Source organism: Celeribacter ethanolicus (assembly GCF_002407265.1).
Lineage (GTDB): Bacteria > Pseudomonadota > Alphaproteobacteria > Rhodobacterales > Rhodobacteraceae > Celeribacter > Celeribacter ethanolicus.
In genome coordinates, this window is the sequence record NZ_CP022196.1 from 3,324,445 (window position 1) to 3,380,894 (window position 56,450).

The window sequence follows — 56,450 nt, forward strand, 5'->3', positions numbered from 1 at the left end:
CCTTCGATCTGGCGGGGCTGGCCGGTCGGATGCGGTGGGACAATGCGGTGACGCTGGTGTCCGACACCTATAGCTACAAGACCCATGTCGAGCGCAACAACCGCACCGGCGAGATCGAGGTCGCGGTCGAGGGGGAACGCAAGGGCACCTATGACGCCACGAACTATCCCGCTTGGGTCAAGCTCGGCGAAGACGCCGCAGCGATCACGCTCGACGATGGCGGCACCATCGAAATCGCGGGCGATGTGGTGCGCTATGACGTGCCCGGGTTTGGGGTGATCGAAGCGACGCAAAGCCGGGCCGAAGGCGTGACGATCAATCTCGATCCTGCCGCGCTGCCCGACTGGATTTCCTATTCCAACACGCGCCTCATGGTGACCACCGATGCCGCGCGCCTGTCGCTGACCAAAGCCCGCACCGAGGTCTTCGTCTATGAATTCGGCTGGGAGCTGTTCTGGTTCACGCTGGAAAGCCCGTATTACGGTCACAGCATTTCAGACGTCCTTTTCGGTGCGCGCATCGACCCGTCGCGTTCGAACCTGACGGGCGCTTGGCAGGATTTCTGGAACAACGCGATCTGGCGGCATGGCGATACCGCATGGGCGCTGTTCGAAACCGTGCTCATGGCCTTCCTCGGCACTTTCGGCGCAGCCATTATTGCCCTGCCGCTGGCTTTCCTCGCCGCGCGCAATTTCGCGCCGCTGGTGGCGATCCGCATGGCGGCACGCCGTCTCTTCGACTTCCTGCGCGGGGTCGACGGGCTGATCTGGACCATCCTCCTGTCCCGGGCCTTCGGCCCCGGTCCTCTGACCGGCGCTTTGGCGATCCTCTTCACCGACACGGGTTCTTTCGGCAAGCTGTTCTCCGAAGCGTTAGAGAACGTCGATGAGAAACAAATCGAAGGGGTCGCTTCCACCGGCGCGAAACCGCTGCAACGCTACCGCTTCGGGGTGATCCCGCAAATCGTGCCCGTGCTTCTCTCGCAGGTGCTGTATTTCCTCGAATCGAATACCCGCTCCGCCACCATCATCGGCGCGATCACCGGCGGCGGCATCGGGCTTTTGCTGACACAGGCGATGATCACCCAGAAGGACTGGGAAGAGGTCAGCTATTACATCGTTCTCGTGGTGCTTCTGGTCATGGCGATGGACAGTTTCTCCGGCTGGCTGCGGCGCAAGCTGATCAAGGGCGACTGAGTATTTTCGGCACAAAGGAAACGGGAGTTGTGGAAACAGGATTTGTGTCCGGGTTTCCTTTGTGCTCGAAATACTCCAGCCGGAGGCGATCCGACATATCAACAGGTGACACATGCCGAAACTGAGCGCGACCGAAGTCTTTCTGCACGAAGAGGCGGAGGTCCGGAATTCTACCTTCGGGGCCTATTGCGAGGTAGGCAAGGGCGCGCGGGTTTTGAATTCGAGCCTCGGAGATTACTCCTATTGCGAGCAATATTCCGATATTGCCAACACCACGATTGGCAAATTCGCCAATATCGCCGCCTTCACCCGCATCGGCCCGACGGATCATCCCTATCGCAACGCTTCGCTGCATCACTTTCTCTATCGCTCGTCCTATTACTGGGACGACACGGAGGACGATGCCGCGTTTTTCGAGGCCCGTGCGGCGCGGCGCACGGTGATCGGCCATGACACATGGATTGGCCACGGGGCGGTCATCAAGCCGGAAGTGACCATCGGGAATGGGGCCATCGTGGCGTCCGGCGCGGTGGTGACCAAGGATGTGCCGCCTTACATGATCGTCGCGGGCGTGCCTTCTGTGCCGATGCGCCCGCGCTATCCGGACGGCATTGCCGAGCGGATGCAGGCGCTCGGCTGGTGGGATTGGGATCATGCCCGGCTGCGCGCGGCGCTTGGCGATTTTCGCGCGCTTGAGGCCGAAGCCTTCCTCGAAAAATACGAGTGAGCTATTCTGCGGCGAGGCGCAGCTCGCTGCCCACAGACGCCAGCCGTTGCCCGGCCCGACCGCTCAGATAGGCGATGCGCCCGCCGGAGATGGTGACTTCGATCTCACGGGTCTCCGCGTTGATCACCACGACATCGGCGCGTTTGCCCGGGCTCAGCGTGCCGCGATCCTTCAGTTTCATGATCCGCGCCGGGTTGGTCGAGATCAGCGCCCAAGCCCGCGCCAGATCCTTCACGCCCTTGTCGACAAGGGTCCAGGCGGCGGTGGTCAGCGTCGGATAGTGATAATCGGACACCAGCGCATCGCAGAGCCCGCGTTCGATCAGTTTCTGTGCTGAAATATTGCCTGCCTGAGAGCCGCCACGCGCCACGTTCGGCGCGCCCATCAGGACCGGATCGCCCATCGCCTTGGCCGCAGCGGCAGCCTTTTCCGAGATCGGGAATTCCGCGATATGCGCGCCCAGCGCGCGGAATTCCTCGCGGGTTTCCGCATCGGGGTCGTCGTGGCTGCCGTAGAGCACGCCGAGTGTGTCGAAGGCCTTGGCTAGAGCGCAGAGGTGACGCGGCACTTCGGGTTTGCGGTCCTTGGCCTCGCGCAGCACCTTGATGAACTGTTCGGGCGTGCGACCGCCGCGTTTCGCCCAGGCTGCGAATTCCAGCGGCTCCTTCTTGGCGATCTCGATGGCTTCGGGCAGGTGGTTGTTGAATACCACATAGTCGACACCAAACCGCCGGATCGCCGACAAAAGCCGTTCACGGCTGTCGATCATATGGGTTTCGCAGCGGATTTGCAGGCGGATGTCGATGGGGGCATGGGCCTCGAAGGCCTGCATCTCTGCGAGCAATTCTTCGGCATAATCGGGGCCGCGCAACCCGCCCTCCCAGGACCAGCATTGTGCGAACCAGGCCGTTGTCACACCATGAGCCGCGGCATCTCGGGCGGCGGAGGCGAGCCCGGTGCGAATGGGAAAGGGCGCGCGCGGGCGTGGTGCGATATGGCGTTCGAAGGCGTCGCCATGCAGGTCGACGATGCCGGGCAGGATCAGATAACCGCTCAGGTCCACTTCCGGGAAGGCACCTTGGGTAATCCGCCCTTCGGCAATCGAGAGCGGTGCGGCGTGAAACGCGCCGTCGATCAGGACGGATGCACCGGAAAAGCTCAGGGGCGGAAGTACGGACATCGGAATTACCTGCGATACGAAGAGTGGCATTTTACCATTTCAGGTTGAAATACCTGTGTTTTGTATCGCGCAGATGACGTTTCGACACGCTCGGGATGACAGTCCGGCCGTTACGCCGGTCCGGTGTGTCAGTCCGGTGTGACGATGAGCGTGACGTGATCTCCGGCGAACCATGTGATGCCACGTTCGATGGGGATGCCGTCAGGCGTGGTGTTGAGGCTAACCGTGCGCAGAAGCGGATCGCCTTCGCGCAGGCCAAGATGCAACGCCTGTGTCGCAGTGGCGCGTTCGGCGCTGACGCGGGTTTCGGACCGCAGGTAATCCTCGATCCCGATGGAGGCGAGTGCGGCGGTGACCGAGCTGATCTCACGCAAGGCCTCCGTGAGGCCGGGCAGTCGGGCAGCGGGAAAGATCGAGATGAAATGCGCCACGGGGGCGTCGCCCGACAGGGACAGGCCCTCGTAAACCAGAACCTCTGCCCCGGGAGCAAGGTCGAGCGCCATGGCCTCTTTCGTATCGCAGGGACGGGTTTCGATGCGCAGCACCGTCTTGTGCGGCAGGCGGCCTGTGGCACGGATATTCTGATGAAATCGCACGCGCCTGCCGATGGGATAGTCCACCGGCGCGCTCTGGACGAACACGCCCGCACCGCGCCGCGAGCGGGTGATGCCGCGTTCTGTGAGATCGGAAAGCGCATGGCGTACCGTATGGCGATTAACTCCGAATCGTGCCGAAAGCTCCGCTTCGGTGGGGAGCTTGTCGCCGGGGCGATAATGCCCCTTGGCGATTTCCTCGGAGAGGGTTTCGGCGATGGATTTCCAGACCGGTGTGCGTGGCATGAGCGTTTCGTCACCAAAATTTCACGATTTTTCCCTTGCCGAGACGCGAGGGATCGGCAATGATTTGTCTAGTTGTATAGTATTTTAGACAACTCCGCAAGCTGTCTAGATGAGACTAGATGAGAAAGGTGGCGGCGATGGGCAAACCCGAAACTGCACTCTCCCCGGACCAGAAGGCGCGCAAGGCGTGGATGGGGCTTTTGGCCAAATCCGACGCCGCGCTTTTGGCTGAACGGATGGTCGAGATGGCCGATCTTCCCGGTTTTGAGTGGCTGCGGCGTCCCGAAGTGGGCGGTGTCATGGTGCGCGGGCGTATGGGCGGCACGGGCGCGCCGTTCAATCTGGGCGAAATGACTGTGACGCGATGCTCTCTGCGGCTGGCAACGGGCGAAGTCGGCCATGGCTATGCGCAAGGGCGTGACAAGCGGCAGGCGGAGCAGGCGGCGCTGGTCGATGCGCTGATGCAAGGGGCGCGGGCCGAAGCGGTGCGAGAGGCCGTTCTGGCACCGTTGGAAGCGGCTCAGGTCGCGGCCCGTAGCGCACGCGCCGCGAAAGCCGCTGCGACGAAAGTGGATTTCTTTACGATGGTCCGGGGAGAGGACTGATGCCGGCAAGACAGATGAGTGAACAAAGTCTGATCGGTGCTTTCGAGACCCCGCCGCAAGACGCCGCACGTGCCTTTCGCGCCGCTTTGGAGGCTCTCGCGCGCCCCGGCACGCTGCATGGGATCAAGGGCGGCCAAGCGCCTGCGCCTGTGTCCGAAGCGGCGGCGAGCCTTTTGCTGACGCTTTGCGACCCGGAAACCCCGCTCTGCCTGATGGGGGCGCACGACACGCGGGAAATCCGCGACTGGATCGCCTTTCAAATCGGCGCGCCCATCGTCGGCCCCGCGAAAGCCATGTTCGCGCTGGGCACTTGGGATGCGTTGCAGCCAGTGACAGTTTTCCCCATCGGCACGGCGGAATATCCTGACCGGTCGACGACGCTGATCGTCGAAATGGAGACGTTGTCTCAGGACGGTGCGCAGCTCACGGGGCCGGGGATTGAAACCACGGCCAGCCTCTCTTTGCCCGCGCTGGAACCGTTTCAGAAGAACGCCATGCTCTTTCCGCTGGGCCTCGATTTCTATTTCACCTCGGGCACGCAGATCGCAGGTCTGCCGCGCTCAACCAAAGTGGAGGCCAACTGATGTATGTTGCCGTCAAAGGGGGCGAGCGCGCCATCGATAATGCGCATGCTTGGTTGGCCGAAGAGCGCCGGGGCGATGTGACGGTTGCGGAACTCACCGTGCCGCAAATCCGTGAACAGCTGGCGCTGGCCGTCAATCGGGTGATGACCGAAGGCTCGCTTTACGATCCCGATCTGGCCGCTCTGGCGATCAAGCAATCGCGCGGCGATCTGATTGAAGCGATTTTCCTCATTCGCGCCTACCGGACGACCCTGCCGCGCATCGGTCATTCGCACCCGGTGGAGACCGACAAAATGGCTTGTGACCGGCGGGTGTCGGCGACGTTCAAGGACGTGCCGGGCGGGCAGGTGCTTGGCCCGACCTTCGATTACACGCACCGCTTGCTGAATTTCAAATTGATGGCGGAGGGCGAGGTGCCGGAGGCCGTCGAGGCTGAGCCCCGGATTGAGCCGACCCCGCATGTGACGTCTTTTCTGAACAAGGAAGGCCTGATCCAGACCGAAGCCGAGGGGGAAGACACTCCGCCGGACCTGACCCGCGAGCCTCTGGAATTGCCCGCCAACCGCGCGCTGCGGTTGCAGGCGCTGACCCGTGGCGATGAGGGGTTCATCCTGTCGATGGCCTATTCCACCCAGCGCGGCTACGGCAACAGCCATGCGTTTGTGGGCGAGCTGCGCATCGGCAAGGTGGCGGTCGAGATGGACATCCCCGAACTGGGCTTTGCCATCGAGATTGGTGAGGTCGAGTTGACCGAATGCGAAACCGTGAACAAATTCGCAGGCTCGAAAGTCGAGCCGCCGCAGTTCACGCGCGGCTATGGGCTGACCTTTGGTCAGACGGAGCGCAAGGCGATTTCCATGGCGCTGGTCGACCGCTCGCTGCGCTCGAAGGAGCTGGGCGTCGAGGTCTCGAACTCGCCTGCGCATGACGAGGAATTCGTCCTGTATCATTGTGACAACATTCAGGCGACCGGATTTCTCGAACATATCAAATTGCCACACTATGTGGATTTTCAATCCGAAATGGAACTGGTCCGAAAAATGCGCGCGGAGATCGCGAGCGCAAGTGCGAAAGAGGCGGCAGAATGAGCGACTACAATTTCGCCTATCTCGACGAGCAAACCAAACGGATGATCCGCCGCGCGATCCTGAAAGGGATTGCTGTGCCGGGCTATCAGGTGCCGTTTGCCTCGCGCGAAATGCCGATGCCTTACGGTTGGGGGACGGGGGGCGTGCAGGTCTCTGCCGCCTGTTTGATGCCAGAAGATACACTAAAGGTGATCGACCAGGGCGCGGATGACACGACCAATGCCGTCTCGATCCGCAAGTTTTTCGAGAAGACCGCCGAGATCGCGGTGACCGAAAAAACCCGCGAAGCGACGGTCATTCAGACCCGTCACCGCATTCCCGAGGAGCCGCTCAAAGAGGGGCAGATCCTCGTCTATCAGGTGCCGATCCCGGAACCGCTGCGTTTTCTGGAGCCGCGCGAGACCGAGACGCGCAAGATGCATGCGCTCGAAGAATACGGGCTGATGCATGTGAAGCTTTACGAAGACATCGCCAAACACGGCCATATCGCCACCTCCTACGCCTATCCGGTGAAGGTCGAAGGGCGCTATGTGATGGACCCGTCGCCGATCCCGAAATTCGACAATCCGAAGATGGAAATGGCGGCGATTCAACTCTTTGGCGCCGGGCGCGAACAACGCATCTACGCCGTGCCGCCTTACACCAAGGTCGTCAGTCTCGATTTCGAAGATCATCCGTTTGATCCCTCAAAAGCCAACCATCCCTGCGATCTCTGCGGAGCGGAGCACACCTATCTCGATGAGGTGATCATCGACGATGATGGCGGGCGGATGTTCGTCTGTTCCGACACCGATTATTGCGCCGAGCGGCAGGCCATGGGCCATCGCGGGCGCTTGTCCCCGGAGGCCGCAGAATGACGATCCAACCGCTTCTTTCCGTCAAAGACATCCGCAAAACCTACGGCGGTCGGATCGGCTGCACCGATGTGTCCTTCGATCTCTACCCCGGCGAGGTGATGGGCATCGTGGGCGAATCCGGCTCCGGCAAATCGACGCTTTTGAACTGTATGGCGGGGCACTTGCCGCCCGACAGCGGGCAGGTTCTGTTCGACACCCGTGACCGAGGCATGGTCGACACGCTCACCATGTCCGAACCCGAACGCCGGATGCTGTCGCGCACGGATTGGGCCTTTGTCCATCAACACGCGCGCGACGGGCTGCGCATGGGGGTCTCTGCGGGCGGCAATGTCGGCGAGCGGCTCATGGCGATCGGCGCGCGGCATTACGGCAATATCCGCACGCAGGCCATCGACTGGCTGGACCGGGTCGAGATCAATGAGGACCGGGTGGACGACAAACCCAGCGCGTTTTCCGGCGGGATGCAGCAGCGCCTGCAAATCGCGCGGAACCTTGTGACGGGGCCGCGGCTTGTCTTTATGGACGAGCCGACCGGGGGCTTGGACGTCTCGGTGCAGGCGCGCCTGCTCGACCTCCTTCGGGGGCTTGTACGGGAAATGGGATTGTCGGCGATCATCGTCACTCATGACCTTGCTGTTGTTCGTCTTTTGGCGGATCGTCTGATGGTTATGAAATCCGGCCATGTCGTGGAACATGGCCTGACCGATCAGGTGCTCGATGACCCGCAACATGCCTATACCCAGCTTCTTGTGTCCTCTGTTTTGCAGGTGTGACACATGATTTTCGCCTATCGACCCACTGAGACAGGCCTTGAGAGATTGCCCCCGGAGGGCGATCCGACCGGGCACCTGTCCGCGGCGCTGTGGATTGATCTGCTCAGCCCGCAACCGGCGCAGGTTGCGGCTGTGGAGGCGCTTGGGATTTCCGTGCCGACGCTTGCGGATATGCAGGAGATCGAGGTGTCGAACCGGCTTTATCGCGATGGCGACACCGAGGTGTTGACCATCGTTCTGCCGGGGCTCGACCGCAACAAGGAGCCGTCTTTCGGCCCCGTTGCCTTTCTGATCACGCCGGAGCGGTTGTTTACGGTGCGCTATCATACGCCGCGCCCCTTCGAGACCTTTGCGGCGCACGCCGCGCAATCGAGCGCAGGCTATGCCGGGCGAAGGCGGGTGTTTCTGAGCCTGATCGAAGAGATCATCGCCCGCATCGCCGACCTGATGGAAGGCGTTGGCGTGGCGCTCGATCAGCAATCGCATATCGCCTTCCGCGACCCCGAACCGCGCGGCGATGAATTGGCCGATGCGCTTCGGGCGCTGGGCAAACAAAGCGAGCAGGTGGCGAAATACCGGCATGCGCTTTTGACCGTCGAGCGGGCTTTGTCGAGCTTTGGGTTGGGTCTTGTCGAGGACAAGGACAAGGGGCTGACCACGATCCTCAAGGCGCAGGTCAAGGATTGTCAGGCGCTCACCGTGCATGGCGATTTCCTCTCAGGGCGGATCGCTCAGCTTACCGATGTTGTGCTCGGCCTCATCAATTTGGAGCAAAGCGACACAAGCCGCATTCTGTCGGTTGTGGCGGTTCTGTTCCTGCCGCCGACGCTGGTCGCGTCTGTCTATGGCATGAACTTTCCCTTCATCCCCGGCCTTGAACATCCGCATGGCTATCTCATCGCCTCGGCGCTGATGTTCGGTTCGGCGCTGGGGACTTATCTTCTCTCGAAATGGAAAAACTGGCTGTAATCCCATGACCCAAACGCTGCCCCAAACGCGTCCGATGATCCGGATTGAAGACGTCTCGAAATCCTTCACCCTGCACAATCAGGGCAGCGCCGTGATCCCCGTCATGCAGGGGGCGACGTTCGATGTCATGCCCGGCGAATGCGTGGCGCTCACGGGCAATTCGGGGGCGGGCAAGTCGACGCTGATGCGGATGATTTACGGCAATTACCTCTCGGCCTCCGGGCATATCTGGGTGGGCGAGACGGATGTCGCCACCGCCGAGCCGCGCGAGATCATCGCGCTGCGCCGGGCAACTTTGGGCTATGTCTCGCAATTCCTGCGCGTCGTGCCGCGTGTGCCCACATTGGAGGTGGTGGCGGAGCCGCTCCTGACCGTTGGTGTCGATAAAGAGGTGGCCTTTGCCAAGGCGCGCGATCTTCTGTCCCGGCTCAATATCCCCGAAACGCTCTGGGGCCTGTCGCCTACGACATTCTCGGGCGGTGAGCAGCAGCGCGTGAACATCGCGCGCGGTTTTGCCCATGACTATCCGGCGATGCTGTTGGATGAACCGACCGCCTCTCTCGATGCGACCAATCGCGAAACGGTTCTGTCGCTGATCGAAGAGGCCAAAGCGCGCGGGGCGGCGATCATCGGGATTTTCCACGATGCTCCGGCCCGTGAACGGGTCGCAGATCGGGAGATCAATGTTTCGGCCTTTACGCCTGCGAAGGCGGCCTGAGCCGTGGTCGGGCGTCTTTATGCCGTGGTCGGGCCGTCCGGCGTGGGCAAGGATACGTTGATCGAAGCGGCGCTTGAGCGGCGTGGCGATCTCGCCGTGGCGAAACGCGTGATCACCCGTCCCACAGAGGCGGGCGGGGAAGATTTCGAAGGCGTCACAGTCGAGGAATTTGACCGGCGTGTCGCGGCCGGAGACTTCGCGCTCCATTGGGAGGCGCATGGGCTGAAATACGGTGTGCCGATCTCGATTGATGCGGCGCTGAGCGAAGGGCGCGATGTGCTTTTTAACGGTTCGCGCGCGATCCTGCCGGAGGCCTATGCGCTTTATCCCAATATGGGCGTCCTGCTGATCACCGCTTCGCCGGAGGTTTTGACCAGTCGGCTCGCGGCGCGCGGGCGAGAAAGCCGGGCGGAGATTGAAAAACGTCTGGCGCGCGCGGGCTATGACATCGCGCCGGGTCTGCCGGTGCGGCGTATCAACAATGACGGAGCGCTGGACGCGGCGGTGGACGCATTCCTCGCGGCGCTTCAGCCCGAAAGCGTATAGCGGTGCAAAAGATGAAACCGGCCATCCTCCGCCTCCCCGAAGAGGCACAGATCCTCGATGCGGAAGGGGTGGGGCAGAAGCGGCGCGAGCGCAGGCTCCAGCGCGGCTTTGACGGCTTCGGCCTCTTCGATGGAAAGCTTGCCGGTCAGCGTGAGGTGGAATTTGAATTCCTCCATCACATAGGGATAGCCCCATTGCGTCAAAAGCGCGTTCTGCCGCTCCGAAAGCCCCGCCGACCGGCGACGCGCCAGTTCGGTCTCAGAAGGCTGCGCGCGATGCGGATCGAGCGTGGCGACGATTTCGCCTGCAAGAAATTCCAAGGGCGTCAGATCGCCCACGGGGGTGAGCGCGAAAAACCCGCCGATGCGGGTGAGCGCCAGCCCCTCCATCTCGATGGGCTTATGGACGGCGGCAAACCCCGCGAGATCGGCCATCAATTCGGCGCGCGTGCCGGTCAGGCGAAACGGTGGCTTGAGCGTGCCATGAAACCCGTATTTGCGCGGGGCTTCGGTGATCTCGCGGATCGGCGCGGGCAGGCCCTCGATTGCGGGGTGCGGCAACTCGATGCCCTCAAACGCATCCCAGCCCAGCCAATGGGCGCAAAATTCGGCAAACGGCCCCGGAGCGGGGGCGTAATAGACCGCGTATCTTTTGAATTCATCCATGGCGTTGCTCCTACCCGGTCCCTGTCACATCCGTGTGACATAGATCGGGCAGGCAGACGCCGCTGACAAGGACGATGTGATGACCGACTTTACTTTGACCAATGCACGGATCGTTTTGGAGACGGAGGTGATCCAGGGTACCCTGCGTGTCGAGAATGGCAAGATTGCCGATGTGAGCGCGGGCGGCACGTCTGTCGTGGGCGCGATTGATGCGGGGGGCGATATGGTGATCCCTGGTTTGATCGAGCTGCACACCGACAATCTTGAGCGTCATATCGAACCGCGTCCCAAGGTCGACTGGCCGCATCAGGCGGCGATCATCGCCCATGACGCCGAACTGGCTTCGGTCGGGATCACCACGGTGTTCGATGCGATGCGCGTGGGGTCGATCCATACGCGCGGCGATGCGGGCTATGGCAAATACGCGCGCAACCTGTCGCGCGAGGTGATGCATCTGCGCGATCTCGGCGCTTTGAAGATCAGCCATTTCCTGCATCTCAGGGCAGAGATTTGTTCGGAGACCTTGGAGGCTGAGATGGCCGAGTTCGGTCCGGAGGATCGGGTGGGTCTCGTGTCCTTGATGGATCACACGCCGGGGCAGCGGCAGTTTCGCGACATCGAAAAGCTGCGCGACTATGTGCAAAAGAAACGCGGCATGTCGAATGCCGAGTTCGACGACCATGTGAACCACCTCTACGAACTGCGCGACACCTATGCCGTGCGCCACGAGGCGGCGGCCGTGGCCGAAGCGAAACGCTATGGCGCGGTTCTGGCCAGCCATGACGACACCACGGCGGAGCATGTCGAGGTCTCGCGTCAGCATGGCGTGCGTGTGGCGGAATTCCCGACCACGATTGAGGCGGCGCAGGCCTGCAAACTCCACGGCATCGCCGCGATGATGGGCGCGCCGAACCTGATTCGGGGCGGGTCGCACTCGGGCAATGTCGCGGCGCATGAGCTGGCAGAGCGGGGGCTTTTGGACATCGTGTCTTCGGACTATGTGCCCTCGGCGCTGATGTCTTCGGCGATGCTTCTGGCGGATTTGTGGGACGACATCCCGCGCGCCATCGCCACCGTCACAGCGAACCCTGCCGAGGCGGTGGGGCTCTCGGATCGCGGACGCATCGCGCCGGGGCTTCATGCCGATCTGGTGCGCATCGCGCGGATCGAAGGAATGCCGGTGATTCGAGGCGTCTGGTCGCACGGGCGTCAGGTCGGCTGAGCGCTCTGGCGATGTGAAACAGGGGCAGGGTGTTTCCACCTTGCCTTTTTTGTCATTTCGGTGTGCCCGTTTGCATAAAACTTAGGCAGGTCTTGCTGCGACTGCGAGGGGTTTTGGGACAAGCCCAGCAATTCCGTCTTGTTTCACACCGGCGATCCCCTAGAAGATTATCCGTAACGAGCCATGCGCTCGCATGTCGCAAGGGCGCGACATGACCGACATCGCCACCCCGCGTGGCCCGCAGCAACGGCGCTGCATTCTCACCAAAAGACAATCTGGTTCAATACGAACCGTGTTCTGAGAGGACGTGCCGTTATGACTGAACACACTCATAAGCAGAAACTTGTTATCGTTGGCAACGGGATGGCGCCGGGCCGGATGCTTGAGCATCTGTTCGAAGCGACCGACCAATACGATGTGACCATCTTCAACGCCGAGCCGCGTGTGAACTACGACCGCATCATGCTCTCGCCGGTTCTGTCGGGCGAAAAGACCTATGCCGACATCATCATCCATGGCGAAGGCTGGTATGCCGAACATGGCATCACGCTACATCAGGGAGACAAGATCACCGAGATTCGCCGTCATGAGCGTAAGGTGATCTCCGAGACAGGCATTGTCGCCGAGTATGACAAGCTGGTCATCGCCACCGGATCGACCCCTTTCATCATTTCGGTGCCGGGATCGGATCTGCCGGGCGTGTTGGCCTACCGCGATCTCGATGACTCCGACGGTATGATTAAAGCTGCCGAAAAGGGCGGGCGCGCTGTGGTGATCGGTGGCGGTCTTTTGGGGCTTGAGGCCGCCGCAGGTCTGAAACTGCGCGGTATGGAGGTGACTGTCATTCACCTGATGCCGACCCTGATGGAGCGTCAGCTCGACACCGCAGCCGGGTATCTTTTGCAAAAAGAACTGGAATCGCGCGGCATCGAAGTGCTCTGCGAAGCGAACACCAAACAGATCCTCGGCTCCGACAAAGTCGAGGGGGTGGAGCTTGCCGACGGGCGTGTGATCGACGCCTCCCTCGTGGTCATGGCCGTCGGGATCCGCCCTAACACGCAGCTTGCCAAAGAGGCAGGGCTTGAGGTCAATCGCGGCATCGTCACCGATGCGACGATGAAGACCTCCGATCCGAATATCTATTCCGTTGGGGAATGCGTCGAAGTGGGCGGTATGGTCTATGGCCTTGTCGCGCCGCTTTACCGCATGGCGAAAGTGGCCGCCGAGCATCTTGCCGGGGCATCGGAGGCAGCTTTCGCACATGCAGAGACGCCGACGAAACTCAAAGTCACCGGCTGTGATCTCTACTCCGTCGGCGATTTCGCCGAAGGCGAGGGGCGCGAAGACATCGTGCTGCGCGATGCGATGCGCGGCACCTACAAGCGCGTGATCCTCAAGGACAACAAAGTGATCGGCGCGGTGCTTTACGGCGATGTCGCGGATGGCGCTTGGTACAACCAGATGCTGATTTCGGGCGAAGATGTCACCGAGATGCGCGAGACGCTGATCTTTGGGCAGGCCTATCAGGGCGGCGGTCAGGTCGATCCGTTGGCGGCGGTGGCGAACCTGCCGGACGACGCGGAGATTTGCGGCTGCAACGGCATCACCAAAGGCATGATCGTCGCAGCGATCAAGGACAAGGGTCTGACGACGCTTGCCGAAGTGCGCGCCCACACCAAAGCCTCTGCCTCCTGCGGCACCTGTACCGGCCTCGTCGAGGGCGTTATGGGCGTGACCCTTGGCGACGATTTCAAAATCCCCGAAGCGCAGGGCATTTGCGGCTGCACCACCCATGGTCACGGCTATATCCGCCGGATGATCAAGGCGAAGGGCCTCAAATCCATTCCGGCGGTGATGCAGGAGCTGGAATGGTCCACGCCTGAGGGCTGTGCCAAATGCCGCCCGGCGCTGAACTACTATCTCGTGGCGGACTGGCCGGGCGAGTACAAAGACGACCAGCAGTCGCGCTTCATCAACGAACGTGTCCACGCCAACATCCAGAAAGACGGCACTTATTCCGTCGTGCCGCGGATGTTCGGGGGCATCACCACGCCGGATGAGCTGCGCCTGATCGCGGATGTGGCGGATCGTTACAATATCCCGACCGTCAAGGTGACCGGCGGTCAGCGGATCGACTTGCTCGGCGTCAAGAAAGAAGACCTGATCCCGGTTTGGGCCGATCTCAACGCGGCGGGCATGGTTTCGGGCGCGGCCTATGCGAAGGGTCTGCGCACGGTGAAAACCTGTGTCGGGACGGATTGGTGCCGCTTTGGCACGCAGGACTCGACGGGTTTGGGCATCAAACTGGAGAAAGCGCTCTGGGGCGCGTGGTCTCCGGCAAAACTCAAGCTCGCGGTCACCGGCTGTCCGCGCAACTGTGCCGAGGCGACCTGCAAGGACATCGGCATCATCTGCGTCGATAGCGGTTACGAGATCGTCTACGGCGGCGCGGCGGGTCTGCACATCCAAGGCACCACCGTGTTGGGCAAAGTCGCGACCGAAGACGAGGTCATGGAGACAGTTTGCGCGCTGACGCAATACTACCGAGAAACCGGGTTCTACCTTGAACGGATTTACAAATGGGCAGACCGGATCGGTTACGACCATATTCGCGAGGTGATCTACGACAATCTCGAGGCGCGCAAAGAATACGCAGACCGCTTCGCCTTCTCGCAGATATTCGCGCAGATCGACCCTTGGGCCGAACGTGTCGCGGGCGTCGAAGCCCATGAATTCAAACCCATGGCCACCCTCAATCTGGAGGCAGCAGAATGAACATGCAGACGAAAACCTGGATTGAAGTCGGAGCTCTGAACGATATTCCGCGTCAAGGCGCGCGCTGTGTGAAAAACGGCGAGATGACCATCGCCATCTTTCGCACCACGGACGACCGCCTGTTCGCCCTCGAAGATAAATGCCCGCACAAAAACGGGCCGCTGAGCGACGGCATCGTGCACGATGGCTGTGTCACATGCCCGCTGCACAATTGGGTGATTTCACTTGAAACCGGGGCCGCGCAAGGTGCCGACGAGGGGGTGAGCCTGACCTTCCCGGTCAAACTGGTCGGCGAGACCGTGTTTCTCGGTCTCTGATCGTTTCCAGCCGCGATCCTCCGTCAACCGGGTGCCCCGATGCACATGATCGCAGAGCCTCGCCCGCGGGCGGGGCTTTTCGCGACCGGGGCGATCGTAGGGCGGTCGCTTTTGGTGCGTATCGGGTACAGGTCGACGTACAGTCACAAATTGACGTTTCTGTCATTTGTGATTCCTGTGCGAAGAAAGGCATGATAGTCAAAGCCATACCTGTGACCCATTGCGAGTCCGTCCCGAGAAAGGCCGATCCGATGCTTCCTTCCCGCTCCATTTTCACATTCCTTCTGATCGCTGCGCTGGGAGCGGGAATTTCCCCCGCTTTGGCGGAAAGCCGGTTCGACACGCTGCTCGAAAAATTCGGCAAGTCGAATGGCGAGGAGGGCATCTACAGTTCCAATGGCCGGATCGAGGCGCAGACCGTCGATGTGGCGACGAAATACGCGGGCCGTATCGACAGCGTGACGGCGGAAGAGGGCGATCTTCTGGCGGCGGGCGATGTGATCGCACAGATGGGGACGGCGGATGCCAATGCCAAGCTCAACGCCGCCAAGGCCGCCGTGCTGCGCGCCAATGCCGGGCTGACCGTGGCGCAGGCCACGTTGATGCAGGCGGAAAGCGCGCTCTCCGTGACGCAGACGACCTATGATCGGGTGGTGAAGCTGCGTGAAACCGGCACAGCGCCGCAAAGCTCGCTCGATGATGCCACCAACGCGCTCAACAGTGCCAAGGCGACGGTCGAGATGGCCAGGGCACAGATCGAGGATGCCAAGGCCACCATCGCGGCGGCGGAGGCGGATCGGGAACAGGTGCAGCTCGCCCTCGACGACCTGACCATCACCGCGCCGCTCCGGGGCCGGGTGCTCTATCGCCTGCATGAGCCGGGTGAAGTGATCGATGCGGGCTATCCGGTCGTCACCATGCTCGATCTGAGCAATGTCTACATGAACATCTATCTGCCCGCGACGGCGGTCGGCACCCTGTCAGTGGGGGACGAGGCGCGGCTGATCCTCGATCCGATTTCCGATTACGTGGTGCCCGCGACGATCACCTTCATCTCGCCCCAGTCGCAATTCACGCCGAAGAATGTCGAGACTCAGGAACAGCGCGAGGAGCTTGTGTTCCGGGTGAAATTGTCTGTGCCGCGTGCCCTTCTGGCGCAATACGAGAGCCTGATCAAAAGCGGTGTGCGCGGCATCGGGTTCGTACGCAGCCGCACGGATGTGGACTGGCCGGAGCATCTGACCGTCAACGTGCCGGAGTAACCCGTCATGGAACATGTGGCACGCCTCAACGCCGTGTCGCATCGTTACAAGGCGGTTTTTGCGCTCGACGATGTGACGCTCGACATTCCTGCCGGGAAGGTGGTCGGTCTGATCGGCCCGGACGGGGTCGGCAAATCCACGCTTCTGGGGCTGATTGCCGGGGTGCGCAAAGCCCAGACGGGGGAGATCGCCGTCCTCGACCGGGATATGCGCGACGCCCGTGCCCGCAGTGCTCTGGGGGCGCGCATCGCCTATATGCCGCAGGGGCTGGGGCGGAACCTTTACCCGACCCTGAGCGTGCGAGAGAACCTCGATTTCTTCGGGCGTCTGTTCGGCCAGAAACATGCCGAGCGGCATGAGCGCATCGCCATGCTGACCGAGGCTACCGGGCTTGCGCCCTTTCTCGACCGCCCGGCGGGCAAGTTGTCGGGCGGGATGAAGCAGAAACTTGGGCTTTGTGCGGCGCTGATCCATGATCCGGACCTTCTGATCCTCGACGAGCCGACGACCGGGGTCGACCCGCTGTCGCGGCGGCAGTTCTGGGAGTTGATCGACCGCATTCGCGCCAAGCTCACCGGCATGAGCGTGCTGGTGGCCACCGCCTATATGGAGGAGGCGGAACGCTTCGAATGGCTGGCCGCGATGAACGATGGCAAGGTGATCGCCACGGGAACGCCGGAGGAAATCCGCGCGCAGGCGGGCAAGGCGACGCTTGAGGAAGCCTTCATCGAGATGCTGCCGAAAGAGGAGGGCGAGGAGGTCGGAGTGACACTGCGCCCCCGGCCTGAGAAAGACGGTGCGGTGCCCGCAATCGAGGCGTTCGATCTGGTCAAGCGCTTCGGTGATTTCACCGCCGTCGATCACGTCAGCTTCACCATTCCCGAGGGCGAGATTTTCGGCTTTCTCGGCTCCAACGGCTGTGGCAAATCGACGACGATGAAGATGCTCACCGGGCTGTTGCAGCCGACCGAGGGGCGGTCGAAACTTTTTGGCGAAGAACTCGAGAACGGCGACATGGCCGCGCGCCGGAATATCGGCTATATGTCGCAAGCCTTTTCGCTCTATGCCGAACTCACCGTGCGGCAGAACCTCGAACTGCATGCAAAGCTCTACCACATTCCGCCCGAACGCCGGGCCGCGCGGGTGCGTGAGGTGCTGGACGAGTTCGAGCTGACCGACGTGGCGGGGGCCATGCCCGACGGGCTGCCCCTTGGCATTCGGCAGAGGTTGCAGCTTGCGGTCGCGACCATCCACGAACCGCGTATCCTCATTCTCGACGAACCGACCTCCGGGGTCGATCCGCTGGCGCGCGACGCGTTCTGGCGCAAGCTGATTTCGCTGTCGCGCGACAAGGGGGTGACGATTTTCATCTCCACCCATTTCATGAACGAAGCGGAGCGTTGCGACCGGATTTCACTTATGCATGCGGGGCGCGTGCTCGATGTCGGTGCGCCGCAGGAGCTGAGCGAACGACGTGGTGCGGCCACTCTGGAAGAGGCTTTTATCGCGGCTCTCGAAGGCGAGGCGCGGGCCGAAGACGCACCGCCCGAGACGGCCAGCCTGAGCGCCGAAATGGCGGTCGCGACCCCGAACGCCCTGCACCGCGCGGCGAGCCGCCTCTGGGCTTATACGGCGCGCGAGACGCTGGAACTGATGCGCGATCCGATCCGTATGTTCTTTGCTCTCGCGGGTCCGATCATCCTGTTGATCACCATGGGGTTCGGGATTTCCTTTGATGTCGACAAGTTGAGCTTTGCCGTCAACGACATGGATCGCACGCCGGAAAGCCGACGGTTGATCGAGGCGTTTTCCGCCATCCCGCAATTCGACCAGCAGGCGGATTACGACACGCTCGAAGCGGTGGATCGACGAATGGAACGAGGCGATCTGACCCTGGCGATGGAGATCCCCGACGGGTTCGGCAAGGCTCTGCATCAGGGGCAGGAAGCGCCGGAAATCTCGCTGTGGGTCGACGGCTCCATGCCGTTTCGCGGTGAAACCGCCGAAGGCTATGCACTCGGGCTCCTGACACAGTTTGCTCATGATCTCGCAACCGAGACCGGCACGCAAGCCCGCTCCAACCTGTCGATTTCGACCCGTTATCTCTACAATCAGGCCTTCAAGAGCGCGCATGCCATGGTGCCTTCGATGCTTATGCTGATCCTGATGCTGATCCCGGCGATCATGTCGGCGATCTCGGTGGTGCGTGAAAAGGAAACCGGCACGATCGCCAATTTCCGTGCCACCCCGGTGCGCAAGGTCGAGTTTCTCGTCGGCAAACAGCTCCCCTATATCGTCATCGCCTGGTTCAATTTCTGGGTGCTGGCGGGGCTGGGGCTCTGGATCTTCGGTGTGCCTTTGTATGGCAGCCTGCCGGTGCTGGGCCTTGCCGCGCTGTTCTATGTCATCGCCTCCACGGGGTTCGGTCAGTTGATGTCGAGTTTCACCCGCACGCAGGTCTCTGCGGTTTTCGCGACGGCGGTGCTTGCGATCATCCCGACGGTGAACTTCTCAGGTCTGGTCACGCCGGTCTCGACGCTTGCCCCGATGGGCCGCATGCTGGGCCAGTCCTTTCCCGGGGCGTGGTTTCAGCCGATCTCCATCGGCACGTTCCTCAAGGGTTTCGGTCTCGGCGATGTGGCGCAGAACATCCTTGTGATCGCGGCGTTCTGCCTGATTTACCTCACCCTTGCCGTGCTTGCCCTGCGCAAGCAGGAGGCCTGACATGTTGAAAAGCCTTTCCAACATCCTCCGTCTCACGGTCAAGGAATTGCGGGCGATCCGCGGCGATCTGGTGATGGTTGCGCTGATCCTCTACGTCTTCAGCGCCGCCGTTTGGCTGGTGTCGGATGCAGGGTCGACGGAGGTCAAGGATTTGTCGGTCGCGGTGGTGGACGAGGATCACAGCCCGCTGTCGGCGCGCATCATCGACGAGATCCGTGCGCCGCTGTTCGAGCCTCCGGCTCTTCTGAGCCCGAGGGAGGCTGCAAGTGCGCAGACAGATGGCGATTACGTACTGGTCGTCTCCCTGCCGCCCGATCTCGAACGCGACCTGCGCCGGGGCGATGCCGTTGAAATCCAGATCCTCGCCGATGCCACCGCGGTGGCCTTTGCAGGCAATGGCTCCTCCTTCATGACGCAGCTTCTGGCGGACACCGTCTCCGATTATCTCGCGCCGGGTGGGGAGAGTGACGATCTGGTGAATGTGGTGTTCCGCAGCCGGTTCAACCCGAACATGACGACGCGCTGGTTCACCTCCGTGATGCAGTTGATGAACAACGTCACCATGCTGATGCTGATCCTGTCGGGGGCCTCTCTCATTCGCGAGCGCGAACGCGGCACGATCGAGCATGTGCTGGTGATGCCGGTGCGTCCGCATGAGATCGTGTTGTCGAAAATTTTCGCCACCGGCGGCGTGATTCTGATGGCGTCGGTGCTGAGCCTCGTAATCGTGGTTCAGGGGGCCATGGGGGTGCCGATTGCCGGCTCCCTGACGCTCTATGTTCTGGGGGCTGCGATCTATGTGATCTCGATGGGGTCAATGGGGCTGATGCTGGCGAGTTTCACCCATAACATGGGGCAGTTCGGGCTTTTGACCATTCCGGTGATCGTCATCATGATCCTGCTTTCGGGCGGCATCACTCCGCTCGAATCCATGCCCGGCTGGCTCCAGATCGTCATGCGCACGATCAGCCCGGCGACGCATTTCGTCTCCTTCGCGCAATCCGTGCTCTACCGCGGCGCGGGGCTCGATCTCGTGATCGGTCAACTCGCGGCCATGGTTGCCATGTCTCTGATCGCGCTGACGCTGGTTCTGGCACGCTTCCGCAAGATCCTGAGCTGATCCCCCCTGTCGCCGGGACGTGATGCGTCCCGGTGGCTGCGGCGGGCGGCGAGCTATGGCGACGAGTGCGGTATCGCCGCAATACCACGTCTGTGGCTACCCCCCCCCCTGGATAGGCTCCTCGGCTCTCGTGGCGTGCCCTTGAAAAGGACGACAGGGGCACTTTCCGGCGGTGTTGGTCCGTCGGGCCTTACTTCATTGATGTAGAGAAAGATGGCTGGGGTGGTAGGAAGCCTTGAGGCTCGATGAACCTCTTCGGCTTTCTCGAACCTCTATGGTCTCTGGGGACTCTTCTGGGGCAGTTCGGGTGCTTTGGGTGCCTCTCCATGGCGCTCACTCTACATGTCCTCGGTCACGAAAAAGAAAGCAAAGTGTCCCCCCGGCGAACCCTGAGGCCCGCCGAGGAGTGTGTTAGCTCGGTATCCGCTTGTAGATCACATAGTCCGCCAACCAAGCCCAGTAGGCGGCTGCATCAGCGAACCCTTGGCGCTGGGCAGCGAGATCTTCTGCCTTGGCCCGTGAGAGACCACCGTCATACTCAGCAATCGCGGCCCGCTCCTCGAACTCTTCGATGTCGGGGATCATGGCAGACGGATCTGGTCCACGATGGACCGCTTCTGTTCGTCGCTGATACCCGCTGAGTAGATCCCGTAGGTGATCCCGTTCTCTGACCTCGCGGACTTATGCCCCACCAGAGACGCCGTCCAATGCTCAGGGACGCCTGTTCTCTCGCACTGGGTGATGAACCACTTTCTGGACGAGTGAAACACGAGACCGGGACGATCGAGGGAGAGTTGCTTCCTGACCCTCGCGAACCGTGTGGTCACCGCCCCGACCTTCAACCCCGGAAACAGAGGACCAGCCCCCGGGAGCTCTCTGAACACCTCCTCCAGAACGGGGTGGGCAGGAACCAGCCTCTCAGCTGCATCGGTCTTTTTCCCTCCCAAAGCGGACCTTTGTGTTCTGTAAAATTCAGTACGGTCATCAGCACTTCTTAGTTCATCATACTCGTGCCGAAAGGATCAGTGGGTTAGGGTTGCACCTCGGTTGTACTATCCGACAAGGCTGCGGCAAAGAGCAGTTGAAGATCCCAAAAAGAGAAAGCTTGATCATCCGAATTGTTCTCACAACCCCTGTATAATCAGGGGTTTTAATGACTCAACCAAAAATATGCCTATTGCATAGCCAATGCCTCTCTATGGTTGGCGAACATAAAGAAATGCGTAATATGCGAACATGCTGAATAATTTCTCAGTCACGAAAAGGAATACTATGCGTACATATACGGGTGAAGAATTTGAAAATGAGGTCAAAAGAATTTGTCGGCGTCTCTTTTCAAATTCTGTCGGGCAAGGGTCTGAAAAGATCGATGGGAGAGAACGCGACGGGGTATTCTGGAACGGTGATTTTTTCACTGTCGTGGAAGCGACTACCGAAAGGAAGAAGGAAAAAGCCCTTTACGATGCAAAAAAGACCCATGATTTGGTCTCGAAAAAGCGTTCTGAAAATAACATGGCGCGGGGTTATTTGGTCACACTACACGAACCCACTGCGGACCAACGTTTAGCCGTAAAAAAATACGAAAAAACAACTACAATAATCTCATTTGATGAGTTGCGCTCAATGTTGTTCGACGCGGCAGGCTATTTGAGAACACGCAGCGAACGGCCTTTCGGCTCAGTTTTTGACCATGTTACCCACACATTCGAAGTTCCAAGAACTGACTTTGTAGAGCCGACAATTGTAGATGCCCACAACTATGAACGCCTTTCGGTTGAGAACATTGCAGCAAAAATCAAGAAATCTTCGAATTTCATCATTACTGCTGAATATGGAATTGGGAAAAGTATGCTTCTTCGGGAGCTGTTCTATTCATTGCTGAGCGACTTCGATAATGGAAAAACTTTTCGTTTTCCAGTTGCGATTAATCTTCGGGAACATTTGGGACAGACAGATCAAATCGAACTCCTCGAGCGTCATGCCAGAAACTCTGCTGCTGACCCACGAAAACTTGTTGCTGCTTGGAGCGCTGGTTATGTCGATTTAATTATTGACGGGTTTGACGAACTTTCTACACGTGGATGGACTGGCGATCACAAAAAGTTGCGCGAATTTAAGAGAAGCACCCACGCAGTTGTCAAGAAGTTGATACGCGACACACCGAGGGGCTCATCCGTAGTTATTTCTGGCCGCACGAACTACTTCGATTCAGATACAGAAATGCGGGAGGCACTTGGCGCACCACCAGAAACCTTTCAACACTGCATAGTTGAACCATTTGACTCAGAGCAGGCAACCGAATTCCTTAAAAAGAAAAAACACAGCGAAAGTTTGCCTCAATGGCTGCCAACGCGACCGCTTTTCCTTAGTTATCTAATCAACAAGAATATTCTCACGGAAGCAGCATCCGTTACTGCCGACGGAGCATTTCCTGAGGGGCAAGCTTGGTCTCAACTTCTTGATATGATCGCCGGGCGAGAAAGTGATCAGTCTGAAGGCGTAGATAAAGCGACTATCTTGGAATTTTGGGGGCTTTTGGCAACCAAAGCTCGTCAAGGCGACTCTCTGCAAAAGAGCTTTTCTCCTACTGACATGGACAACGTCTTTCATGATGCAACGGGCAATACTGTTACCGAGGATGAGAGGCACCTGTTGTTACGGCTTCCCGGGCTTGGGATATCGTCGGATAATCCATCGCATCGCACATTCATTGATACCGATTTTCTCAATGCGGCTAGTGCAAGTCTAGTCGTGAAGCATGTTCAGCACCCCTATGGCGAAGAAGCGTTTAGAGAAGACTTGCGTGACGTAACTGAACAGCTAAATCACGTAGGTTCGCAAGTCATTTGTTCAGAGATTGACAAGGGAACAATTAATACTGGGCTACTTGGGGCATGTTTAGAACAAGAGTTGACAACAGGATGCCATAGCCTCGCCTTCGATTTATTTATACCGCTGATTCTGTTAGATACCCCCGAGACCTATATGACCTTCGAAGGCCTCGATATTTCTGAGCTTGATATTTGCGAGGATGTTTGGGAACCTATCAAGGTTGATTTTTCGAATTGTCTGATTTCCAATCTAATTCTGCCCCCACAAGGAGACTTACCTCAAAATCTCCATTTTTCTGAATGCCTCATTGGGCGCATCGAAGGACGGGCGAGTAGCAACGATTTGCCCGAGGAAACATTCACGAGCTGCGAAATCGGCAGTTTCACCACCTCTTATGAAGTGAACAACGATGTACTTAGCTCCGAATTGCCGATCGGGGTTCGTGTTTTAGTTGTGACGCTACGTAAGGTGTACGCTCAATACGGCATCTCGCGCCTTGAAAGCGCATTATTGCGTGGCTTGGATCATCGTTCTAAAATGATTGCTCCTGACGTAATAGAAATTCTTAGACGTCATGGTTTTCTAGTTGAGGCTGGTCGGAAGGGAAAAACCATCTACGCAGGCACCAGTGAAAAGCGCAAAGAAGCGCTTTCTATTATTCAGTCCCCTGCTTCATACAGCTCGCCTGTGATCGATGCATGTAGATCTATATCTCAGTAGTTTCTCATTCAAAACCCAATTAGACGACAGCATGATGCAGTGAGCTACTCCCCTATTTAGGAAAGAAACTGGTGTAAACTTGGCAGCTATTCACATCTGCTGATCGGGATGATTTCGTTTTCCCCCATACAGTCGATTAGACCTAATGGGCTGTCGTCATTTCTGAGTGTTGGCGTTGGTCAGTGTAAAATTTCATCTATTTTCAGATAACCGTTTCCCTTCGTTCATGAAGTATACCAAACTAAGTCCTTCTCTAGCTTGCACTTCATATCCATCCACCCCGTCCAAACCGAGCTCTTTCCTGCATCTATAAAAAGAAGCAATGAGGAGCTGATCCAATGAAACATCTACGCGCCCTCGGCAGTCTTGCCGGGGGTTTTCTTTTATCTCCACCACCGAAGTCCGTGATCCGCACGATGCTCTGGATGGTGCCACGCACTCACCCGGTCGTCGCGGCGGTCATGATGCTTGCTGTCCTGCTTGCATGGAGGAACGGCGATGATTGATGTCCACCCCAACGATATCGTCATCATCGCAGCCTTTGACGATGTACCCGAGCACCTCTTCCGTGTGGAGGAGGTCTATGACGACTGCATCACCGGCCAAGCCCTCACAGGTCCTCTGGCGGGCGAGTACGGAGAACCCCCGATCGAGCTGATCCTCGGGGTCCACCACTCAGCGGACTAGAGCCGCCCCTTTCCCTTAATTGAAAAACAGAAGGAGGAGACAGCATGTCTGCTCAGATCAAGTATGCCTATCTCCAGGGCCATACGTGGCTCTATCGTCGTAACTACCCCAAGGACGTCGCCATGGTCCTTGGTCAACAAGCCCTGAAGCAATCCCTGAAGACCCGAGACACCCATACAGCACGGGTCAGGGCGGCAGAGGTGAATGCCTGCTATGAGACGCAGGTGGCCACGGTCAGGAATACTGCACAAGAGGTTCTCTCTGACTCAGAGAGGCCCGCTAACCTTCCCGATTGGGTGGCTACTCCCCAGACCGCTCTTGACCAACTCCGCACCTCTCTGGAGCACTCCGGGGGGCTATCGGTCCGACCTGACTTTCGGCCAGTCGTGCAGAAGGAGAAGGTAAATCTCGGGGCCGCTGCGAAGACTTACCTGAACAGAAGAAGCAACGAACTAAGGCCCGGCGGTTTCAAGTCGGTGCGCTACTCTGTGGGGCTGTTCGCGAGCCGATACGGTGAGCGGTCTCTCTGCAGTCTCGGTAGAGCGGATGGACGGGAGTTCCTTGGGCTGGTGGCGCAGCTCTCACCTCTTGTCGGGAAGTCGCCAAAGACACGAGGGTTATCGCTTGACCAGTTGGTGGCTTTCTCTGCCAAAGGGTCTCAGCGGCTATCAGTGCGGACGCAGAAACGCATCTGGTCGCAGACCAATCACTTCCTCGACTGGTGTGTCTACGAGGGGACGCTTGAGGCCAACCCCTTCAGGACAGTTCTCTTTGAGCAGAAGCTGAAACCGAAGTCCTACGCGGTTCTGACGGATGAGGAGGTGAAACGCATCCTCGGGCTGAAAGCTCCTGTGCTGCATCCTGTATTTCTGACCTGCCTTCTGACGGGAATGCGAGCAGGGGAAGCCGTCGGGCTGAAGCGAGAAGACCTCGTGGCGAAGGGGAACCTAGGGACGTTCATCCATGTGCGCCCGAATGATATTCGGCTGTTGAAGACCGATGCAGCTGAGAGGCTGGTCCCGGCCCACCCAGTGCTGGAGGAGGTGTTTCGTGAGCTCCCGAGTTCTGGTCCACTGTTTCCGGGGCTGAAGGTTGGAGCGGTGACCACACGGTTCGCGAGGGTCAGGAAGCAACTCTCCCTCGATCGTCCCGGTCTCGTGTTTCACTCGTCCAGAAAGTGGTTCATCACCCAGTGCGAGAGAACAGGCGTCCCTGAGCATTGGACGGCGTCTCTGGTGGGGCATAAGTCCGCGAGGTCAGAGAACGGGATCACCTACGGGATCTACTCAGCGGGTATCAGCGACGAACAGAAGCGGTCCATCGTGGACCAGATCCGTCTGCCATGATCCCCGACATCGAAGAGTTCGAGGAGCGGGCCGCGATTGCTGAGTATGACGGTGGTCTCTCACGGGCCAAGGCAGAAGATCTCGCTGCCCAGCGCCAAGGGTTCGCTGATGCAGCCGCCTACTGGGCTTGGTTGGCGGACTATGTGATCTACAAGCGGATACCGAGCTAACACACTCCTCGGCGGGCCTCAGGGTTCGCCGGGGGGACACTTTGCTTTCTTTTTCGTGACCGAGGACATGTAGAGTGAGCGCCATGGAGAGGCACCCAAAGCACCCGAACTGCCCCAGAAGAGTCCCCAGAGACCATAGAGGTTCGAGAAAGCCGAAGAGGTTCATCGAGCCTCAAGGCTTCCTACCACCCCAGCCATCTTTCTCTAGACCAACAAAGCAAGAGCCGACGGACCAACCCCGCCGGAAAATGCCCCTGTTTTATGCCCCGGTCAGGAGCAGGTAGTGCGGGTGCCGAGGGTGTCGGGACACTCATCTGAGGCGGGCCATGTTAACGCCCCCTAGAGCAGATCATGGACGACCCCATTCGCCGCGAAGTCCCGCTCATCCATCAGGTTCTCCCCCCGCGTCCCGATCTCCAGATGCTCGGGGTTTAGACACAGACGGTTATTACACCGATGCCGCACCACGTCGTCATAGCTCGCCGCGCACCGGTTTAGGATGCAGTAGATAAAGCGGTAGGCATGCAGTTGCTTTCCACGGAACCTGACCCGCCGAGCATCACGGGTCTCGCTCTCTATACAGCCGGTCGCTCGGATATGGCCGCCGTCAATGAGTGAGAGGGCCCGCTGACGGGCCTCCTCGTAGTGGTTTTCAATGATGTCATTGAGCCAGCGTTCGGACTCATCTTGGTAGGAGAACTCCATGCTGCACCTCAAAACAGATCGAATTTCACAGGCAGGTGGTTGGCAAGATCTTCTTCATAGCCATCGGGGCCAAAGATCTTTCCTTTCTGCGCGGTAAACCCAGGACGCAACCAGATCTGACGAGCATGGTCGACACCACCCCACTTCACCGACTGCTTCATCCAGCCAAGGTCGGACATCAAGTGCTTCGTGGAGTTGATGTTGGCCTTCAGGCTACGCGTCACGACGTGGACGACATCAGCTTCAGCAATCGCATTCTTCTCTTCGCCATCAAGAAACTCTTGGAGCTGATCCAGAACGGTGGCGCGACCATTACCGAAGACCTGCTTCATGATCGCGGTTCCATGCTCTTCGACGTTCATGGTTTTGACGGTGAAACCTTCAGGCAGGGCTCGCTGCATCAACTGGTTATAGAGACGCGCGACGTTGGCGGGCTCCTCCAGCCAGTCCTTCATCCGCCCGACCAGCGCAGCGAACTCGGCGGCACGAGGCCCTTTCGCATAGCCGTCGTGGTCAACGTCGACGATGTAGTAGCGACGATCTTCGGGTTCGATCCAGAAGGGCATGTGGTTGCTGGTCAGGACCATGCAGAGCCGCTGTTCCACCCGTTCGAGTTCCTTCCCCTTTGCCTCAGCTGATGCATGCTTCTCGGTGATATAGGTCTTCAGCGTATTGGCATCTGCGCTTCCGGGGCGAAGGTGGACTTCCTCGCAGATCACGAGCTTGCTCCTAAGGATCGGCATGTTGAAACGCCCAGTCAGCTTGTCGACGTTGTTCTGCGTTATGGCGTTGCTTTCCCCGAACAGCTTGACGAGCAAGCCGCTCATAGCGCTTTTCCCTGTCCCCATCCGCCGCGAGTAGAAGAAGGGTGCCCAGTTCGGTTTATCTCCCTCGTTCTGAAGACACCAAGCGAGCCAGTTCAGAAACATCTCCTTCTCTTCCTGACGCTGGAAGAACCAGTCGAAGAACTCACCGACAGGCCCCCAATCGGCACTGTTCACCCGAAGTGTACGGTACTCCGGTTCGCTCCAGGTGTTAAGGGTCGCGACGCCTCGTTCGACCAAGATGCGATCAGCCACCCCCGGACGGCAGACTTGACGACCAGACCATGGGAGGATCATCTCGCTCGTCTCAGTATGACGAGAGTTGATGGCGCGTTTGAAAACCGCAGCGATCAGAGCGTTCGTTAGCTCTATGTGCGGGTATTCTTCTTTAAAGCGGATGATCGCGGTTTGCTCTATGTCTACACGCGAACGCTTATGTGTCAGATCGTCCACGTCGTAAAAACTATTATCCAGTCTCACGAACCACGAACCCAGTGCGCGAGACAGTGTGACGACATCTTCGGCTTTGACCACTTCTTGTGGTTTCTCATTTTTCATTATGAATTTCCTTTCAATAGATAGGCTTATCGAAGGATTTGAGGCCTCTCTAAACGCTGAAAATATCGCGTCAAAAAAGGCATCAATCCTCCTTTAGCGCCCCCAGGAAGAAAGCCGTTTAATATCAATGAGTTATATTTTTATAAGATTTGGGGGTTTTAAGTGACTTCAGCCCCCCATTCCGCTGCATCCTAAACCGGTGCGCGGCGAGCTATGACGACGTGGTGCGGCATCGGTGTAATAACCGTCTGTGTCTAAACCCCGAGCATCTGGAGATCGGGACGCGGGGGGAGAACCTGATGGATGAGCGGGACTTCGCGGCGAATGGGGTCGTCCATGATCTGCTCTAGGGGGCGTTAACATGGCCCGCCTCAGATGAGTGTCCCGACACCCTCGGCACCCGCACTACCTGCTCCTGACCGGGGCATAAAACAGGGGCATTTTCCGGCGGGGTTGGTCCGTCGGCTCTTGCTTTGTTGGTCTAGAGAAAGATGGCTGGGGTGGTAGGATTCGAACCTACGGTGCGCGGTACCAAAAACCGGTGCCTTACCACTTGGCTACACCCCAACGTGGGGGGCTAATTAGTCCGTCCCCGCGTCGGGCGCAACCCCTTTTTCGGCAAAATCTCGTCATCCGGGGAAAGATTTTTCCATGACCCCGATCTGGCTGAGGTTTACACGAAAGAGACCCCGGAAACGGGTCCGGGGCGTCTCTGTCAGACGAAACTGTTACGTGTTGAGCGACGCTCAGTTGCCGAAATCGCCCAGTGTCACCACGCCGTCGCGATTGCGGTCCATGCGGGCGAACCATTGGTCGCCATTGCCGACAAACTCCGCGCGCGTCACAACGCCGTCCCGGTTCAGGTCGTTGGCTTTGCGCGTCATCGAAGCCTGCACCGAGTCGATGCCCGCTGCAAAGGCGCGTGGCCCGCGGGGGCCCTGACCCTGGGCCTGACCGCCCTGTCCAAGTCCCTGCCCCTGACCGGGGCCCATCGTGGTGCCGTATTCCTCGAGATGCATTTCACGATCCATCGCGCGGGTTTCGTCGAAGGTGGCATATTCCGCATCGTTGAGTTTGCCGTCCTCGTCTTCGTCGAACATATAGAACAGATCGCCGCGCCGTTCGCGCACTTCGGCGAGCGTCACCTGCCCATCCTCGTTCAGGTCCCAGTTCGTCATGAATTCGCCCCCAATGCCCTGTGCCTGGGCGGCGAAGGGCAGGGCGGCCATCAGACTGAGAGAAAGTGCAAAATTTTTCATCGTCAGATCCTTTCACATTCCGCGTGTCGATACTGGTTCATACGCGAACGGGCCGATATTCTGTCTGAACAGAATGTCGCACCCTTCTGAGGTCCGGATTGGGGATCAGGCCGAAACCTGTTCGCGCAGCACCGCGGCGGTCAGCGAGGCCATCAGGTAGATGCCGGAGAACACCAGAAGTGCCAGAAGCGTGTTCTCGAACTTGCGCGGATAGGTCGGTTCATCGGGGGCCACCGGACGCGAGGACATGGAGAGATAGCGCACCTGGCGGTTGGCCTCGATGCGGGAGGCTTCGAGCGCCTGAATTGCCTGCGCCACCATCGCCTGACGGGTCGCGAGGTCCACCTCGGCCATGCGCTGCTCGGCGGTGATCCGAGCCAGAGAACCGGCCCCGTTCGAGGCTTCGGTGAGCTGTTTGCGCAGATCGGCGATGATGTCTTCGAGGCGCCGAATGTCACCCTGTGTGCCATCGACGCGGGCCTGGTTCGGGCGCGGGTTGTCGAGCAATTGCTGAAGCGAGAGGCGTTTTTGTTGCAACTGAGTGTCGAAGCCGGAGATCTGTGCCATGATCGCGGCGGTTTCCGCATCCGGCGAAATGATCCCGAGCTGTTCCTGCAAAAGAACGACCTTTTCCTGCGCGGCCTTCATCTTTGCCTCGGCATCGGCAAGGCTTTCGCGGGCGCCCTTCATCTGATCTTCGCGCAGACGCTGGGTCAGATGGTCGACCTGTTCCTCGGCATATTTCACCAGAAGATCGGAGAATTCCTGCGAGGTTTCCGGATCGGCGGCGACCACTTCCATGCGCAAAAGACCCTCGGTCGGATCGTAGCCGATGCTGACCCGGTCGAGATAGACCTTGTAGGCGGCCTCGTTCGACGGGTTTTCCGGCAGGCGCTGGATCGGGTCGATCGCCTGCGAGGCGAAATGCGCCTTGAACCCGGCATCGGCATCGAGCCGCAACATCGCATCGCGCGAGGTCAGGTAATCCTGTACCGCGATGGAATCTTGCGAGGAGCCGAAGGAGGTGCCCTTCAACATGCTGCTGAGCCCGCTGCCCGCGGCGGAGGCGGCTTCGGCCTGCTGGATGATGAAAGCGGATTGGGTCGCGTACATCGGCGTCGCGATCCGGTAGAAATAGAACCCCGCGAGCAGGGTGGGGATGCCGACAAACACCAGAAGCCGTGCCATCAGGAGCAACATCTTGCGCTGACGGCGTTTCGCGATGTCCTGCTGAATGCGGGAAATCTCGTCCTCGCGGCTCAGCCGTTCCAGAATGTCCGGCGAAGGCAGTTTGGTGTTGCCATCTACCGTTTTCGGCAGTTTCGGCCCGTCGGATGTGGTGAGCGCCCGCGACGCGTCCTTGTCCGTCGTCACCAGTTCGAGCATGGTGCTGCGCTGGAACGGGTCGATGCCCTGTTTGCGCAGGAGCCGGACCGCGTCGAAATCCGAGGTCGCGGCGATGCCGTGTTTCTGTGCCACGCGACGCGCCATGCGCAATTGCCGCCCGGTCAGGCCCTCGCGCCGGATGGCGTCGATCTCCGCGTCGATGGAGGCCTCGTCGGCGGGGGTTACCTCGCCCGTTGCGCTGCCGGGATCATTGGCTGCACCGCCAAGAGAACGGGCGACGCCACCCTGCGCGCGTTTGCGCCCGACCGGGTTCGCCGGAATGCGGGTCACACCCTTGTCCGTTGTCTTGTCGGCTGCGGCAGACCCGGGGAATGGCATGTCGCCAAAGCCGTCATCGGCAGCACCGTTGTCGAAGAGCTTGTCCTCTTCGGCGCGCAGATCGGCTTCGAGCGCTTCCTCGGGGGAGAGCACCTCCGCATCGGGTTGTGGGACGGCCTCCTGGGCGGCACGGGGTGTCCGGCGCACGCGGAACTTCTGGGCTTTAACCTTGGTAGTCATAAAGTGCCTTGGCCTCTTCCAGCGTGTCGAACATGTAGAGCCGGCCATTGCGCAGAACGGCGGCGGAGCGACAGAATTTTTCGAGTGTCGCGGCCTGGTGGGACACGATGACAATGGTGGTGCGATCGAGACGTTCGCGCAGGATGCCACCGGCCTTGCGGTTGAAATTGACATCCGCGGTGGACGGCATGCCCTCGTCGATCAGGTACATGTCGAAGTCGAGCGCCAGCAGAAGCGCGAAGGACAGGCGCGAGCGCATGCCCGATGAGAAGGTCGAGACCGGCATGTCGAAATATTCGTCCAGCTCACAGAGCCAGCGACAGAAGGCTTCGACGTAATCCGGATCGAGATCGTAGATCTGCGCGATGAAACGCACGTTCTCGCGGGCCGTATGCTTGCCGATCAGCCCGCCCATGAAGCCCAGCGGAAAGGACACGCGGCACCCCCGGCGGATTTCGCCCTCGTCGGGTTTTTCAAGGCCGGACATCATGTTGATGATCGTGGTCTTGCCGGTGCCGTTGGGGGCGAGAATGCCGAGCGAATTGCCGAGCTCGACACGGAAAGAGGCGCGATCAAGGATCACCTTGCGCTGCTTTCCGGTCCAGAAGGACTTGCTGACATTGTCGAACTCGAGCATACGCCCCCGCCGCGTTACTGCCTCACCACATCCCTGTTTTTACAGGCGGTCTTGTCAGGTGTTTTAAAAGGTCATTTCGGCCATATTATGTCGTCTTGCCCCGGCAAATCCATCTCTGATCGCGCAAATGTGGCAGGATTGAGGTCGAACTGCAGGATTCCGGCCTCAGGAAGGAAACAGTGTCGCAGTGATTTGCGGCGATCAGATGTATTGTTTCTTCACCTTGCACAGTTTGCCAACGACGAGGGAGATGATCGCCGCAGCGAAGGAGAACAGCGCCCCCATCTTCGCGGCATCCTGTACCGGTGCCCCGTCGAGAAGCGTATGGGCGTCGAAGGCGACCGAGGCGATGAACAGCGACACGGTGAAGCCGATGGCGGCGACACAGCCGATCACCAGCAGGTCGATGGTGCGCATCCCTGCCGGAAGCCCGAGGCGGAGCCCGTGTGCCGCGAGCGAGCCCATGATCAGGATACCCACGGGCTTGCCGATCAGAAGCCCGCCAAGCACCAGCCAGGTCGGTTCCCCGATGGCATTGAACTCGACGCCGGCGTTCAGCAGGCCGAAGAAGAACAGGATCACCTCGACCGGGGTTTTCAGTTTGTGCTCGATGTCGTTGAGCAGGTCGTGCAGATGCTGTTCGGCATCGGCGAAAATCCCGAAGGCGCGGTCGGCATGCGGAATGGTCGGCACGATGGGCAGCAGACCCAGAGCCGGGTGAATGCCCGCGCGCATGAAGCCGTACCAGGAAATGCAGCCCGCGATCATATAGGGCCAAAAGCCGAGATTCTTGCGCACCCAGGTCGAGTTCGGGCGGATCTGATTGTGGCGGTCGAGCGTGCGCGGCAGCCAGTTGGCGACGAGGAACACCAGGATGGCGGCGGCCAGCGACAGCAGGAGCCATTCCACGGCCAGCTCACCCGTCGGATAGAAGATCGCGAGGATCACGAGGCCGGCGGCATCGTCGGCGATGGCCAGCAGAAGCAGGAACCGCACCGCCGGGTGACCGGCGCCGAAGACCAGGCGCCCGACGAGATAGGAAAAGGCGATGTCGGTGGCGGTCGGAACCGCCCAGCCGTTCTTCACCGCGTCATAGGTGTCGGAGCCGAAGAGCATCGCCAAACCGAGATAGACCACGACCGGCCCAAGCATCCCGCCCGCCGTGGCGATCAGTGGCGTTGCGGCTTTCTTGCCGCGCAACGAGCCGTTCTTGAGGATCACCGCCTCCCAGACCTCTTTCGCGGCGATGGCGAAGAAGAAGGCCATGAGCACGTCGTTGAACAGGTAGTGCAGAGTCAGCGTGCGGTGGATATGACCCGCCTCGTCCAGATGCGGGTGGCCGATGAAGAAGTTCTCGGCAAGCGGGTAATCGACGAGGGCGTGGTAGGAGGTCGCATCGACATTCGCCCAGATCAGCGCCGTGATGGCCCCGAAGATCAAAAGCAGCGAATAGTTGGTGATGTAATTCCAGATTTTATACATGCCCGTGCCCTCCGGTCCCTTGCCCTGTTCGGATCGGGAATAGTGCAACTGCGGCAACAGGGCAAGCGCGAGCGGGGGGCTGGGTCCCGCTCGCGGGGCGATTTCACGAAGGTTTGCTTAGAAAACCGACCAGATCATGCCGGCAAGAACCGCTCCCAAAAGAGCGAAGCCGATATAGGCGGCAAACACGCGTGGTTTGACCAGGGCCCAGACCGCCACAGCCGCCGGAATGCAGGAAATCCCACCTGCCACCATGAAGGACATGGCGGCTCCCTCGGCCATGCCCTGCGAGATCAACCCGGACATCAGCGGCACGGCGGCAAAGCCGTTGAGATAGGCGGGCGCTCCGATCAGCGCGCCGATCATGATCGGGCGCATGCCGTCGCCGCCCATCACGGAGGCGATCGTGTCGGCGGGCAGGTAGGACAGCATCACGCTTTCGAGCGCATAGGCCACGAGCATCCATTTTCCGAGGAACATCAGGTTTTTGAGAAAACTCGATTTGAACGTGCCGATGCGAGCGTTGTCGCGCCAGAAGGCCCAAAGCGGCGCGCCCCGAAGGGCGGCGGTGGCGCAGCAGGAGGGTTTGGTGAAAGCCTTGAGCGGGTCGGAGAACAGTGCCGTGCCGCCGAGGAGCTTGACGCCAAACCCGCCCAAAAGGCCGATGCCGACGGCCGCCACCGTTTTTGCCAGGGCGAAATCCATGCCCAGCTCGCCTGCTGTCACGAAGAACATGGCCGGGTCCATCAAAGGGGAGGCGAGCCAGAAGGCCATGACCGCCGAGAGCGGTACGCCCACCGCCAGCGAGGCGGCGATGAAGGGGATGACCTGACAGGAACAGAAGGGGGAGATGCCGCCGACGAGTGCGGCGACCACGATCATCTGCACCTCGCGGCCCTCGAAGGCCCGCGACAAGAGCGTCTCGGCCCCCGAGGCCTGCACATAGGCGGTCGCGAGGATGGCGAACAACAGGAAAGGTGCTGCCGCCCCGAGTGCAAGGGCTGTGAACCGCAGGGTCGGCCAGAGGTTCGTGGGGTCGAGGAGCGCAACCGCGAGTAAGACGAGCGCGATGAGCAAAAGCGCCTTGTCGGTTTTCTTCCAGAGCGAGGTCTGGCGGGGCGGGGTTTGCGTCAGCTCAGTCATGATCCTCTCCTGTGCGATGATCGCTGTGGCAATGGCTGTCCGGGGCGCAGGCGTCGTCCGTGCAATCGGCGCAGCATTCGGACAGCAGGGCGGAGACCAGCGTATCCAGCTCGCGATAATCGGCGGCGATGCAGATTACCGAGCGGCCGTGCTTTTCCTGCTTGGCAAGCTTCGTGGCGGCCAGTGTTTTCATGTGGTGGGTGAGCGTCGCGCCGGTGATGCCGGTGCGTGCGCCCAGCTCACCGATGGTCAGACCCTTCGGGCCCGCCCGCACCAGCGCGCGCAGCACCAGAAGTCGCTGTTCGGACCCGAGGGCGGCAAAGGTGCTGGCCGCCTCGGCCAGAGTGATGTCGTCGAAAGGAAGAAGGCTCATGTGGGGCTCCTGTGATTCATTTTTATATTTCTAAAAATATAGAAATGAGTCAAGTGGCCTTTTTCAATCTCGCGCGTTAGAACCATTCCATGAGCCTTGCCGATGACATTTCTACCTGTCGCCTCTGCGCCGGGCAGTTCGCCGCCACCGCGACGCATCACGCGCCGCGCCCGGTGGTGTGGTTCCGCCCTTCGGCACGCATCCTGATCGCGGGCCAAGCCCCCGGCGCGCGGGTGCATGAGAGCGGGTGGCCCTTCACCGATCCCTCGGGCGACCGGCTGCGCGCGTGGCTCGGGCTGGATGAGGCGACATTCTATGACCGCGACCGGATCGCCATCGTGCCGATGGGGTTTTGTTTTCCGGGCTATGACGCGAGAGGCGCGGACATTCCGCCGCCCTTGATCTGTCGTGAGACCTGGCATGACAGGGTGATGGCGGAACTTGGCGATCTGGACCTGATTGTGCCGGTCGGCCTGCATGCGATCCGCTATCACACCGGGCACAGGGGCAGTTTGACCGAGGCAGTGCAAGGCTGGCGTGCGCATGCGCCGCGTCTCTTTCCCTTGCCTCATCCGTCCTGGCGCAATACGGCTTGGCTTAAGAAAAATCCGTGGTTCGAAGCCGAGCTCCTGCCGGAGCTGCGTACCCGGATCCGGGACTTGTTGTGAGAGAGACCATGACCGAACACACGCCAGATCAAACGCCTGTCGACCTCGCCCATGCCGCCATGCAGGCTGCACCGGATGACGACAACGCCCGTCTCAGGTTTTTCGAACGGGTGGCGGATGGCGAATGGTTCCTGTTGCTCGAAGAGGAACATGACGGCGAGGGGCCGATCTCGCCACGGGTGTTTCCCGTTGAAGAGAACAGCTTTGTCCTTGCCTTCGACCGCGAGCAGCGTCTTGCGGAATTCGCGGGCCATGCGCCCTATGCGGCGATGTCGGGGCGGGTTCTGGCGGAGATGCTGACCGGATCGGGTTATGGGCTTGGGTTGAATCTGTCTGTGGCGCCTTCCGAGATGCTCTTGCCGGGAGAGGCGGTCGACTGGCTGCATGCGACGCTGGGCAATGCCCCGGTTGAGACGCACGGCAAGGCCGAAGAGGTCTTCCCGCCCGCCGGTTTGCCGGAGCTTCTGATCACCGCGCTCGACGCCAAGCTTGCGATTGCGGGGGGCTTGGCGAAGCTCTGTTATCTGGCCGGGGTGAAATACGAAGACGGGGTGCGCTCGCATCTCCTTGCTTTCGTGGATCAAATTCCGGGAGCCGAGACGGCTTTGGCGCGGCTCGTGTCTGAAGCTTTGATCTTTTCCGGGATCGAGGCAGGGGCGCTCGATGTGGCGTTCTTCAAATCCTCCGATCCGGTCTGTGCGTCTCTGGCACGGTTCGGGTTGCGGTTTGATTTGCCGGAGCCGGAACCGTTCGAGACCAACGGCCCCTCCGCGCCGGGCATGGACCCGAATGCGCCGCCGATTCTGCGGTGAGGCCGAGTATTTTCACAGCGAAGGAAACGGGCGGGGCTGCGGTAATTTTGGGGTCAGTAGCCTGCGCTGCGATCGACGAGATGCAGAAAGGGCTCCCCCGCTTCGCCGCGCCGGATGTTTTCGGCGATCACTTCAGACGCGGTAGCGGGCCGCGTTTCGGCGGCGATATGCGGCGTGACTGTGACCATGGGATGCGACCAGTAGGGGTGATCCTCGGGCAAAGGTTCGGTGCGGAAAACGTCGAGGGTCGCGTGAGCGATCCGGCCACTGTCGAGGGCGGCCAGAAGGGCAGTGTCGTCGATCAGCGTGCCGCGCCCCGGATTGACGATCATGGCGCCTTTCGGGAGGCGATTTAGCGTGACGGCATTCAGTATGCTTTGCGTCTGACTTGTGTCGGGCAACAGCAGTACGAGAATCTCGGCGGTCGAAAGGGCCTTTTGCAACCCGTCCGGGCCGGAGAGGCTGGTGATGCCGGGCACGTCTTTCGGGCGACGCGACCAGCCGGTAACATCGAAGCCGAGGCCCGAGAGTGCGTCGGCGCAGGTGCGGCCCAGCTCGCCCATGCCCAAAACGGTGACCTTACGGTCACGGGCGAGCGGCGGCGTGGTCTGATCCCAGACACCGTTGAGGCCGTGGATATGCCGATCCATTCCGAGATGATGACGCATCACATGACCCACGACGTAATCGCGCATGCCGAGCGCCAGACCGGTGTCGACCATGCGGCACAGGGGCTGGGTCAGGGTGGTGTTGGGTGCGATTTTCTCGACCCCGGCCCAGAGGCTCAGAACGGCCTTGGTGCGGATGAAGGGGGTGAAGTCGCGTAAGGCGTCGTTGGGGGCGTAGACGATGTAATCGACCGTCTCGGGATCGGTCTCGCGCGTCAGATGCACGTCGATGCCTGCGGCGTCAAAGGCCTTGGGGAGAGCCTCCGAATAGGCGGGCCAGAGCCGGTCCGGGGCGGAGAAAAGGATCATCAGGCTCATGGTCAGCGTTTCCCTCTCGGGCGATGAATATGGGCGGATTGCACGATGCCGAAGGCGGCGAGCAGCACGAGCATGGCCGAGCCACCGTAGGATACCAGCGGCAGGGGTACGCCGACGACCGGCATCAGCCCCATGACCATCGACATGTTGACCGCGAAGAAGAAAAAGAACGTCGCCGCGATGCCGATGGTGACGAGCGCGCCGAAGCGGTCCTTGTTGTTCATCGCGGAGATCAGACAGAAGACGATGACCCCGGCGTAGAGCGCCAGAAGGGAGAAGCCGCCGATGAAGCCGAATTCCTCCGCCAGTGTGGTGAAGATGAAGTCGGTGTGTTTCTCGGGCAGGAAGTTGAGACGGCTTTGCGTCCCCTGCATGAAGCCGCGCCCGGTCCAGCCGCCCGACCCCAGAGCGATCTTGGCCTGGGTGATGTGATAGCCTGCCCCCAGAGGGTCGGTGGAAGGGTCGAGGAAGGTGTCGATGCGGCGGAACTGATAGTCTTTCAAAAGCTGCCAGGAGGTGCCGCGTGACATGAAGACGGCGCTGATCAGACCTGCGGCCATGGCCACCACAGCCCCGAAATACCACCAGCTCACGCCGGCTGCGAACATCACGATGGCCCCGCCTGCGAGCAACAGGATCGAGGTGCCGAGATCGGGTTGTTTCAGAACCAGAAAGGTCGGCATGAGGATCAGGATGACCGGAATGGCGACCCAGAGCGGGCGGGAGACCTTGTCCATCGGCAACCAGTCGTAATAGGCCGCGAGCAGCATGACGAGAGAGATTTTCATCAGTTCGGAAGGCTGGAGCTTCATGAATCCCAGGTCGATCCAGCGCTGTGCCCCCATGCCGACATGGCCGAAAAACTCCACGAAAATCAAAAGCATGAAGGAGACGATATAAGCCACCCCCGCGATATTGCGCCAGAACCAGATCGGCACCATGGCGATCATGAACATGGCGACCATGCCTAGGGCGAAACGCTTCATCTGCGGTTCGGCCCAGGGCTGGAAGGACCCTCCGGCGTTGGAGTAGAGCATCAGGAACCCGACGGAGGCGACGGCGGAGAGCAGCAGTACCAGCGCCCAGTTGAGATAGAGCACCTTCGAGAGGCCGGTGGGGACGGTCTTGAGATTGCTTTCGAGATAGCTCACGTCCTCATCCTCACGCCTGGCTTCTCTCGTCGCGCTCCGCGTCATTGCCGATCAGAGGCAGGGCGCGGAAGCGTTCGCGGATCGTGTTCTGTTGCGCCGAGGGATAATCCGACAGCGGCGGCACCGCGCCGTGGAGCGAGAACAGCATGACGTCACGGGCGATGGGGGCGGCGACGGAGGAGCCACCACCGCCATGTTCGACCACGACGGACACCGCATAGCGCGGCTTGTCATAGGGGGCGAAGGCGACGAAAAGCGCATGGTCGCGCTGTTCCCAGGGCACTTGCTTGTTGTTCACCACGGTGGAGCGGACCTGCGAGGTGCCGGTCTTGCCCGCCATGCGCAGGCTTTCATTGGCGATGCGCGAGGCAAAGGCGGTGCCGCGGTTGGAGTTCAACACCTCATACATGCCCTGACGCACCGCGCGCAGCATGTTTTCGTTGAGCTCAAGAGGCCCTCCGCCCAGCACCGGCTGTTCGACCCCGTCGATGGATTTCACGATGCGGGGCACGATCTCGCGGTTGGTGGCAAGGCGTGCGGTCATCACCGCGAGTTGCAGCGGGGTCGCCAGAACGAAGCCCTGTCCGATGGCGGCGTTGAGGCTGTCGCCCACCACCCATTCGGCCCCGCGTTTCGCGAGTTTCCATTGCTTGTCGGGCATCAGGCCGGAATTGATCCCCGAAAGCGGCAGGTCGTATTCCTGCCCGAGGCCGAGTTTGCGGCCCATTTCGGCGATCTTGTCGATGCCGGTGCGCTGGGCCATCTCATAATAATAGACGTCGCAGGAATGGCGCAGGGAACCTACAAGGTTGAGGTTGCCATGGCCCGCGCGTTTCCAGCAATGGAACCGCCGCCCGCCGACCTCGACATAGCCGGGGCAGCGCACGGTTTCCTCGGGCGTGACGGTGCCGCTGTCGAGGGCTGCGAGTGCCGTGACCATCTTGAAGGTGGAGCCGGGCGGGTAGGAGCCTTGCACCGACTTGGCGGGCAGCGGGCGGTGGTCGTTTTCCAGGAGCGCCTTGTAATCGGCCGAGGAAATCCCGCGGACGAAGAGGTTCGGATCATAGGCAGGGTTGGAGGCGGCGGCGATGATGTCGCCGGTTTCCACGTCGATCACCACGGCGGCAGCACTCTCGCCGCCCAGACGTGCGTGGATGAAATTCTGCACCTTGTGATCGACGGTGAGCTGGATGTTGTTGCCGGGCTGGCCTTCCTGACGGTCGAGCTCGCGGATGATCCGGCCATAGGCGTTCTGTTCGACGCGGCGGAGCCCAGCCTTGCCTTTCAGAACGTCTTCGAGTTTTGCCTCGACGCCGAATTTGCCGAGCTGGAATTTCGGGATCTTGTAGAGCGGATCGACAGTTTCCATCTTGGAAATGTCATAGCTCGACACCGGGCCGACATAGCCGACGAGATGGGCGAAATCCTCGTGCAACGGATAATAGCGCGAGAGCCCGACTTCCGGGGTCACGCCCGGAAGCGCGGGGCCATTGGCGGAGACCAGCGAGAAGGCTTCCCAGCTCAGACGGTCGGCGATGATCACGGGGGCGGAGGGACCGGCATCCTTGAGTTCCTTGCGTACGCGGGCCTGATCCTCCGGCGTGATGCCGATCAGCTCTTCGAGCTTCATTAAAACGGCATCCAGCTCGGCCGCGTCCTCCTTGCGGATCACCACGCGGAAGGTCTGTTCGTTTTCGGCGAGAAGCGTGCCGCTGCGGTCGTAGATCAGACCGCGGGCAGGGGCGAGGAGGAAGTCGCGGATGCGGTTTTCCTCGGCCAGAAGACGGAATTCATCGGCTTGTTCGACCTGCATGTAACGCATGCGCAGGCCGAGAATGCCCATGAAGGCCAGTTGCGAGCCGCCGAGGAACAGCGCACGGCGGCTGATCCTGCGGGTGGAGGCAGCGGTTTCCGTGGGTGTCCGTTTCATCGCGCATACCTCATTTCATCCGCCTCGGAGGGGCTGATTTTCGTGATGCCAAGCAGGAATTGCGAGATCAGCACCACCACGGGATAGCTCAGGAGGGTGGAAAGCAAGCCCATGAGCGCAAGGCCCAGAGAAGTCTGGTCGACCATGAAAATGGCAAGGACCAGCCGGTTCAACACGCCCATGGCCAACATCACGCCGCCGACCATCATCCATTCGACGGCAAAGGGCATGTCGCGCGAGGTGACTTCGCGGCGGCGCAGGAATTCGAGACCCAGAACGGCGAGCAGAGTCCAGAGCCCCGGCGGGCGCAGAAAGATGAAATCGGCCATCAGCATGACGGGGGCGAAGAGGAAGACGGGCACGTAATCCGGGCGGCGCAGCACCCAGGCGAAGGCCACCGACAGGATCAGGTCCGGCCCGGGCCAATGCCCCGCGCCGACCTCGATCGGCAAAAGGTAGAAGAACGCGGCGATGAAGGCGACGAGCAGGTAGCCCGCACGAAACGACAGGGTGCGGACGGTGCGGGGATCAACCATCGCCAGCCTCCGCTCCCGTTTCGAGCGCCGGGACCTCTGCTTCCGGGGTGCCGTCGGGCAGGATCAGCGCGCCGGGATCGGTGATCCGTTCGCTTTCGTGGGTGCGCAGCACGCGCAGGTAGTCGAGACGCTCGTAATCGGCGGCAAGCACCACGCGCAACCGGCGGTCCGGGCCTTTCGCGACCTGACCGATCAGGATGCCCGGCGGGAAGACGCCACCATCGCCCGAGGAAATCACCCGGTCGCCGGGGCGGACCAGCTCGGGCGTCTCGATGAAATCGAGCGAGGGGCGGATCGAATTGTCGCCCGACAGAATGGCGCGCTGGCCGGAGGGCTGGATCGTGACCGGCAGGCGCGAATTGCTGTCGGTCAGGAGAATCACCCGCGCGGTGTTCTGGCCGACGCCGGAGATGCGCCCGACAAGGCCGATGCCGTCCATCGTGGCCCAGCCGTCGACGATGCCGTCGCGCGCGCCGACGTTCAGAAGCACGGACTGGCGAAACGGCGAGCCGCTGTCGGCCATCACCACGCCGGTCACATAGGTGTAGCGCGGGTCGAGGCGGACATTGTTGAGATCAAGCAGCTTGGCGTTTTTCTGTTCGAGCTGAAGCGCGGCTTCTTTCCAGGCCTGCATCTGCCGCAATTCGTTGCGCAGCTCCTGGTTCTGCTCATAAAGCCTTTGATAACTCTGGAAATTCTCGATCATGCCGATGGTTTTGGTGACCGGCACCAAAGCCCATTCCATCGAGGGCACGAACCTGTCGACAAGATTGGCGCGCAGCCGTTCGACGCGCGGGCTGTCGATCCGCCAGAGGATGAACAGGCCGATGAGGCACAAGAGCAGAATCCCGATCAGCAAACGCCGGATCGGGCGGACATACTCATCCGCTGTGCCTTTGTCTCTGGCCAAGATGTCCTCTCAGGCAACCAAAACGCGCCGCGTGTGGCGCAGCCTCTCAGGTGTCGTAATCAATAACGTGCCGGAGTTGCTTTTCATATTCCAGCGCCTTGCCGGTGCCCAGAGCCACACAATTGAGTGACTCGTCGGCGACCGAGATGGCAAGGCCGGTCTGTTCACGCAGCGCCAGATCCAGTTCGCCCAGAAGCGCACCGCCACCGGTGAGCATGACGCCCCGGTCGACGATGTCGGCGGCGAGATCGGGCGGCGTGGTTTCCAGCGCCTGCATCACCGCTTCGCAGATTTGCTGCACGGGTTCGGCCAGCGCTTCGGCGACCTGCGCCTGATTGATCTCGATCTCTTTCGGTACGCCGTTCAAAAGGTCGCGGCCACGGATCGTCAACACGGCGCCGCGCCCGTCGTCGGGCATGCGGGCGGTGCCGATGGTGGTCTTGATGCGTTCGGCGGTGCCCTCACCGATCAGCAGGTTCTGCTGACGGCGCAGGTAGGAGATGATTGCTTCGTCCATGCGGTCGCCGCCGACACGCACGGAACGCGCGTAAACGATGTCGCCCAAGGACAGAACGGCCACCTCGGTGGTGCCGCCGCCGATGTCGACGACCATGTTGCCGGTCGGGTCGGTGATCGGCATGCCCGCGCCAATGGCGGCGGCGATGGGTTCGGCGATCAGACCGGCCTTGCGGGCACCGGCGGACAAAACGGATTGACGGATGGCGCGTTTCTCGACGGGCGTCGCGCCTTGAGGCACACAGACGATGATCTTCGGTTTCGAAAAGGTCGTGCGTTTGTGAACCTTGCGGATGAAGTGTTTGATCATCTCTTCGGCGGTGTCGAAATCGGCGATCACGCCTTCGCGCATCGGGCGGATGGCCTCAATCGAGCCGGGGGTCTTGCCGAGCATGTGCTTGGCGTCTTCACCGACGGCGAGCACCTGTTTGCGCCCGTCCTTGACGTGATAGGCGACCACTGAGGGCTCGTTGAGGATGATCCCCTTGCCTTTGACATAGACCAGCGTGTTCGCCGTGCCCAAGTCGATTGCCATGTCCGAAGAAAAAAGTCCGGTCAGTCCCGCCATAGTGTCCCAAAGCCCCGTCGTGCACGCAAAAGGGGAGAATCCCCCCGTATCGGCAGACTTATAGGGGGCCTGACAAGCTGTTGAAAGGGGGGCGATGGGACGCGACGGCAGCTTATTGCCTGTTTTGCCCTGTCCGATGATGTCTGGAGCGCCATAAGGCCTTCCAGCGTTTGAGGCGCGAGGGCACATGCGTCATTTTATAGCGTCCGAAATCGGCGCGGGTCTGGGTCAGTTCTTCGAGCACGCCGAGGTGGCTTCGGACAGTCTGCGGCAGGGTTTCGGGGGCAACGTAGCGATAGCTGTCGACGAGGGTATCGCAAATCTCCAGCCCGCCGAAGGCTGCGTCCTGGAATTCGGGGGTGCAATGGGTGCCGGTGTGACCGATGTGCGTGGCGCGGGCGCAGATCGGCTGAACCACGCGCAGGGTCTCGTTCTCATGGATCGCCCCGCTCAACGCCCAGTCCCAGCCGATTGCACCGAAATAGCGCGGTCTTTGCCTGCGGGGCAGGCGATGGGCACTCCAGACAGGGTGGAGAAGCTGCTGCCAATGTGTCCGGTCGGTGGCGAAGCCCAGCGAATTGAACAGGCGGGTTTCTGTCAGCAGGCCGGGGTGGTCGGGGCGCGACAGATAGCCGGTGGTGCCGCAACTCCCGCACAGAAGGTTGAGTGCTGCCCAATGCGGGCGCCGGTTGTCGCGATACCAAAGTGCCATCTGCAAGGCGTCGGGCGACAACCGCAGGTCCTCCTCGAGGTGCAGATTGAACGCACTGCCCGACGCAAAGGCACGTTCCAGCGTTTGCAGCGGATTTTCCAGCACGCCGAGACGGGTGGGATTCACCGTCAGCGTGTAGGAGCCGGGCGGCAGGTGGGCGGCGCAAATCTGGTCGAAATGCGCCGCCTGCGGCCCGGGTTCGATGCCGACATGAAGATGCCAGCCGCCGGGATCACAGGCGGCCAGATCTGCCATGACCTGTGCGAACAGCGCGGGCCGTTCGCAGCCGGTGAGGGTCAGGGTCGGTCGCTGCGCCATGTCAGACGGTGTCGGTGTATTTCACCGTTTTGACGTCCGAATCCGGGGCCGATTTTTCGCGACGGACCAAGAGACGGTTCATCGCGTTGACATAGGCCTTGGCGGAGGCGACGACGGTATCGGTGTCGGAGCTTTGGCCGGTGACGATCTTGCCATCCTCCTCGAGACGGACGGAGACGGTGGCCTGTGCGTCGGTGCCTTCAGTCACGGCGTGGACCTGATAGAGTTGCAGGCGCGCAGTGGTGGGGAAAATCTCCTTGATCGCCTTGAAGGTCGCATCCACCGGACCGTCGCCCTGACAGGTGATCTGCTTGTCCACACCATCGACTTCGAGCGTGAGATCGGCGGATTGCGGCGCTTCGGTGCCGCAGATCACGCGCAGGAACTTGACCTTGATGCGCTCGTTCTGATCGGCGGCCCCGGCGTCGCGCAAGAGCGCGATCAGGTCGTCGTCGAACACTTCCTTCTTGCGGTCGGCGAGATCCTTGAACCGGACGAACACGTCCTTGAGCTGGTTGTCGGCCATCGGATAGCCCATGTCCTCGAGCTTGGCGCGCAGTGCGGCACGGCCCGAGTGTTTGCCCAAGGGCAGGGAGGTGCCCGAGAGACCGATGTCCTGCGGGCGCATGATCTCGAAGGTTTCCTTGTTCTTCAGCATGCCGTCCTGGTGGATGCCGGATTCGTGCGCGAAGGCGTTTTTGCCGACGATGGCTTTGTTGAACTGCACCGGGAAACCCGACACTTGCGAGACGCGGCGGGAAATGCCCATGATCTTGGTGGTGTCGATGCCGGTGTCATAGGGCATCACGTCGTGACGGACCTTGAGCGCCATGACGACCTCTTCGAGCGCGGTGTTGCCCGCACGCTCGCCCAGACCGTTGATCGTGCATTCGATCTGACGCGCACCCGCTTCGACAGCGGCCAGCGCGTTGGCGGTCGCCATGCCGAGATCGTTGTGACAGTGGGTCGCGAAGATCACGTCATCGGCCCCCGGCACGCGTTCCAGGAGCATACGGATGATGTCGGCGGACTCGCGCGGGATGGTGTAGCCGACGGTATCGGGGATGTTGATCGTGGTGGCGCCGGCCTTGATCGCGATCTCGACGACACGGCAGAGGTAATCGTGTTCGGTGCGGATCGCATCCATCGGTGACCATTGCACGTTGTCGGTCAGGTTGCGGGCATGCGACACGGTTTCGTGGATCTGATCGGCCATGGCGTCCATCGACAGCGCGGTGATGTCGCGGTGCAGGGGCGAGGTGCCGATGAAGGTGTGGATACGGGGCTGGGCTGCGTGTTTGACGGCCTCCCAGCAGCGATCGATGTCCTTGAAATTGGCGCGCGCCAGACCGCAGATGACGGAGTTCTTCGAGGCTTTCGCGATGTCGGAGACGGCTTCGAAATCGCCTTCGGAGGCGATCGGGAACCCGGCTTCGATGATGTCGACGCCCATCTCGTCGAGCATGGCGGCGATCTCGAGTTTCTCGTTATGGCTCATGGTGGCGCCGGGGCTCTGTTCGCCGTCGCGCAAAGTCGTGTCGAAAATCAGGACGCGGTCCTGTTTGGAAGTCGTGGTCATTTTGAAATCTCTCTTGATGTTCTTAGCTTTCGGGCTGTGCTGTCTCGGCGCATGCGGTCACCTCTGAGCCTCGCGCCGAAGGCACGCTCAGAGGCAGCTAAGAAGAAGGCCATGACGCGGCGCTGCGCAGCGGCGCAGGGCTTGGGAAGGAATATGAGCCATCGTCGTCATGGGGCTGGAATATACCCTGTGAGGGGCGGTTGAAAACCCCTTATTTCCATCCCCGGCCTCTGCGTCATGCTGCCGCCTTGCAAAATAGGCTTGCAATCCCATTCAAAAAATTGAATACGAATGTATACCGACTCGATCCGGGGTATAAATCAAGCCGGTACGCAAAAACCTGTGCTATGATTTTACACATTACTCCGTCGGGGATGCTGACCCGGGAAGGCGGAGGCATCAAGGAAGGGATACGACTATGGCGCATATCGTTGTGCTCGGCGCTGGCCTTGGCGGCACCATTCAGGCCTATGAGTTGAAGGAAACCGTGGGCCAGGATGACAAGATCACGGTCATTTCCAACAAGAGTTATTTCCAGTTCACGCCCTCGAACCCGTGGGCGGGCGTCAATTGGCGCACGAAAGACGAGCTGACCATTGAGCTCGAACCTGTGATGAAACGCCGGGGGATCGACTTCATCTGTGACGGCGCCGTGGCGCTCGATCCGAAGGGAAACAAGATCACGCTCGCTTCGGGTCGCGAGGTCACCTACGACTATCTGGTGCTGGCGACCGGGCCGGAACTGGCCTTCGACGAGATCGAGGGTTTTGGCCCCGAAGGTTACACCCATTCCGTCTGTTCCATCGAACACGCCTCCGAGTCGGGGGCGATGTGGGACGATTTCTGTGCCAATCCCGGTCCCATTGTCGTGGGGGCCGTGCAGGGCGCGTCGTGTTTCGGTCCGGCCTATGAATATGCCATGACCATGGACACCGACCTGCGCCGCCGCAAAATCCGCGACAAGGTGCCGATGACCTTTGTGACGCCGGAACCCTATATCGGCCATCTGGGCCTTGGCGGCGTGGGCGACACCAAGGGGATGCTCGAATCCTACATGCGGGATCGGTCGATCCGCTGGATCACCAATGCCAAGACCAATAAGTTCGAAGACGGCAAGGTTTTTGTCACCGAGCACGACCAGTATGGCAACCCGGTGAAAGAGCACGAGCTGCCCTTCTCCTATTCCATGCTGCTCCCGGCCTTCCGTGGCATTCCGGCGCTGATGGGCGTTGAGGGCCTCGTGAACCCGCGCGGCTTTGTCATCGTCGATGAATTCCAGCGCAACCCGACCTATCCGAATATCTTCGGTATCGGGGTCTGTATCGCCATCGCGCCGACGGAGCCGACCGTGATCCCGACCGGCGTGCCGAAAACCGGGTTCATGATCGAATCGATGGTCACTGCGACGGCGCATAACATCCCGCTGATTATGAAGGGCGAAGAGCCGAAGAACCTCGCTTCCTGGAACGCGCTCTGTCTGGCCGACTTCGGTGACGGAGGGGCCGCCTTCCTCGCCATGCCGCAGAACCCGCCGCGCAACGTCAACTGGGCGGGTCACGGCAAATGGGTGCACTGGGCGAAACTCGGCTTCGAGTGGTATTTCATGCGCAAGGTGAAACGCGGCGTGTCCGAACCGTTCTACGAACGCATGATCATGAAAATTATGAAGGTCAACAAGCTGAAACCCTGATCCATCCGCACATGGATCGGCCCCTCCCGACATATGGCCTTGAGGTCCGGCGTCGGGAGGGTTTTGGAACAAGAAAAGGCGGCCGGGATGGGCCGCCTTTTTTCTGCTTTTCCGCGGTGCGGGGTTATTCCGAGGGGGCGGGGGTCTCTTCCGTCGAGGTGTCCGCCGGGGTGGCATCCTCGGAGACCAGCGCGCCGTCGACCCAGTCGCCGGAGACCACGCGGCCGTCCTTGTAGGTGATGGTGCCGCGGCCGTTGGCCTTGCCCGCGACGAACAGGCCTTCGTAGCTGTCGCCATTGGCGTAGACCGCCTTGCCGCGCCCCTGAATTTCGCCGTCCTGCCATTCGCCGGTGTAGGTGAAGCCCGTAGCCATGACGATGGTGCCGATGCCATGGCGTTTGCCAGCGACATAATCGCCCTCGTAGACTGTGCCGTCGGGGTAGGTGCCTTTGCCCTTGCCCTGACGCTGGCCCTCGACCCAGTCGCCTTCGTAGACGAAGCCGTCGGCATAGGTCATCTTGCCGAAACCGTGGCTCTGGGCATTCTTGAACGCACCCTCATAGGACAGCCCGCCGGTATAATTCACAACACCTTCGCCTTCCGGGACGCCATAAAGCCAGTCGCCCTCATAGGTGGTGCCGTTCGGGTAGGTGATCTTGCCTTTGCCATGAGACAGGTCGTCCTTGAACTGGCCGACATAGACCGAGCCATCCGGATAGGTGACCTGCCCTTGGCCTTCGATCCGGCCGTTGACCCATTCGCCGGTGTAGAGATAGCCGTCCGAGCCGGTGAACGTGCCTTGGCCGTGGCGCTTGTCGTCGTCGAAGGCGCCCTCGTAGACGTCGCCATTGGCATAGGTCACCTTGCCCATGCCCTGACGCTTCCCGGCCACCAGCTCGCCTTCGTAGACATCGCCGTTGGGTTGGGTGATCTTGCCTGTGCCGTTGCACTGGTTGTCGACCCAGTTGCAGTCGAGCACCATGCCCTCGTCGGTGGTCAGGATGCCTTGTCCGTGGCGCATGTCGCGCGCCATTTCGCCGTCGTAAGTGGCGCCTTCGGGATAGGTGATCTTGCCCTTGCCCTCCTTGACGCCATTGACCCAGGCGCCTTCGTAGACATAACCCGTCGGGCTTTGCATCCGGCCCTGGCCGTGATGTTTGGCGGCGAGAAACCCGCCTTCGTATTTCACGCCATTGGCATAGACCGCCACACCCGACCCGGTGGCCTCGCCCGCGACCCAGTCGCCTTCGTAGGTGCCGCCATCGGCATAGGTGATTTTGCCGAATCCGTCGGGTTTGCCCTTGGCGAAAGCGCCCTCATAGACCGAGCCGTCGGTGAACCGCGCGAGGCCCTGTCCCTTGATCTCGCCCATCACCCATTCGCCGGTGTATTCGAACCCGTTCGGCAAGCGGTAGGTGCCGACCCCGTCCTGCAACCCGTCCTTGAAGGTGCCTTCGTAAATCCCGCCTTCGTCGAACTGGTGGGTTTCCACTGGGCGGTCGTCCTGTGCCAGAAGTGGTGTTGCCGTCAGGTTCGACAGCCCGATCAGGGTCGCCGCGGTCAGCGTAATGCGCATCCGTGTCACTGTAATCTGTCCCATCCCAGATAATTCGGTCCGGTGCCTGCCTTGGGTGCTCTCGCGCCGAGGTGGGCGGCTTCGGTCGGCGCCAGACTAGGGGCTTGGACTGCGGGCTTCAAATGTTTTTCCCGTGACCGGCTTTCCCTTAGGCGTCATTCTGCTAAATCAGGACGTGATATATCAGGACGCCCGAGCGGCCAGAAAGCATGAGTGCCATGACCGAGACTTTCCGCCTTACCCTTGCCCAGCTCAATCCGACCGTGGGCGCGATCGACGCCAATGCGGAGCAGGTGCGTGACGCCCATGCCGAGGCCAAGGCGGCGGGCGCGGATATGATCGTTTTCCCGGAGCTGTTCCTCATTGGCTATCAGCCGCAGGATCTGGTGATGAAGCCGGTTTTGGTGAACACGGCCATGGCCAAGGCAGAAGAACTCGCGGCTTTGACAGTCGATGGCCCAGCGATTGGTCTGGGTGCGCCGTATTTCTATGGTGACGCGCTCTACAACGGCTATTGGATTCTGGCCGAGGGTCGCGTCAAGCAGGTGTTGCGCAAACATCACCTGCCGAATTACAAGGTTTTCGACGAGAAACGCCTCTTTGCCTCCGGTCCCATCGAAGGCCCCTATGCCATCGGCCCGCTGCGCATCGGCTCGCCGATCTGCGAAGATGCCTGGTACGAGGACGTCGCAGAGGCGCAGGTCGAAAGCGGGGCGGAGATTCTGATCGTGCCCAACGGCTCGCCCTATTATCGCAACAAATTCAACACGCGGCTCACGCATATGGTGTCGCGTGTGGTCGAGAATGACGTGCCGCTGGTGTACCTGAATATGGTCGGCGGGCAGGACGATCAGGTTTTCGACGGCGGCTCTTTCGTGCTTAATCGTCACGGCAAACCGGCGCATATCCTACCCGCCTTTGCCGAAGAGCTGCGCCATGTCGATTTCGTCAAGGAAGACGGCAAATGGGTCGCCGAGGCTGGCGAGATCACCCATCAGCCCGACGAATGGGAGCAGGACTATCGCGCCATGGTCGAGAGCCTGCGCGATTATCTTGGCAAAACCGGGTTCAAGAAGGTGGTTCTGGGCCTCTCGGGCGGCATCGACTCGGCGATTGTCGCCACGATTGCAACCGATGCGCTGGGGGCGGAGAACGTGCATTGCGTCATGCTGCCGTCGGAATACACGTCCCAAGGCTCGCTGGATGACGCCAAGGACATCGCCAATCGTCTGGGCTGTCGCTACGATTTCGTGCCGATTTCTCAGGGCCGCGATGCGATCACCGACACGCTCGCGCCGATCTTTGGCGATCTGCCGTTTGATACGACCGAGGAAAACATCCAGTCGCGCCTTCGCGGGCTTTTGCTCATGGCGCTGTCCAATAAGTTCGGCTCTATGTTGCTGACAACAGGCAATAAATCTGAGGTCGCGGTCGGCTATTGCACGATTTATGGCGATATGAATGGCGGCTATAATCCGATCAAAGACCTCTACAAAACGCGCGTCTTCGAGCAATGCCGCTGGCGCAACGCGAACCATCGCGATTGGATGAAAGGCCCGGAGGGCGAGGTCATCCCCGTCACGATCATCGACAAACCGCCCTCGGCGGAACTGCGCCCCGATCAGCGCGATGACGACAGCCTGCCGCCCTATGAGGTGCTCGATGCGATCCTCGAAGGTCTGGTGGACCGCGAGGAAAGCGTGGCCGATCTGGTGGAGGCAGGCTTTGACCGGGCGACCGTGAAACGCGTGGAGCATCTGCTTTATATCTCCGAGTATAAACGCTTCCAATCCGCGCCGGGCACCCGCCTGACGCCGCGCGCCTTCTGGTTGGATCGTCGCTACCCGATCGCAAGCCGCTGGCGCGACCCGAGTTGATCCTTTCACGGTTGCCCTGTCGACGGACCTCACGACGCCTCTCTTCCTCGCATTAACCTTAATCTGATTAACCTTAGCGCGAGGAGGCTGTCACGATGGCCTCTTGTCCTTGCGCAAGGGGATCGTTAGACAGCGCGCTTTCTGATAAGGAGGCGCGCTATGGAACTCACGGTTGGCATCGACTTCGGCACCTCGAATTCTGCGCTGGGCCTTGCGGTCAACGGCACGCCTTGGCTTGTGGAGCTGGAGCCCGGTGAGAAAACCCTGCCCACGGCGGTGTTTTTCGATCCGCGCGGCAATATGCGGCTTGGATCGGCGGCAAACAGGGCGCTGATCGACGGCGAGGAAGGCCGCTACATGCGGGCGCTCAAATCCGTTCTCGGTACGCCGCTTCTGCGCGAAACCCGTCCCATTGGTGGCAAACGCCAGAGCCTTCTGGAGGTCATCGCGCAGTTCCTTGCGACGCTGAAACAGCGCACCGAAGATCAACTTCGCCAGCCGGTCACGGGCGTCGTGTCCGGTCGCCCGGTGCATTTCCATTCGAAAGATCCGGATCGCGATGCGCAGGCGGAACGCGATCTGCGTGAGGCCTATGAGATGGCCGGGTTCACACGCATCCGCTTCATGGCGGAACCCGAGGCGGCGGCGCTGGCCTCTCAGGATCTGAAACCCGGTGAGATCGGGCTGGTGGTCGACATCGGCGGCGGCACCTCGGATTTTACCCTGTTTCGCAAAGACAAAGGGCAGGTCGAGATTCTCGCCTCCCATGGTATTCGTCTGGGCGGCACGCATTTCGACCGGGCGCTGAGTCTGGCTCATGCCATGCCGCTTCTTGGTATGGGATCACAACTCACGCGCACGCTGGGCGAGGGGCTTTTGCCGATGCCGACGCAGATTTTTAACGATCTGGCGAGTTGGCAGAAAATTCCGTTTCTCTACACCCGCGAGACCCTGATGAAAGTGCGCGATCTCGAACGCCACGCGGTCGAGCCTGAGAAGCTCGGGCGGCTGGTCGAGGTGATCGAGGCGGAGCTGGGCCATGACGTGGCCTTCGCGGTCGAGGCGGCGAAGATCGTGGCGAACGGCGGCAAGGCGGCGGAGATCGACCTGTCTTTGTTGGAAAAGGGCCTGTCTGCGGGGCTGACGCCGGAGGCTTTGGCCGAAGATCTTGCCGCGTATCGCGCCGAGCTTGAGGAGGCGATTTCGGAGACGTTGAGCCGTGCGGCCCTGTCACCGGAGGCGGTGGGGGCCGTGGTTTACGTGGGCGGGTCGTCTCTGATGCATGTGGTGGAAAAGGCCTGCGAGACCGTGTTGCCCGCTGCTCGTGCGCTGCGGGGGGAAGCCTTCACGGCGGTGGTCGACGGGCTGGCGCTGGCCTCCGCTGAGGGCGCGTAACGGGTTCAGAGATCGACCAGTTCGCAGCCGGGCAGAAGCTGGTCGACCTGCGCTTTGGTGCAAAGTTGCGTGCCTGGGGACATCACGGCGGAAGAGGCCGCCGTGGTCCCGAAGTGCAGCGCTTCCTGCATCGTGTTACCACGGGTAAGCGCGAGAGAAAACGCGCCGACGAAACTGTCGCCCGCACCCACGGGGGAGACCACCTCTTCGGCGGAAATGGCGCGCGAGGCGTGCCAGCGCCCGTCCTTGTTCACCAGGGTCGACCCGTCGGCGCCCCGGGCGACGATGACGTTTTCCGCCACACCGCGCGCCACGAGTTCACTGGCGAAATCGGCGGTGTCCTTGCGCGTCGGGAGTTTGCGCCCCGCAAGGTCTTCGGCCTCGACATCGTCCATCCGCAGCACATAGGGGTTCGCGGGGTTCTTGGTCAGCTCATGCAGCGGCTTGCCGGAAGTGTCGACGAAAAGCTGGACACCCTTGGCCGCAAGCGCCCGCGACAGGCGCGCGGGGTAATCCATCGGCACGCCCGGCGGTTGCGAGCCGGAGAGCACGACGACACCGCCCAGAGGTGCGGCCTGCACGATGGCGTTGAGAGATTCGTCCACCATCTCGTGATGCCAATACGGCCCGGGCATGACGAAGCGATATTGCTTGCCGGTCTCCTGTTCGGTCACGGCGATGGATTGCCGGGTGGCGCCGCCGGTGACGGAGAAGGCGGTGAAGCGCACATGTTCCTCGGCCAGAAGCCGCAGGAGAGTCGCACCGGTTTCGCCGCCCACTGCGGTGAAGGCGGTGCTTTCGCCGCCGAGGAATTTGATCGCGCGCGACACGTTGATGCCGCCGCCGCCCGGATCGGCCTCCGGGTTGGTACAGCGCAGCTTGGGGCCGGCGCTGACGGCGGGCGTGGCGGTGGAGAGGTCCACCGTCGGGTTCAGTGTAATTGTCAGAATCTGGACCATTTTTGCCAACCGTACTCTATCTGCCCGAAGCCTGTACCCGAGGTTTATGTCAGGGGCATGATTCACATGCTTCGCGACCCTAGCCTACCCCGGGTAGCGTTAACAGCCCCGATGGAACGCAGATGGTTCAGGTCCGGCGTCTGGTTTTTGCGCAACACCGAGCCCGAACGCTCAGGCTTTGATCAGCTCTCGATCATGGTTTGATAGCTGGCGGGGACATATTCGAAAACGCTGTCTTGCGCGCGCACATAGCCCAGAGCGGGGAAGGGCATGTGATAGCCGATGAAGGGGACGCGGTCGGCGGCCATCATGTCGAGCAGCTTGCGCCGGGTCTGGGCTGCGGTGGGTTTGTCGACGTCATAGAGCACCTCCCAGTCGGGATGGGCGAGCGAATAGACGTAATGATTGGCGAAATCCGCGCCGAGGATCAGGCGTTTGCCTTCGCTTTCGAGATGAAAGGCCATGTGACCGGGGGTGTGGCCGAAAGCTTCCATAGCGGTGATGCCGGAGGCCACTTCGGAACCCTCTTCGAGCAGGTCGAACTGGTCCTGAAGTGGGCGGATCTTGGCCTCGAAGCCGTCATTGCCGGACATATCCCAGTAATCCATTTCCACGGAGCCTGTGGAATAGGCGGCATTGGCGAAGACCGGGGCCTCGGCATAAATCCCGCCGATGTGGTCGCCATGCATATGGGTGATGACCACGCGGTCGACCTGATCGGGCGTGTACCCGGCGGCGGCCAACGCCGCGACGATGCCATCCGGCGCAAGCCCGGTATCGAACAGGATCAGTTCGGAACCGGTGTTCACGAGTGTCGGCGTGAAAAAGAATTGCGCGGCCTCGGGCGGGATGAAATTAGCCTCGGAGGCGGCGGCAAATTCCTCGTCTGTGGCGTTGAGGCCAAAGATCGTATGCGGATCGGGTACGGTGCGGGTGCCCGCCAGGAGCGTCGTGACCTCGAACGCCCCGAGTTTGAAACGGCGGTAAGGGGCCATGCCCGCGCCCATCATCGGCGCTTCGGCACGGGCGGCAAAGGGCAGGGCCGTGGCCATGGGCAGGCTGGCGGCACCCAGCAAAAGGTGGCGGCGGGACAGATGAGGGCTGGTCGGGTGAGAAGTCTTCATGGATGCGTCCTCCGGGGTTGAAATGGCCGGTTTCGGAATTGATTTCCCAAGAGGATAGCACAGAGAGCCGGGTGGCGAATGACATTTGCGTCAGGTGGTGCCTGTCAGTCGTATTCCCACCATTTATCAATCGTGGCGATGTCCTCGTCCGACCAGCCGAAGTGATGTGCAAGCTCATGCACGGTGACATGGGCCACCATCTGCGCCAAGGTCACATTGCCCCGCGCGCACCATTCATCGAGGATCGGACGACGGAACAGCCAGATCGTGTCGGGGGACATCGGCTGATCCATCGTGGATTTCTCGGTCATCGGAATGCCGGTATAAAGCCCGGTCAACTCGAACGGGTCCTCGATGCCGATCTCGGCCAGCAAATCTTCGGGCGCGAAATCCATCACGGTCAGCGCCACGTTCGAGGCAAGCACTTTGAATGCCGGGGGCAGATCGGACATGGTCGTCCGCGCGATGTCCTCGATCACATCGAGATCGGGGGCGCAGGCCTCGAGAAGCGGTGATGTCATGGCGGCGGTTCCCATTCGAATTTCCGTGATTTCCTGTGTCAGACTGCACCCGATATGGACTCTTGAGGCGTGATATGAAAGAGGGAGCGCAACAGGAGACAGAAAATGATCGTCACACGTTTCGCGCCCTCTCCCACGGGCTTTATCCATATCGGCAACCTGCGCTCGGCGCTGTTCAACTATCTGCTGACGCGGAAAGCGGGCGGGCAGTTCATCCTGCGTCTCGACGATACGGATCAGGTGCGCTCGACGCAGGAATATGCCGATGGCGTGCTCGAAGATCTCGAATGGCTGGGCTTTACCTGGGATCGGTTTGAGAAGCAGTCCGAGCGTCTGGACCGTTACGAGGAAGCGGCGCAGGAGCTGCGTGACAAGGGCCGGTTCTACGAGGCGTTCGAGACGCCGACCGAACTGGACCTGAAGCGCAAGAAACAGCTCAATATGGGCAAGCCGCCGGTTTATGACCGGGCCGCTTTGGCGCTCACGGACGAAGAGAAAGACAAGCTGCGCGCCGAGCGCGGCAATGGTGTGTGGCGCTTCAAGCTCGATCAGCAACGGATCGACTGGGAAGACGGCATTCTGGGGCCGATCTCCATCGACGCCGCCTCCGTCTCCGATCCGGTTCTGATCCGTGCCGATGGTCAGTTCCTCTATACGCTCGCCTCCGTCTGCGATGACATCGACTTCGGTGTGACCAACATCGTGCGAGGCGCGGACCACGTCACCAACACGGCGACGCAGATCCAGATCATCGAAGCACTTGGCGGCACCGTGCCGTCCTTTGCGCACCACTCGCTTCTGACTGGCCCGCATGGCGAGGCCTTGTCGAAACGTCTCGGCACCTTGTCCCTGCGTGACCTGCGGGCGCAAGGCGTTGAGCCGATGGCGCTTTTGTCGCTGATGGCGCGGCTTGGCTCGTCGCAGCCGGTCGAACTGCGTACCTCGATGGACGAGCTGATCGAAGGATTCGATCTGTCGCAATTCGGTGCTGCGCCCACGAAATTCGACAGTCAGGATCTCTTTGCTCTGACCTCGCAGATCAACCATTCGAAGCCCTTCTCTGAGGTTGCCGAAGATGTGGCAGCCCTTGGCGTGCCCGCCGAGATCGCAGAGCCGTTCTGGACCGTCGTGCGTGAGAACATCACCGTCAAAGCCGATATGGCCGGGTGGTGGGAGCTGTTCCGCGACGGTGCCGAGCCGCTGGTGGATGACGAGGATAAAGACTTCATCGCCGAGGCTTTCGCCATGCTGCCCGAACCGCCCTACACAGCCGAGAGCTGGAAAGACTGGACGACGGCTGTGAAAGAGGCGACTGGGCGCAAAGGCAAGGGGCTCTTCATGCCGCTGCGCAAGGCCGTGACCGGAATGGCGCATGGTCCGGATATGTCCAATGTTCTGCCGTTGATGCAAAACAAGCCGACGCTTTAAGCGCATCTGTTCAAAAATACACAAAAGGCCGCCTCGGAAAATCCCGCATGGCGGCTTTTTACTGTCGAAATGTCGTAAGTTTCCTATCGGAAATATTTCCGGCTTGCCCCGAATCCTGCCCTCGCATAACGTCGCCGAAAATCGTGCGTTGGGAGAAGGGTCTCCCCTACCGAAGGAGCAACCGCCCCGGGAAACTCTCAGGTAAACGGACCTTCGTGCGGTCAACACTCTGGAGAGAGAGGGTTTTGCCTCCGCCGAAGGGATAACGATCTCAGGCACCAAGACAGAGGGGGCATCCGCAGGGACACCTGTGTCACGATGCCGAGCTGCGTCGGCGAGATGCAAAGGGACGCTATGACCGATCTGACGACTGACCTGAACCGCAC

Annotated in this window: 53 protein-coding genes, 1 tRNA gene and 1 riboswitch (2 of these 55 only partly in view); of the genes, 29 read left to right on the forward strand and 25 right to left on the reverse strand. The window is 60.7% G+C overall.

Features of this window, described 5'->3' with window-relative positions; genetic code table 11:
- Together phnE and CEW89_RS16360 are read left to right on the forward strand one after the other, a co-directional pair.
- Positions 1–1,196 carry the 3' portion of a phosphonate ABC transporter, permease protein PhnE gene (gene phnE / locus CEW89_RS16355; protein WP_096806611.1) on the forward strand. The gene continues 127 nt to the left of window position 1, outside the view, so only the last 1,196 of its 1,323 coding nucleotides appear in the window; its start codon lies beyond the left edge, outside the window; it ends in the stop codon at positions 1,194–1,196.
- Positions 1,197–1,308: 112 nt separating this feature from the next.
- On the forward strand, positions 1,309–1,923 hold the full coding sequence (locus tag CEW89_RS16360) for an LbetaH domain-containing protein (protein ID WP_096806612.1): 615 nt from the start codon (positions 1,309–1,311) through the stop codon (positions 1,921–1,923).
- Between the two features lies 1 nt (position 1,924).
- Here CEW89_RS16360 and CEW89_RS16365 read toward each other — a convergent pair whose 3' ends face one another.
- Entirely contained in the window at positions 1,925–3,103 is a 1,179-nt protein-coding gene (locus tag CEW89_RS16365) for an alpha-D-ribose 1-methylphosphonate 5-triphosphate diphosphatase (RefSeq protein WP_096806613.1), read from the reverse strand.
- 128 nt (positions 3,104–3,231) lie between these two features.
- The gene (gene phnF, locus CEW89_RS16370; RefSeq protein WP_066701886.1) at positions 3,232–3,942 is read right to left on the reverse strand and encodes a phosphonate metabolism transcriptional regulator PhnF; all 711 of its coding nucleotides are present in this window, start codon (positions 3,940–3,942) and stop codon (positions 3,232–3,234) included.
- 137 nt (positions 3,943–4,079) lie between these two features.
- Between phnF and phnG the strand changes: the two genes are divergently transcribed.
- Genes phnG through phnN form a run of 8 tightly spaced genes read left to right on the forward strand, consistent with a single transcriptional unit; the run spans position 4,080 to position 10,082 of the window.
- The gene (gene phnG / locus CEW89_RS16375) at positions 4,080–4,547 is read left to right on the forward strand and encodes a phosphonate C-P lyase system protein PhnG (protein ID WP_066702183.1); all 468 of its coding nucleotides are present in this window, start codon (positions 4,080–4,082) and stop codon (positions 4,545–4,547) included.
- Between the two features lie 14 nt (positions 4,548–4,561).
- Positions 4,562–5,131, forward strand: coding sequence for a phosphonate C-P lyase system protein PhnH (phnH, locus tag CEW89_RS16380; protein WP_096807277.1), 570 nt, complete (start codon positions 4,562–4,564; stop codon positions 5,129–5,131).
- Entirely contained in the window at positions 5,131–6,219 is a 1,089-nt protein-coding gene (locus CEW89_RS16385) for a carbon-phosphorus lyase complex subunit (RefSeq protein WP_096806614.1), read from the forward strand. The genes phnH and CEW89_RS16385 overlap by 1 nt, the downstream gene beginning before the upstream one ends.
- Positions 6,216–7,076 (forward strand): alpha-D-ribose 1-methylphosphonate 5-phosphate C-P-lyase PhnJ, encoded by an 861-nt coding sequence (locus CEW89_RS16390; RefSeq protein ID WP_096806615.1) that lies wholly within the window; start codon positions 6,216–6,218, stop codon positions 7,074–7,076. Before CEW89_RS16385 ends, CEW89_RS16390 begins: the two co-directional genes overlap by 4 nt.
- A 2-nt stretch (positions 7,077–7,078) precedes the next feature.
- A complete protein-coding gene (gene phnK, locus CEW89_RS16395; protein WP_096807278.1) occupies positions 7,079–7,849 on the forward strand; it encodes a phosphonate C-P lyase system protein PhnK in 771 nt (256 codons plus the stop codon).
- A gap of 3 nt (positions 7,850–7,852) precedes the next feature.
- Positions 7,853–8,818 carry a CorA family divalent cation transporter gene (locus tag CEW89_RS16400; protein ID WP_096806616.1) on the forward strand — a complete coding sequence of 322 codons (966 nt, stop codon included), beginning with the start codon at positions 7,853–7,855 and terminating at the stop codon, positions 8,816–8,818.
- A 34-nt stretch (positions 8,819–8,852) separates the two neighbouring features.
- A complete protein-coding gene (phnL, locus tag CEW89_RS16405; protein WP_066702177.1) occupies positions 8,853–9,536 on the forward strand; it encodes a phosphonate C-P lyase system protein PhnL in 684 nt (227 codons plus the stop codon).
- A gap of 3 nt (positions 9,537–9,539) precedes the next feature.
- Complete coding sequence (gene phnN / locus CEW89_RS16410) at positions 9,540–10,082, forward strand: phosphonate metabolism protein/1,5-bisphosphokinase (PRPP-forming) PhnN (RefSeq protein ID WP_066701877.1); 543 nt, start codon at positions 9,540–9,542, stop codon at positions 10,080–10,082.
- Here the strand turns inward: phnN and CEW89_RS16415 are convergent.
- Positions 10,064–10,747, reverse strand: coding sequence for a DUF1045 domain-containing protein (locus tag CEW89_RS16415; RefSeq protein WP_096806617.1), 684 nt, complete (start codon positions 10,745–10,747; stop codon positions 10,064–10,066). The genes phnN and CEW89_RS16415 overlap by 19 nt on opposite strands.
- Before the next feature lie 79 nt (positions 10,748–10,826).
- Here CEW89_RS16415 and CEW89_RS16420 point away from each other — a divergent pair, with 79 nt between their 5' ends.
- The 6 genes from CEW89_RS16420 (at position 10,827) to CEW89_RS16445 (ending at position 20,167) form a co-directional block, all read left to right on the forward strand.
- Positions 10,827–11,969: an alpha-D-ribose 1-methylphosphonate 5-triphosphate diphosphatase gene (locus CEW89_RS16420; RefSeq protein WP_096806618.1), complete on the forward strand. Its 1,143-nt coding sequence runs from the start codon at positions 10,827–10,829 to the stop codon at positions 11,967–11,969.
- A gap of 315 nt (positions 11,970–12,284) precedes the next feature.
- A complete protein-coding gene (nirB, locus tag CEW89_RS16425) occupies positions 12,285–14,744 on the forward strand; it encodes a nitrite reductase large subunit NirB (protein WP_096806619.1) in 2,460 nt (819 codons plus the stop codon).
- Positions 14,741–15,061, forward strand: a complete 321-nt coding sequence (gene nirD / locus CEW89_RS16430) for a nitrite reductase small subunit NirD (protein WP_081423728.1) — start codon at positions 14,741–14,743, stop codon at positions 15,059–15,061. The genes nirB and nirD overlap by 4 nt, the downstream gene beginning before the upstream one ends.
- Positions 15,062–15,312: 251 nt before the next feature.
- Positions 15,313–16,323 carry an HlyD family secretion protein gene (locus CEW89_RS16435; protein ID WP_096806620.1) on the forward strand — a complete coding sequence of 337 codons (1,011 nt, stop codon included), beginning with the start codon at positions 15,313–15,315 and terminating at the stop codon, positions 16,321–16,323.
- Between the two features lie 6 nt (positions 16,324–16,329).
- Positions 16,330–19,047: a ribosome-associated ATPase/putative transporter RbbA gene (gene rbbA, locus CEW89_RS16440; RefSeq protein ID WP_096806621.1), complete on the forward strand. Its 2,718-nt coding sequence runs from the start codon at positions 16,330–16,332 to the stop codon at positions 19,045–19,047.
- A gap of 1 nt (position 19,048) precedes the next feature.
- The gene (locus tag CEW89_RS16445; RefSeq protein ID WP_066701859.1) at positions 19,049–20,167 is read left to right on the forward strand and encodes an ABC transporter permease; all 1,119 of its coding nucleotides are present in this window, start codon (positions 19,049–19,051) and stop codon (positions 20,165–20,167) included.
- 411 nt (positions 20,168–20,578) lie between these two features.
- Here the strand turns inward: CEW89_RS16445 and CEW89_RS21095 are convergent, their stop codons facing one another.
- Complete coding sequence (locus CEW89_RS21095) at positions 20,579–20,752, reverse strand: hypothetical protein (RefSeq protein WP_198403446.1); 174 nt, start codon at positions 20,750–20,752, stop codon at positions 20,579–20,581.
- A gap of 687 nt (positions 20,753–21,439) precedes the next feature.
- Here CEW89_RS21095 and CEW89_RS16455 point away from each other — a divergent pair.
- The 5 genes from CEW89_RS16455 (at position 21,440) to CEW89_RS21100 (ending at position 25,922) form a co-directional block, all read left to right on the forward strand.
- Positions 21,440–23,719: an NACHT domain-containing protein gene (locus CEW89_RS16455; protein WP_157779895.1), complete on the forward strand. Its 2,280-nt coding sequence runs from the start codon at positions 21,440–21,442 to the stop codon at positions 23,717–23,719.
- A gap of 338 nt (positions 23,720–24,057) precedes the next feature.
- On the forward strand, positions 24,058–24,225 hold the full coding sequence (locus CEW89_RS20915) for a hypothetical protein (protein ID WP_157779896.1): 168 nt from the start codon (positions 24,058–24,060) through the stop codon (positions 24,223–24,225).
- Positions 24,218–24,406, forward strand: a complete 189-nt coding sequence (locus CEW89_RS16460; protein WP_096806624.1) for a hypothetical protein — start codon at positions 24,218–24,220, stop codon at positions 24,404–24,406. Before CEW89_RS20915 ends, CEW89_RS16460 begins: the two co-directional genes overlap by 8 nt.
- 44 nt (positions 24,407–24,450) lie before the next feature.
- Entirely contained in the window at positions 24,451–25,752 is a 1,302-nt protein-coding gene (locus tag CEW89_RS16465; RefSeq protein WP_096806625.1) for a DUF6538 domain-containing protein, read from the forward strand.
- Entirely contained in the window at positions 25,749–25,922 is a 174-nt protein-coding gene (locus CEW89_RS21100) for a hypothetical protein (protein ID WP_198403446.1), read from the forward strand. The genes CEW89_RS16465 and CEW89_RS21100 overlap by 4 nt, the downstream gene beginning before the upstream one ends.
- A 339-nt stretch (positions 25,923–26,261) precedes the next feature.
- On the opposite strand, the gene CEW89_RS16470 is transcribed toward CEW89_RS21100, so the two are convergent.
- Both CEW89_RS16470 and CEW89_RS16475 read right to left on the reverse strand, forming a co-directional pair.
- Positions 26,262–26,627, reverse strand: a complete 366-nt coding sequence (locus CEW89_RS16470; protein WP_096806626.1) for an HNH endonuclease — start codon at positions 26,625–26,627, stop codon at positions 26,262–26,264.
- 8 nt (positions 26,628–26,635) lie between these two features.
- A complete protein-coding gene (locus CEW89_RS16475; protein ID WP_096806627.1) occupies positions 26,636–28,009 on the reverse strand; it encodes a primase-helicase family protein in 1,374 nt (457 codons plus the stop codon).
- A gap of 224 nt (positions 28,010–28,233) precedes the next feature.
- Between CEW89_RS16475 and CEW89_RS21275 the strand changes: the two genes are divergently transcribed.
- A complete protein-coding gene (locus tag CEW89_RS21275) occupies positions 28,234–28,359 on the forward strand; it encodes an HNH endonuclease (RefSeq protein WP_244906091.1) in 126 nt (41 codons plus the stop codon).
- 142 nt (positions 28,360–28,501) lie between these two features.
- On the opposite strand, the gene CEW89_RS16485 is transcribed toward CEW89_RS21275, so the two are convergent.
- From CEW89_RS16485 to CEW89_RS16515, 7 genes are all read right to left on the reverse strand, one after another.
- Positions 28,502–28,576: transfer RNA gene (locus CEW89_RS16485), tRNA-Gln, on the reverse strand.
- 179 nt (positions 28,577–28,755) lie between these two features.
- A complete protein-coding gene (locus tag CEW89_RS16490; RefSeq protein WP_096806629.1) occupies positions 28,756–29,268 on the reverse strand; it encodes an EF-hand domain-containing protein in 513 nt (170 codons plus the stop codon).
- A gap of 105 nt (positions 29,269–29,373) precedes the next feature.
- On the reverse strand, positions 29,374–31,173 hold the full coding sequence (locus tag CEW89_RS16495) for a KpsE/RkpR family capsule polysaccharide export protein (protein WP_096806630.1): 1,800 nt from the start codon (positions 31,171–31,173) through the stop codon (positions 29,374–29,376).
- On the reverse strand, positions 31,157–31,810 hold the full coding sequence (locus CEW89_RS16500) for an ABC transporter ATP-binding protein (RefSeq protein ID WP_096806631.1): 654 nt from the start codon (positions 31,808–31,810) through the stop codon (positions 31,157–31,159). Before CEW89_RS16500 ends, CEW89_RS16495 begins: the two co-directional genes overlap by 17 nt.
- Before the next feature lie 201 nt (positions 31,811–32,011).
- The gene (locus tag CEW89_RS16505) at positions 32,012–33,292 is read right to left on the reverse strand and encodes a Na+/H+ antiporter NhaA (protein ID WP_096806632.1); all 1,281 of its coding nucleotides are present in this window, start codon (positions 33,290–33,292) and stop codon (positions 32,012–32,014) included.
- A 117-nt stretch (positions 33,293–33,409) separates the two neighbouring features.
- Positions 33,410–34,435, reverse strand: coding sequence for a permease (locus tag CEW89_RS16510; RefSeq protein ID WP_096806633.1), 1,026 nt, complete (start codon positions 34,433–34,435; stop codon positions 33,410–33,412).
- Complete coding sequence (locus tag CEW89_RS16515) at positions 34,428–34,808, reverse strand: ArsR/SmtB family transcription factor (RefSeq protein ID WP_066701837.1); 381 nt, start codon at positions 34,806–34,808, stop codon at positions 34,428–34,430. The genes CEW89_RS16510 and CEW89_RS16515 overlap by 8 nt, the downstream gene beginning before the upstream one ends.
- Positions 34,809–34,897: 89 nt before the next feature.
- On the opposite strand from CEW89_RS16515, the gene CEW89_RS16520 reads away from it, so the two are divergent.
- The gene (locus tag CEW89_RS16520; RefSeq protein ID WP_096806634.1) at positions 34,898–35,476 is read left to right on the forward strand and encodes a uracil-DNA glycosylase family protein; all 579 of its coding nucleotides are present in this window, start codon (positions 34,898–34,900) and stop codon (positions 35,474–35,476) included.
- 8 nt (positions 35,477–35,484) lie between these two features.
- Positions 35,485–36,288 carry an SseB family protein gene (locus CEW89_RS16525; protein WP_066701831.1) on the forward strand — a complete coding sequence of 268 codons (804 nt, stop codon included), beginning with the start codon at positions 35,485–35,487 and terminating at the stop codon, positions 36,286–36,288.
- Between the two features lie 53 nt (positions 36,289–36,341).
- Here the strand turns inward: CEW89_RS16525 and CEW89_RS16530 are convergent, their stop codons facing one another.
- From CEW89_RS16530 to CEW89_RS16565, 8 genes are all read right to left on the reverse strand, one after another.
- On the reverse strand, positions 36,342–37,274 hold the full coding sequence (locus CEW89_RS16530) for a 2-hydroxyacid dehydrogenase (RefSeq protein ID WP_096806635.1): 933 nt from the start codon (positions 37,272–37,274) through the stop codon (positions 36,342–36,344).
- Positions 37,275–37,276: 2 nt separating this feature from the next.
- Positions 37,277–38,425, reverse strand: coding sequence for a rod shape-determining protein RodA (gene rodA, locus CEW89_RS16535; RefSeq protein ID WP_096806636.1), 1,149 nt, complete (start codon positions 38,423–38,425; stop codon positions 37,277–37,279).
- 10 nt (positions 38,426–38,435) lie between these two features.
- Positions 38,436–40,355, reverse strand: coding sequence for a penicillin-binding protein 2 (gene mrdA / locus CEW89_RS16540; RefSeq protein ID WP_066701821.1), 1,920 nt, complete (start codon positions 40,353–40,355; stop codon positions 38,436–38,438).
- A complete protein-coding gene (locus CEW89_RS16545) occupies positions 40,352–40,891 on the reverse strand; it encodes a rod shape-determining protein MreD (protein WP_066701819.1) in 540 nt (179 codons plus the stop codon). Before CEW89_RS16545 ends, mrdA begins: the two co-directional genes overlap by 4 nt.
- A complete protein-coding gene (gene mreC, locus CEW89_RS16550; protein WP_096806637.1) occupies positions 40,884–41,801 on the reverse strand; it encodes a rod shape-determining protein MreC in 918 nt (305 codons plus the stop codon). Before mreC ends, CEW89_RS16545 begins: the two co-directional genes overlap by 8 nt.
- A 46-nt stretch (positions 41,802–41,847) precedes the next feature.
- Positions 41,848–42,885: a rod shape-determining protein gene (locus tag CEW89_RS16555; protein WP_066701815.1), complete on the reverse strand. Its 1,038-nt coding sequence runs from the start codon at positions 42,883–42,885 to the stop codon at positions 41,848–41,850.
- A 112-nt stretch (positions 42,886–42,997) separates the two neighbouring features.
- Positions 42,998–43,915, reverse strand: a complete 918-nt coding sequence (locus CEW89_RS16560) for a hypothetical protein (RefSeq protein ID WP_096806638.1) — start codon at positions 43,913–43,915, stop codon at positions 42,998–43,000.
- A 1-nt stretch (position 43,916) separates the two neighbouring features.
- Positions 43,917–45,494: a 2-isopropylmalate synthase gene (locus tag CEW89_RS16565; protein ID WP_096806639.1), complete on the reverse strand. Its 1,578-nt coding sequence runs from the start codon at positions 45,492–45,494 to the stop codon at positions 43,917–43,919.
- A gap of 418 nt (positions 45,495–45,912) precedes the next feature.
- Between CEW89_RS16565 and CEW89_RS16570 the strand changes: the two genes are divergently transcribed.
- Complete coding sequence (locus CEW89_RS16570) at positions 45,913–47,184, forward strand: NAD(P)/FAD-dependent oxidoreductase (RefSeq protein WP_096806640.1); 1,272 nt, start codon at positions 45,913–45,915, stop codon at positions 47,182–47,184.
- A gap of 124 nt (positions 47,185–47,308) precedes the next feature.
- Here CEW89_RS16570 and CEW89_RS16575 read toward each other — a convergent pair whose 3' ends face one another.
- Positions 47,309–48,784: an MORN repeat-containing protein gene (locus CEW89_RS16575; RefSeq protein WP_425321010.1), complete on the reverse strand. Its 1,476-nt coding sequence runs from the start codon at positions 48,782–48,784 to the stop codon at positions 47,309–47,311.
- 194 nt (positions 48,785–48,978) lie between these two features.
- On the opposite strand from CEW89_RS16575, the gene CEW89_RS16580 reads away from it, so the two are divergent.
- Positions 48,979–50,637: an NAD+ synthase gene (locus tag CEW89_RS16580; RefSeq protein ID WP_096806642.1), complete on the forward strand. Its 1,659-nt coding sequence runs from the start codon at positions 48,979–48,981 to the stop codon at positions 50,635–50,637.
- A 159-nt stretch (positions 50,638–50,796) separates the two neighbouring features.
- Complete coding sequence (locus CEW89_RS16585; RefSeq protein WP_066701807.1) at positions 50,797–52,032, forward strand: Hsp70 family protein; 1,236 nt, start codon at positions 50,797–50,799, stop codon at positions 52,030–52,032.
- 5 nt (positions 52,033–52,037) lie between these two features.
- On the opposite strand, the gene CEW89_RS16590 is transcribed toward CEW89_RS16585, so the two are convergent.
- The 3 genes from CEW89_RS16590 to CEW89_RS16600 all read right to left on the reverse strand — a co-directional run bounded on the left by CEW89_RS16590 (position 52,038) and on the right by CEW89_RS16600 (position 54,636).
- Positions 52,038–52,991, reverse strand: coding sequence for a 1-phosphofructokinase family hexose kinase (locus tag CEW89_RS16590; protein WP_096806643.1), 954 nt, complete (start codon positions 52,989–52,991; stop codon positions 52,038–52,040).
- 182 nt (positions 52,992–53,173) lie between these two features.
- Positions 53,174–54,115, reverse strand: coding sequence for an MBL fold metallo-hydrolase (locus tag CEW89_RS16595; RefSeq protein WP_096806644.1), 942 nt, complete (start codon positions 54,113–54,115; stop codon positions 53,174–53,176).
- Positions 54,116–54,219: 104 nt separating this feature from the next.
- Positions 54,220–54,636 (reverse strand): metallopeptidase family protein, encoded by a 417-nt coding sequence (locus CEW89_RS16600; protein ID WP_066702170.1) that lies wholly within the window; start codon positions 54,634–54,636, stop codon positions 54,220–54,222.
- Positions 54,637–54,741: 105 nt separating this feature from the next.
- Between CEW89_RS16600 and gltX the strand changes: the two genes are divergently transcribed.
- Positions 54,742–56,064, forward strand: a complete 1,323-nt coding sequence (gene gltX, locus CEW89_RS16605) for a glutamate--tRNA ligase (RefSeq protein ID WP_096806645.1) — start codon at positions 54,742–54,744, stop codon at positions 56,062–56,064.
- A gap of 219 nt (positions 56,065–56,283) precedes the next feature.
- A riboswitch (glycine riboswitch) is annotated at positions 56,284–56,361 on the forward strand.
- 57 nt (positions 56,362–56,418) lie between these two features.
- Positions 56,419–56,450 carry the 5' portion of a glycine cleavage system aminomethyltransferase GcvT gene (gene gcvT / locus CEW89_RS16610; protein WP_096806646.1) on the forward strand. Its footprint extends 1,108 nt past the window's final position, so the window shows 32 of its 1,140 coding nt (coding positions 1–32); it begins with the start codon at positions 56,419–56,421; its stop codon lies beyond the right edge, outside the window.

What these genes read in the sequence shown, in the direction of transcription:
- CEW89_RS16360 (WP_096806612.1), top strand. Translation starts at nt 1,309, where the DNA reads ATGCCGAAACTGAGCGCGACCGAAGTCTTTCTGCACGAAGAGGCGGAG.
- CEW89_RS16365 (WP_096806613.1), bottom strand. Translation starts at nt 3,103, where the DNA reads ATGTCCGTACTTCCGCCCCTGAGCTTTTCCGGTGCATCCGTCCTGATC.
- phnF (WP_066701886.1), bottom strand. Translation starts at nt 3,942, where the DNA reads ATGCCACGCACACCGGTCTGGAAATCCATCGCCGAAACCCTCTCCGAG.
- phnG (WP_066702183.1), top strand. Translation starts at nt 4,080, where the DNA reads ATGGGCAAACCCGAAACTGCACTCTCCCCGGACCAGAAGGCGCGCAAG.
- phnH (WP_096807277.1), top strand. Translation starts at nt 4,562, where the DNA reads ATGAGTGAACAAAGTCTGATCGGTGCTTTCGAGACCCCGCCGCAAGAC.
- CEW89_RS16385 (WP_096806614.1), top strand. Translation starts at nt 5,131, where the DNA reads ATGTATGTTGCCGTCAAAGGGGGCGAGCGCGCCATCGATAATGCGCAT.
- CEW89_RS16390 (WP_096806615.1), top strand. Translation starts at nt 6,216, where the DNA reads ATGAGCGACTACAATTTCGCCTATCTCGACGAGCAAACCAAACGGATG.
- CEW89_RS16400 (WP_096806616.1), top strand. Translation starts at nt 7,853, where the DNA reads ATGATTTTCGCCTATCGACCCACTGAGACAGGCCTTGAGAGATTGCCC.
- phnL (WP_066702177.1), top strand. Translation starts at nt 8,853, where the DNA reads ATGATCCGGATTGAAGACGTCTCGAAATCCTTCACCCTGCACAATCAG.
- CEW89_RS16415 (WP_096806617.1), bottom strand. Translation starts at nt 10,747, where the DNA reads ATGGATGAATTCAAAAGATACGCGGTCTATTACGCCCCCGCTCCGGGG.
- CEW89_RS16420 (WP_096806618.1), top strand. Translation starts at nt 10,827, where the DNA reads ATGACCGACTTTACTTTGACCAATGCACGGATCGTTTTGGAGACGGAG.
- nirB (WP_096806619.1), top strand. Translation starts at nt 12,285, where the DNA reads ATGACTGAACACACTCATAAGCAGAAACTTGTTATCGTTGGCAACGGG.
- nirD (WP_081423728.1), top strand. Translation starts at nt 14,741, where the DNA reads ATGAACATGCAGACGAAAACCTGGATTGAAGTCGGAGCTCTGAACGAT.
- CEW89_RS16435 (WP_096806620.1), top strand. Translation starts at nt 15,313, where the DNA reads ATGCTTCCTTCCCGCTCCATTTTCACATTCCTTCTGATCGCTGCGCTG.
- rbbA (WP_096806621.1), top strand. Translation starts at nt 16,330, where the DNA reads ATGGAACATGTGGCACGCCTCAACGCCGTGTCGCATCGTTACAAGGCG.
- CEW89_RS16445 (WP_066701859.1), top strand. Translation starts at nt 19,049, where the DNA reads ATGTTGAAAAGCCTTTCCAACATCCTCCGTCTCACGGTCAAGGAATTG.
- CEW89_RS21095 (WP_198403446.1), bottom strand. Translation starts at nt 20,752, where the DNA reads ATGATCCCCGACATCGAAGAGTTCGAGGAGCGGGCCGCGATTGCTGAG.
- CEW89_RS16455 (WP_157779895.1), top strand. Translation starts at nt 21,440, where the DNA reads ATGCGTACATATACGGGTGAAGAATTTGAAAATGAGGTCAAAAGAATT.
- CEW89_RS20915 (WP_157779896.1), top strand. Translation starts at nt 24,058, where the DNA reads ATGAAACATCTACGCGCCCTCGGCAGTCTTGCCGGGGGTTTTCTTTTA.
- CEW89_RS16460 (WP_096806624.1), top strand. Translation starts at nt 24,218, where the DNA reads ATGATTGATGTCCACCCCAACGATATCGTCATCATCGCAGCCTTTGAC.
- CEW89_RS16465 (WP_096806625.1), top strand. Translation starts at nt 24,451, where the DNA reads ATGTCTGCTCAGATCAAGTATGCCTATCTCCAGGGCCATACGTGGCTC.
- CEW89_RS21100 (WP_198403446.1), top strand. Translation starts at nt 25,749, where the DNA reads ATGATCCCCGACATCGAAGAGTTCGAGGAGCGGGCCGCGATTGCTGAG.
- CEW89_RS16470 (WP_096806626.1), bottom strand. Translation starts at nt 26,627, where the DNA reads ATGGAGTTCTCCTACCAAGATGAGTCCGAACGCTGGCTCAATGACATC.
- CEW89_RS16475 (WP_096806627.1), bottom strand. Translation starts at nt 28,009, where the DNA reads ATGAAAAATGAGAAACCACAAGAAGTGGTCAAAGCCGAAGATGTCGTC.
- CEW89_RS16490 (WP_096806629.1), bottom strand. Translation starts at nt 29,268, where the DNA reads ATGAAAAATTTTGCACTTTCTCTCAGTCTGATGGCCGCCCTGCCCTTC.
- CEW89_RS16495 (WP_096806630.1), bottom strand. Translation starts at nt 31,173, where the DNA reads ATGACTACCAAGGTTAAAGCCCAGAAGTTCCGCGTGCGCCGGACACCC.
- CEW89_RS16500 (WP_096806631.1), bottom strand. Translation starts at nt 31,810, where the DNA reads ATGCTCGAGTTCGACAATGTCAGCAAGTCCTTCTGGACCGGAAAGCAG.
- CEW89_RS16505 (WP_096806632.1), bottom strand. Translation starts at nt 33,292, where the DNA reads ATGTATAAAATCTGGAATTACATCACCAACTATTCGCTGCTTTTGATC.
- CEW89_RS16510 (WP_096806633.1), bottom strand. Translation starts at nt 34,435, where the DNA reads ATGACTGAGCTGACGCAAACCCCGCCCCGCCAGACCTCGCTCTGGAAG.
- CEW89_RS16515 (WP_066701837.1), bottom strand. Translation starts at nt 34,808, where the DNA reads ATGAGCCTTCTTCCTTTCGACGACATCACTCTGGCCGAGGCGGCCAGC.
- CEW89_RS16520 (WP_096806634.1), top strand. Translation starts at nt 34,898, where the DNA reads ATGAGCCTTGCCGATGACATTTCTACCTGTCGCCTCTGCGCCGGGCAG.
- CEW89_RS16525 (WP_066701831.1), top strand. Translation starts at nt 35,485, where the DNA reads ATGACCGAACACACGCCAGATCAAACGCCTGTCGACCTCGCCCATGCC.
- CEW89_RS16530 (WP_096806635.1), bottom strand. Translation starts at nt 37,274, where the DNA reads ATGAGCCTGATGATCCTTTTCTCCGCCCCGGACCGGCTCTGGCCCGCC.
- mrdA (WP_066701821.1), bottom strand. Translation starts at nt 40,355, where the DNA reads ATGAAACGGACACCCACGGAAACCGCTGCCTCCACCCGCAGGATCAGC.
- CEW89_RS16545 (WP_066701819.1), bottom strand. Translation starts at nt 40,891, where the DNA reads ATGGTTGATCCCCGCACCGTCCGCACCCTGTCGTTTCGTGCGGGCTAC.
- CEW89_RS16555 (WP_066701815.1), bottom strand. Translation starts at nt 42,885, where the DNA reads ATGGCGGGACTGACCGGACTTTTTTCTTCGGACATGGCAATCGACTTG.
- CEW89_RS16560 (WP_096806638.1), bottom strand. Translation starts at nt 43,915, where the DNA reads ATGGCGCAGCGACCGACCCTGACCCTCACCGGCTGCGAACGGCCCGCG.
- CEW89_RS16565 (WP_096806639.1), bottom strand. Translation starts at nt 45,494, where the DNA reads ATGACCACGACTTCCAAACAGGACCGCGTCCTGATTTTCGACACGACT.
- CEW89_RS16570 (WP_096806640.1), top strand. Translation starts at nt 45,913, where the DNA reads ATGGCGCATATCGTTGTGCTCGGCGCTGGCCTTGGCGGCACCATTCAG.
- CEW89_RS16575 (WP_425321010.1), bottom strand. Translation starts at nt 48,784, where the DNA reads ATGGGACAGATTACAGTGACACGGATGCGCATTACGCTGACCGCGGCG.
- CEW89_RS16580 (WP_096806642.1), top strand. Translation starts at nt 48,979, where the DNA reads ATGACCGAGACTTTCCGCCTTACCCTTGCCCAGCTCAATCCGACCGTG.
- CEW89_RS16585 (WP_066701807.1), top strand. Translation starts at nt 50,797, where the DNA reads ATGGAACTCACGGTTGGCATCGACTTCGGCACCTCGAATTCTGCGCTG.
- CEW89_RS16590 (WP_096806643.1), bottom strand. Translation starts at nt 52,991, where the DNA reads ATGGTCCAGATTCTGACAATTACACTGAACCCGACGGTGGACCTCTCC.
- CEW89_RS16595 (WP_096806644.1), bottom strand. Translation starts at nt 54,115, where the DNA reads ATGAAGACTTCTCACCCGACCAGCCCTCATCTGTCCCGCCGCCACCTT.
- CEW89_RS16600 (WP_066702170.1), bottom strand. Translation starts at nt 54,636, where the DNA reads ATGACATCACCGCTTCTCGAGGCCTGCGCCCCCGATCTCGATGTGATC.
- gltX (WP_096806645.1), top strand. Translation starts at nt 54,742, where the DNA reads ATGATCGTCACACGTTTCGCGCCCTCTCCCACGGGCTTTATCCATATC.